Source organism: Pseudolysinimonas kribbensis, from assembly GCF_030161895.1.
Classification (GTDB): Bacteria; Actinomycetota; Actinomycetes; order Actinomycetales; family Microbacteriaceae; genus Pseudolysinimonas; species Pseudolysinimonas kribbensis.
The window spans coordinates 613,535-670,297 of record NZ_BSVB01000001.1 but is presented as its reverse complement, the minus strand read 5'-3'; the positions used below and the strand labels follow the sequence as shown (position 1 = coordinate 670,297).

Genomic DNA, 56,763 nt, shown 5'->3' with positions numbered 1-56,763 from the left:
CTGGTGAAGGCCCACGGGCTGAAGGGTGCGCTCAAACTCGAGCTCTACACCGACGATCCCGAGCGCCGGTTCCAGCCGGGCGCCACGTTCGCCCTGCAGGTTCCGACGTCGTCGGAGTGGCACGGCAAGACGCTGGAGCTGCGGGAGCTGCGCGTGTACAACGGGCATCCGGTCGCGTTCTTCGCAGGGGTCGACGACCGCACGGCCGCCGAGACGCTCGTGAAGGCGATCCTCTGGGTCGACCACGACGAGACGGAGCTGCCGGAGGAGCAGGACGCCTGGTACGACCACCAGCTCGTCGGGCTGCGGGCGCTGCGCGACGGCGTCGAAGTGGGCCTCGTCGCCCGTGTCGACCACCTCCCGGCCCAGGACCTGCTCGCGATCGCCGTCGGCGAGGGTGAGGTGCTCGTGCCGTTCGTCGCGGCGATCGTACCGGCCGTCGACATCGAGGCGGGCACCGTGACCCTCACGCCGCCGGCCGGACTCTTCGAGGACCTGCCTGACGACGACCCGGAGCCCGCCGCCACGACGCAGGGCACCGCAGCTCCGAGCCCGGAGCCCGCTCCCGTCGAGCCCACCCCTCCGGCCGCGGATTAGTCGCTCGCGACGCCGCCTGGCCGCGCGCCGTCGCCTGGCCGCGCGCCGTCGCCGATCCGCGCTCGGCGTCGAAGAATACGCCGCGAGCGGCAACTCACGCCGGTGAGGCGGTCGAGCTGCCCGTTCCGACGTCACCTTCAGCGCGCGACCCTCGCCATCGGTGTTCGCCGCGCCGGATGAGCGTCAGCAGATCCGCCTCCACCGCATCCCAGTCCTCGATGACACGCCGGTAGCTGAGCCGGACGACGACGAATCCGAGCACCACGAGGGCGAGGTCCCGACGGCGATCCTGCTCGTACGCCTCCGGATTGTCGTGCCATGTCCGGCTGTCCAGCTCGATCACCAGACGGTCGCCCACCACGATGTCGACCCGGCCGACACCGGGCACCGTCACCTGTGGTCGCAGTCGCACCCGCCGACGGCGGAGGGCCAATCGGACGATGGTCTCGGTGCCGGATTGGCTGCGCCCGTCCGCATGCTCGCGGACCCATCGACCGCGGCGACTCCGGCCGAAAACCGGCTCCAGTTGGCTGGGCACGATGAGACCCTTTTCGAGCGCTGAGTCCACGGCGATCACGGTCTCGAGCGGGCTCGCGCAATGGGAGAGCTGCTCGAGCGCCTCGATCGGGGACTCGACCAGACTCGGCGTCCCGCTGCCTCGCAGAACGCGGTGGTGGATGCGGCACCCCGGGCGTGACCGTCGGTGCGAGCCGTCGGGAACGGAGACGTGGAGTCCGTTCTCGTCGAGGATCCACACGCCGCGCAGTGCGAGTGCCGATGCGCAGGAAACCCGTCCGCCGGCGGCGACGGCAGCGCGGAGTCGGGCGGGAACGCCCGGAAGCGCGAACCATCCGGGCCGCACGCGGTGGATGCGTGCGGCCCGCACGGCGGCGGCGATCCTCCGATCCGTGAAACCGCTGGCGAGCAGGCGGCGACGCGATGCGACGCCTTCGGTGTGGCGCAGGTATTCGGTGATGTCCATGCCCGAGAGTGCGATCCGTCGCATCGCGAGGTCGGGCGGGCTGCGCGTTCCGGGTACTCGCCCACGTCGTGGGCCGTGTGGAGGAGCGCCGTTTTCGGCCCCTCACGCGCATAGTCGAGCTGTGGTGCCGATCGCGGCGCATTCTTCGACATCAGGTCGGCGCCGCCGCCCCGTCGCTACGCTCGACGGGTGCGGATCGACATCGTCACGATCTTCCCGGAGTTCTTCTCCGTGCTCGACGTGTCGCTGCTCGGGCGGGCGCGCAGCGACGGGTTGCTCGAGGTCGTCGTGCACGACCTGCGCGACTTCACCCACGACCGGCACCGCACCGTGGACGACACGCCGTCCGGCGGTGGCGCCGGCATGGTCATGAAGCCGGAGCCGTGGGGCGAGGCGCTCGACGCCATCCTGACCCCGGTGTCCACGGTCGTGGTGCCGACGCCGGCCGGCCGACTGTTCCGGCAGCCGCTCGCGCGGGAACTCGCCGATCGCGAGCACCTCGTCTTCTGCTGCGGACGCTACGAGGGCATCGATCAACGCGTCGTCGAGTGGGCGGCGCTCGAGCACGAGGTGCTCGAGCTGAGCCTCGGTGACTACGTGCTGAACGGGGGCGAGGTCGCGGCCATGGCGATGATCGAGGCCGTCGGACGGCTCGTGCCGGGCGTCGTCGGCAACCCCGAGAGCCTCGTCGAGGAGAGCCACGAGGACGGCCTGCTCGAGTACCCGAGCTACACCAAGCCCGCCATCTGGCGCGGCCTCGAGACGCCTGCCGTGCTGCTCGGCGGCAACCACGGCGCGGTCGACGCCTGGCGCCGGGAGCAGCAGCTCGAGCGCACGCGGCGGATGCGGCCGGAGCTGCTCGACGATCCGGAGCTCTAGCCGGCCCGACCCGCCCGCGCCGACAGCACGATCGGGCCGTCGTCCGTCACGGCGACCGTGTGCTCCGCGTGCGCGCCGCGGGACCCGTCGCGAGAGCGGAGGGTCCAGCCGTCGTCGTCGGTGTAGATCTTGTCGGTGCCGAGCATGAACCACGGCTCGATCGCGAACACGAGCCCGGCACGCAGCGGCAGGCCGCGATGCGCGCGCCCGTCGTTCGGGATGTGCGGGTCGCCGTGCATGATCCGACCCACCCCGTGCCCGCCGAAGTCCGTGTTCACCTTGAGCCGGGCGCCGTGGGCGACGTCGCCGATCGCCGCGGAGATGTCGCCGACCTTGTTGCCGACGGTCGCGGCGGCGATGCCGGCCTTCAGCGCCTTCTCCGTGGTCGCGATGAGGTCCAGGTCCTGCTGCCGCGGGGTTCCGACGACGATCGACAGGGCCGAGTCGGAGACCCAGCCGTCGACCGACGCGGCGAAGTCGAGGAGAGGATGTCGCCATCCCGCAGCACGTAGTCGTGCGGCAGTCCGTGCAGGACCGCGTCGTTGACAGAGAGGCAGATCACCTTGCCGAACGGCGACGCGCCGAACGACGGGTGGTAGTCGATGTAGCAGCTCTCGGCGCCCTCGCGGCGGATCATGTCGTGCGCGAGCGCGTCGAGCTCGAGCAGGTTGACGCCGACGTCCGCGGCATCGCGGGTGGCCTCGAGCACCCTGCCGACGAACTCACCGGCGACCCTCATCCGCTCGATCTCGGCCGGGGTGCGCAGTTCGATCACGAGGCACGAGTTTACGGTCGGGGGCAGAGTCTGGCATGATGGACCCTTGTGCCCGGCGGGCTCTGCCCTGGGGGAGCCGCATCTGACGCTCGGGCCGCCATTTCCGATTCTTCACACCGAACAGCGTGCGACCCGCGGCGCGCGCAGAGAGCGATAGCGCCATGCACATCCTCGACTCCGTCGATGCGGCCCATCTCAAGTCCGACATCCCCGACTTCCGCCCCGGCGACACCGTCAAGGTGCACGTGAACATCGTCGAGGGCAGCCGCTCCCGTATCCAGGTCTTCCAGGGCGTCGTCATCGGCCGCTCGGGCGAGGGCATCCGCGAGACCTTCACGGTCCGCAAGGTGAGCTTCCAGGTCGGCGTCGAGCGCACGTTCCCCGTGCACTCGCCGATCATCGATCACATCGAGATCGTCACCCGCGGCGACGTGCGCCGCGCGAAGCTGTACTACCTGCGCGAGCTGCGCGGCAAGAAGGCGAAGATCAAGGAGAAGCGGGACGCCTGAGGCGCCTCGCTGCCGGATTCCTACGTCCGAGACGGGCGTCGGCGCCGCCGCCGCTGCGACAGCCGGAAACGGCCGTCGCTGCCAGCTCCGGCGCGCCGCTTCGGGCTGCGCGCGCCGCGACGTTCTCCCGGGTTCGCGCTGCATAGGATTGCGACGACCCCGAGGGAGACATGACGCTCAACGACACCGCGGTCGCCGATCCCCGCGACCGGGATGACGCCCCCGCCCGTGCCCCGCGCAAGGGCGGCGTCTGGCGCTTCCTCCGCGACGTGCTCATCATCCTGCTCGCCGCGATCATCATCTCGTTCCTGATCAAGACGTTCCTGATCCGGTCGTTCTACATCCCGTCGCCGTCGATGGAGGACACCCTCGACGTCAACGACCGGATCATCGTCAACGAGCTCCAGCCCTCGGCATTCCCCCTGCAGCGCGGCGACGTCGTCGTCTTCAAGGACCCGGGTGGCTGGCTGCCCCCACGCCGCCGGTCGACACCAATCCGGTCGCCGGGTTCTTCGACTGGCTGCTCTCGATCGTCGGCCTGACCGCCCCCGACTCGAACGACCACCTCATCAAGCGCGTCATCGGCCTGCCCGGCGATCACGTGACGTGCTGCAACGCGTTCGGTCAGATCAGCGTCAACGGCAGTCCGCTCGACGAGCCGTACGTCAAGCTCCCGACCGGCATCACCGCCGTCTCCAAGGACTCCTTCGACGTCACGGTGCCGAAGAACTCGCTCTGGGTCATGGGCGACAACCGGTACGACTCCGCCGACTCCCGCTACAACCGTGACAAGCCGGGCAAGGGCTTCGTGCCGATGGATGACGTGGTCGGCCGCGCGATCCTGATCACCTGGCCGATCGACCGCTGGACCTGGCTCGACGACTACCCCCTGACCTTCGCGGACGTCGGCAAGCCGGGCGCCAAGGGCACCGAGCCCGCCCCGACCCCCTCGCCCACGCCCACGACGACCACCACGAGCGGCGGATGACGGTCGCCGATCCGACCCTTCGACTCGAGCGGCGACTGCTGCGCGAGGGCGCGTCGATGGTCATCGGCGTCGACGAGGTCGGCCGCGGCGCGATCGCCGGGCCCGTCGGCGTGGGCCTGAGCGTCTTCGACGGGCACGGGCGGCGCATCCCGGAGGGGCTGCGCGACTCGAAGATGCTGCCCGAACCGACCCGTGAGCGCCTGCATCCGATCGTCCAGACCTGGAGCACGGCGCACGCCGTCGGCCTCGCCTCCAACGACGAGATCGAGGAGGTGGGCATCATCGTCGCGCTCGGCATCGCCGCGATGCGCGCGTTCGCCGGCCTGCTCGCGGGCGGACTCGTGATGCAGGATGCCGTGATCCTCCTCGACGGATCGCACGACTGGCTCTCCCCGGTGCTCGATCGCGCCGAGCCGATCGCCCGGGGTGCGGCGGTGTTCGGGGGCGCGCGTCCGCCCGTGACGATGCGGGTCAAGGCGGACCGTGACTGCGCGGTGGTCGCGGCGGCGTCGGTGCTCGCGAAAGTGCATCGCGACCGCGTCATGATCGCCGCCGACGGCACCCACCCCGGCTACGGCTGGACCGGCAACAAGGGGTACGCGAGCGCCGAGCACTACGCGGCGATCGACCGGCTCGGGCCGACGCCGCTGCACCGCGTCTCGTGGCTGCGGACACCGTCGCTGCTGGACGGCCTGCTCGCCTGATCCGCCCGGTCGCGCCGGCATCCCGAGCACGCGACCGCCGACCCGGACGCCCTCGGCGTCAGCGCCTAGACTCCCCTCGATGGACGACGACGAGATCGAGGACTACGACCGCGAGGTCGAACTGGCCCTGTACCGCGAGTACCGCGATGTCGTGAGCCAGTTCCGCTATGTGGTGGAGACCGAGCGCCGCTTCTACCTCGCGAACGACGTGACGGTGGAGCGCAAGGACACCGAGCACGACTTCTACTTCGAGCTCACGATGAGCGACGTGTGGGTGTGGGACGTGTACCGCTCCGACCGGTTCGTGAAGAGCGTGCGCGTCATCACCTACAAGGACTTCAACCTCGAGGTGCGCGGCGACAAGGACCTCGAGCTGCCGAAGGAGCTCGCGCTCGACGAGTAGTCCCTCCACACGCCGTCCGCGCGCGGACCCGTCCCCGCCCGCTGCGGTTTCGATCCGCCGCTGCGCGCCGGCCCGCGACCATCGTCGACATGGCCGCGAAGGATGTTCTGGGAGCGCGGGGCGAGAGCATCGCCGCCGATCACCTCACGCGCCGTGGGCTGCGGGTGCTCGACCGCAACTGGCGCGGCCCGTCGGGCGAGCTCGACCTCGTGCTGCAGGACCCCGCGTCGCGCGAGGTCGTCGTCGCGGAGGTCAAGACCCGCGCCGGGGTCGCGTTCGGGCATCCGTTCGAGGCGATCACCGCGGCCAAGCTGGCGCGGCTGCGGCGACTGGCAGGGGAGTGGTGCGACGCTCATCCGGAGCTCGCGGGTGCGCACCCCCGTGTGCGCATCGACGCAGTCGCGGTCATCGCCCCGCGTGATCGCCCCGCCGTGATCGAGCACCTCCGGGGCATCTTCTGATGGGCGCGGACTGATGCCGCTCGCACGCTCCCATGCCGTGGCCCTGCTCGGGATCGACGGCGCCATCGTGCAGATCGAGGCCGACATCTCGAGCAACCTGCCCGCCTTCATCCTGATCGGGCTCCCGGATGCCGCCCTCGGCGAGGCCCGCGACCGCGTGCGGGCGGCGGCGCACAACTCCGGGCTCGCCATCACGGCGCGCAAGCTGACCGTGAACCTCTCGCCCGCGGCGCTGCCCAAGCACGGTGCCGCCTTCGATTTGGCCATCGCGATGGCCGCCCTCGCCGCCGACGGCAAGGTGCCGGCCGTTTCCGTCGATCGCGTCGTGCACCTGGGCGAGCTCGCGCTCGACGGTCGCCTGCGCCCAATACCCGGAGCCCTGCCGGCGGTGCTCGCGGCCTCGCGCGCCGGCTACGACACCGTCGTCGTGCCGGCGGGCAACGCGGACGAGGCGCGGCTGGTCGAGGGCGTGCGCGTCGTCGGCGTCGCGTCGCTGCGCGACGCCGCGATCTGGCACGGCGCCGAGCTCGAGCCGGTGGAGTGCGACCCCATCCCCGGCCCGGTCGCCGTCGACCCCGACGACGACGCCGGCGACCTCGGCGACATCGTCGGCAACGAGGATGCGGTGGAGGCCGCGCAGATCGCCGCAGCCGGCGGGCATCACCTGTTCCTGCTCGGACCGCCGGGCGCGGGCAAGACGATGCTGGCCTCCCGCCTGCCGGGGCTCCTGCCCGACCTGCCGGCGGCGGAGGCGCTCGAGGTGGCGTCGATCCGTTCGCTCGGCGGCGCCCCGGTCGGATCGCGGCTGCGCGTACGACCGCCGTTCGAGGCGCCGCACCACACCGCGAGCGCCGTCTCGATGATCGGCGGCGGCAGCGGCTGGATCCGCCCCGGCGCGGTGGTGCGCGCGGCGCACGGCGTGCTCTTCCTCGACGAGGCACCCGAGTTCCCCGCGGCTGCGCTCGACGCTCTGCGCCAGCCGCTCGAGTCGGGCGTCGTCGCGATCTCGCTGGTGAACGCGACGGCCCGCTATCCCGCGCGCTTCCAGCTCGTGCTCGCCGCCAATCCGTGCCCGTGCGGCCTGTCGGGCGTCGACGATCGGGCCTGCACCTGCTCGCCATTCGCGCGGCGGCGCTACCTCGGCCGGCTGAGCGGGCCGCTCCTCGACCGCATCGACATCCAGCTCGTCGTGCGCCGGATCACCGCGGCCCAGCTGCGCGCCGCGCCGACGCGCCCGCGCACGAGTGTCGCCGCACGGGAGCGCGTGGTCGCGGCCCGTGCCGTGGCCGCGGAACGGCTCGCAGGCACTCCGTGGCGTCTCAACGCGCACGTCTCCGGCCCGTGGCTGCGCTCGCCCGCGGGCGCACCGGTGCGCGGCGCCACGGCCGCGCTCGACCGCGCACTCGTGCGCGGCGCCCTCACGATGCGCGGTTACGACCGCGTGCTCAAGCTCGCCTGGACGATCTGCGATCTCGACGGGGTGGATCGCCCCGCCGCCGACCAGATCGGCCGGGCCCTCTACCTGCGGAAGGCGATGGCCGAATGACGATCCTCGAACTGCCGGAGGCGTCGGTCGCCCCGCTCGTGCGTGCGGTGGCGGACGCGCCGGATCGCGCCGCGGTGGGGGAGCGGTTCGCGCGCGCGGCCTGGAGCCTCGTGGCCGAGCCGGGTGACGGTGATGCCGGTCGGCTCGTCGCCGAGCTCGGGGCCGAGCGGGCGATGGCCGCCCTCGTGGCCCGGGTGCGTGAAGAACCCGCGCCGGGTGAGCCGCGGATCCCGGATGCCGCGCTCCAGCGCTGGCGCGGACGGGTCGGCGCCGGCGCGGTGCAGCTTGCACTGCGGCAGGCGGCGCGGTTCGCCGCCGCCCTCGTGGTCCCGGGAGACGACGACTGGCCGCGCGGACTCGACGACCTCGGAGAGCACGCTCCGTTCGCCCTCTGGGTGCGCGGCGACCGGGCACACCTGCGTGCGCTCGACCGATCGATCGCCCTCGTCGGCGCCCGGGCCGCGACGGCCTACGGCGAGCACGTGACCATGGAGGCCGCCGCCGGCCTCGTCGACCGCCGCGTCGCGATCGTCTCGGGCGCCGCCTACGGCATCGACGGGGCGGCGCACCGCGCGGCCCTCGCCTCCCGGGGCACGACGGTCGCGTTCCTCGCGGGCGGCGTCGACCGGTTCTACCCGGCGGGCCACGACCAGCTGCTGCAGAAGATCGTCGAGCGCGGCGCCGTCGCCGCCGAGGTGCCGTGCGGCGTCGCGCCATCCAAATGGCGCTTTCTCCAGCGCAACCGGCTGATCGCGGCGGCGACGCAGGCGACGGTCGTCGTGGAGGCGGGCTGGCGCTCGGGCTCCATCAACACCGCCAACCACGCGGCGCAGCTCGGCCGGCCGGTCGGCGTCGTGCCGGGGCCGGTCACCAGCTCGGCGTCCGCCGGATGCCATCGCCTGCTGCGCGAGAGCGAGGCGCTGTGCGTGACGACGCCGTCCGAGATGGCGCAGCTGCTCGGCGAGGAGGAGCCGATCGGCTCGGGCGTCGATGCCGACGGAGGTGCGGCGGACGCGCCCTCGCCCCTCGATGCGACGCGGCTGCGCCTGCTCGACGCCATGAGCACGCGAAGCGGTCGGGAGTCGGAGCGGATCGCCATCATCTCGGGGCTCGCACCGGATCGCGTGCGTGCCGAGCTCGGACTGCTCGAGCTGGAGGGACTGGTGCGCCGCCGTCCGTCGGGGTGGATCCGCACCGTACCGGAGCCCGCCTGATACCTCGGCAACGTCGGCGACTGCTGCGAGAGTGGGGGCATGGCAGCCGGCACCCGCATCCAGCTCGGACAGTACGCGCCGCCGATCCACACGATCGCGCACGTCAGCGACCCGCACTACCTGGGCGGCCCGCGGCCGCTCTACGGAGCCGTCGACACCGACGCGCACCTCGCCCGGGCGCTCGAGCAGCTCGAGCGGTCGGGGCGACGACCGGAGGCGATCGTCATCACCGGCGACCTCGCCGACCTGGGCGAGCCGGAGGCGTACCACCGGCTGAAGGGTCAGCTCGAGCCCGTCGCCGCGCGTCTCGGGGCACAGCTCGTGTGGGTCATGGGCAACCACGACGAGCGCGAGCCGTACGCGTCCATCCTGTTCGGCGAGGAACCGACGACCGCGCCGCAGGACCGCGTGCACGACATCGGCGGGCTCCGCATCGTCTCGCTCGACACGACCGTGCCCGGCTACCACCACGGCGAGCTCACCGATGAGCAGCTCGACTGGCTGACGACGGTGCTGGCGGTGCCGGCCGCCCACGGCACGCTGCTCGCCCTGCATCACCCGCCGCTGCCGAGCCCGGTCGAGATCATGGCGATCCTCGAGCTCGAGGAGCAGCAGCGGCTCGCGGAGGTGATCAGCGGCACCGACGTGCGGGCGATCCTCGGAGGTCACCTGCACCATGCGATGAGCGGCACGTTCGCGGGCATCCCCGTCTCGGTCGCCGCCGCCACCTGCTACACGATCGACGCCAGCGGCCCGTTCGACACTCTGCTCGGGGTCGACGGCGGCCAGTCGATCAACCTCGTCGACGTGTACCCGCACGCCGTCGTGCACTCGATCGTGCCGGTCGGCGATCCGCCGCAGGTTGCCGGGTTCTCGGGTGTCGTGCTCGAACGGCTCGCCGCCATGACGCCCCACGAGCGGCGCGAGGCCTTCTCCAATAAGCGCTCGACCTTCAACCTCGGCGACGTCGAGAGAAGCGGCGGGACCGCCGAGGCGTGACCCGCAGGCCGTGTCGCGCCTCGGCGGGAGCCGCCCGCGCGCGACCATGGACCCGTGAGGATCGACGCCGCGATCGACGCCTTCGTGCGTCAGCTCACGCTCGAGCGCGGGCTCAGCCCCCAGACCGCCCGGGCCTACCGCGGCGACCTGCTCGATCTCGCCGCGTTCGCCGAGGAGGCGGGCGTCGCCGACACCGGTGCTATCGACCTCGAGCTGCTGCGGGATTGGCAGTGGAAGGCGAGCGAACGGCTCGCGAAGTCGAGCCTGGCGCGGCGCACGGCGGCGGTCCGCGGCTTCACCGCGTGGCTCGCGCGCACAGGCGTCGCGAACGCCGACGCCGGGCTGCGGCTGCGCTCCCCGAAGAGCGACAAGCACCTGCCGCGCGTGCTGACCCGCCCGCAGCTCGACGGGCTGTTCGCCGAGCTCGAGGGGCGGGCATCCGGCAGCGACCCCGTCGCCGTGCGCGACCTGGCGATCATCGAGCTGCTGTACGCGAGCGCGATCCGGGTGAGCGAGCTGACCGGCCTGCGCCTCGGCGACGTGGATCGCACCCGGCTGACCGTGCGGGTGCTCGGCAAGGGCGGCAAGGAGCGTGTCGTGCCGTTCGGCGTGCCGGCGGCGCACGCCCTCGACCGCTACCTCGAGCACGGCCGTGCGGCCCTCCTGGCGGACGGCATCGACACCCTGTTCCAGGACGCCCTGTTCCTCGGCGCCCGCGGGCGCCCTCTCACGCCGCGCACCGTGTACCAGCTCGTCGCGTCGCTCCTCGCGGACCTGCCCGGATCCGGCCCCGCCGGGCCGCACACGTTCCGGCACACGGCCGCGACCCACCTGCTCGACGGCGGCGCCGACCTGCGCGCCGTGCAGGAGCTGCTCGGCCATGCGAGCCTGGCCACCACGCAGATCTACACGCACGTCTCCGCCGAGCGCCTCCGGAGCGCGTACGCGACGGCGCACCCGCGCGCGTGAGCTGAGCTGAACTCGACGAGCCGGACTCCCGCTCTCATCCACCGCGCGTCGGGTACAGCACCGCCGGCGGCACCCCGCCGAGGAACAGCAGTGGATTCACGTACTGCCCGTCGACCCTCGCCCCCAGATGCAGGCACGTTCCCGATGTGCAGTGCCCCGCCAGCACCGTGCCGATCACCCGGCCGCGGTGCACGACGTCGCCCGCGTGGAGCGTCGTCGACACCGGCTCGAAGCTCGACAGGACCCCGCCGGCGTGCTGGATCGACAGCACCGGTCGGTCGACGACGAACCCTGCGAAGTGCACGATGCCGTCGTCGGGTGCGAGCAGGGGTGCGCCGTCGGGCGCCCGGATGTCGATCCCGCGATGCCCCGCCCCGTACGGCGTCGGGGGTGCGAGATACCCGCGCACGACGGGATGCGGCGGTGCGACCGGCCAGGCCCAGCGCGCGGCGGCGTTCTCCTGAAGCACGTCGGCCACGGGCGCCGCGTCCGCCGCGAACGCTGCCGACGAGGCGCACGCGCCACCCCCGGCCACCAGCGCCACTGCCATGAGCGCGACCGCCACGAACCGCGGGACGCGGGGTGCGGCACGGGATCGCATGTCGCCACCCTCGCGGTGTGCACCGGCGTGCGGGGGCCGGCCACGGCATCTGGTGCACAGCCGACATGCGCGACGCCGGGGAAGGAGGCTACACTTGCCCTGCACTCCGCCCCGGCGGGGTGACTTCGCGTGCCATTCGGCCACCGCATCCATTCGGTCCTTCCCGCAGTACAGCGAGCAGGCGGATGCGCGCCCGGCACCAGGGATCGCGACCACCGTCGCCGATCGACACAACCGAGAAGACGCCGGCCGCTGCGCGAGCGGAGCCGGCAGAAGAAGGAGAACGGCCATGGCCGTCGTCACCATCCGCCAGCTGCTCGACAGCGGCGTGCACTTCGGACACCAGACCCGCCGCTGGAATCCGAAGGTCAAGCGCTTCATCCTGACCGAGCGCTCCGGCATCCACATCATCGACCTGCAGCAGTCGCTGGCCTACATCGACAAGGCGTACGACTTCGTCAAGGAGACGGTCGCCCACGGCGGCTCGGTGCTGTTCGTCGGCACCAAGAAGCAGGCGCAGGAGACGGTCGCCGAGCAGGCGCAGCGCGTCGGCCAGCCCTACGTCAACCAGCGCTGGCTCGGCGGTCTGCTCACCAACTTCCAGACGGTCTCCAAGCGCCTCGCGCGCATGAAGGAGCTCGAGGAGATCGACTTCGACGACACGACGAAGGGCTTCACCAAGAAGGAGCTCCTCATCAAGAAGCGCGAGCTCGACAAGCTGCACAAGACGCTCGGCGGCATCCGCAACCTCACCAAGACGCCGTCGGCGATCTGGGTGATCGACTCGAAGCGCGAGCACCTCGCGGTCGACGAGGCGACCAAGCTCGGGATCCCGATCATCGGCATCCTCGACACCAACGCCGACCCCGACGAGCTGCAGTACCCGATCCCGGGCAACGACGACGCGATCCGCTCGGTCGCGCTGCTGACGCGGATCATCGCCGACGCCGCCGCCGAGGGGCTCGTGCAGCGCCACCAGGCGCCCGCGGCCGAGGGCAACGTCTCGGCCGTCGAGCCGCTGGCCGAGTGGGAGGCCGAGCTGCTGCACGCCTCGGAGAACCCGCAGTCGGAGGCCGAGCGCATCGAAGCCGTGGACCAGGGCCCGGATGCCGAGGCCAAGATCGCCGAGATCGTCGCCGCCGAGGTGCCGGTGGAGGAGAACGACGCGGATGCCGACCTCGCGCTGACCGCGCCGGTCGAGGACGCGTCGCTGGTCGTCGAGCACGCGCCGGAGTCGGAGGAGGCCGCCGAGGCCCGCCTCGAGGCCGAGGCCACCGAGGCCGAGAAGCAGACGCCGGCCCAGAAGAAGGCCGCCGCGAAGGCGAGCGCCGAGGCCGACGCCGAGAGCGCCGAGTCCGCCGACGCCGAGCCCACCGCGGCCGCCGAGAAGTAACCCGCCCGCGCGAACGGAGATGCGGGCCGAGCGCCCGGCATCCTGAGTTCATCTGACATCAGTAAGGAAGCATCCATGGCCAACTTCAGTCTGGAAGACGTCAAGGCCCTGCGCGAGCGACTCGGCACGGGCATGGTCGACACGAAGAACGCCCTCGTCGAGGCGGAAGGCGACGTCGAGAAGGCCGTCGAGATCCTGCGGCTCAAGGGCGCGAAGGGCAACGCGAAGCGCGCCGACCGCTCGACGAGCGAGGGTCTCGTGTCGGTCGTCGAGTCGGCGACCGCCGCGACCCTGTTCGAGCTCGCCTGCGAGACCGACTTCGTCGCGAAGAACGAGAAGTTCATCGCGCTCGCCGAGCAGGTCGGGCAGGCGCTCGCGGACTCCGGCGCCGAGACCGTCGACGGGGCGCTCGCCGCCCCGGCCGGCACCGGCACCGTCGCGACCCTGATCGACGACGAGGCCGCGATCATCGGCGAGAAGATCGAGCTGCGTCGGGTCGCCCGCCTCACGGGTGACCACTACGCGATCTACCTGCACAAGACGAGCCAGGACCTGCCGCCGCAGGTCGGCGTCGTCGTCGCCTACCAGGGCGACGACGCGGCGACCGCGCGCAGCATCGCCCAGCACATCTCGTTCGCCGACCCGCAGTACCTCGCCAAGGCCGACGTGCCGCCGGCCGAAGTCGAGAACGAGCGCCGCATCGTCGAGGAGATCAGCCGCAACGAGGGCAAGCCCGACGCGGCCCTGCCGAAGATCGTCGAGGGTCGCCTCGGCGCCTTCTACAAGCAGGTCGCCCTGCTCGAGCAGGAGTACGCCCGCGACAACAAGCAGAGCGTCGGCAAGGTCGTCGCGGATGCCGGACTGACGATCCAGGGCTTCGCCCGGTTCAAGGTCGGCGCCTAACGCATCGCACAGCGCATTGCACGAAAGGCCCGGGAGCGATCCCGGGCCTTTCGTCGTCCGACGGTCGCGCAACTCGGGTAGCGGCGGCCCGTCGTCCACCGGTGCTGCGCGAACGGCTTCCGCGGCCCGAGTTCGGCGGAGGTGGCGGCGAAGCGAGCTCCGCCGGCATCTACGTACCCCGCCCCACCGGTTACCCTGGACCGAGCCGACCCCGCGAGGAGCCCCCATGACCGACCGCCGCCGCCGCGTCCTTCTCAAGCTCTCCGGAGAGGCGTTCGGCGGGGGATCGCTCGGCGTCAATCCCGATGTCGTCTCCGGCATCGCGCAGGAGATCGCCGCCGTCGTTCCGAAGGACGAGCACGACCCGGAGGGCGTCGAGGTCGCGGTCGTCGTGGGCGGCGGCAACTTCTTCCGCGGCGCGGAGCTCAGCCAGCGCGGCATGGACCGCGGGCGCGCCGACTACATGGGCATGCTCGGCACGGTCATGAACGCCCTCGCCCTGCAGGACTTCCTCGAGAAGGCCGGCGCCCCGGTGCGCGTCCAGTCCGCGATCACGATGTCGCAGGTGGCCGAGCCCTACATCCCGCTGCGTGCCGAGCGCCACCTCGAGAAGGGCCGCGTCGTCATCTTCGGCGCCGGTGCCGGCCTCCCGTACTTCTCCACCGACACCGTGAGCGCCCAGCGCGCGCTCGAGATCGAGGCGGACGCCGTGCTCGTCGCGAAGAACGGTGTCGACGGCGTCTACTCCGCCGACCCGCGCACCGACCCGAACGCGCGGAAGCTCGATCGCGTCACCTACCAGGACGCGCTCATCCAGGGTCTCAAGGTCGTGGACTCGACCGCGTTCAGCCTGTGCATGGACAACCGGATGCCGATGTACGTCTTCGGCATGGAGCCGGCCGGCAACGTCACCACGGCGCTCCGCGGCGGCGACGCCGGCGGCACGCTGGTGACGGCGTGAGCTCGACCGCGCACATTCTGAGTGCCGGAGCCGTGCGGCGCCGGGCGCCGTGGGACGTCGCGCTGTCGGTCGTCCTGCTCGTCGTCGCCTACCTCGCGTACTGGATCGGCACCGTCTTCGCGTTCGTGAGCCTGTCGATCCTGGCGCCCTGCCCGGACGGGGTCTGCGGTACCGCGCAGGCGGGGGCGTGCAGTTCGTCGCGGCCCTCGTGATCTTCCTCCTCGGCGTGGCCGGCACGGCGGCGACGATCGTGCTGTTCCTGTTCCGCCGGCGCTCGTGGTGGGCCGCCGCGACGACGCTCGTGCTCACGGTCGCCGGCTGGTTCACGGCGTTCGGCCTGTACTCCGCAGCGCTCACATCGTGAGCGACGACCGCTACGGCGGCGACGTGCTCGCGGGCGACTGGCGCCGCGCCGGCCGCCCGGTCGTCCCCGAGGTGGATGCCGATCCGGGCCTGGTCGTGGAGCTGCCCGAGCCCGGCGGCCGGGAGGGGTTCGTCGGCGCCGTCCTCGGGGTCGTGAAGGGCGTCGTGGAGCTCGAGGACCGGCGCGGGGCACGGCGCTCCTTCCCGCTCGGCGCCGGGTTCCTCGTCGAGGGGCGCCCGGTGCGGCTGCGGGCTCCCCGCATCGCGACGCCGACCGCCGGGGCCCGCACGGCATCCGGTTCGCGGGCCGCGCCGGAGCAGCGCGCCCGGGTGGCACGCGCCCATCGCATCTGGGTCGAGGGCCGGCATGATGCCGAGCTCGTCGAGAAGGTGTGGGGCGACGATCTGCGCGCCGAGGGCGTCGTGGTCGAGTACCTCGAGGGCGTCGACCATCTCGCCGACCGGCTCGCCGAGGTGCGCCCCGGGCCCGAGCGCCGCATCGGCGTTCTCGTCGACCATCTCGTGCCGGGGTCGAAGGAGAGCCGGATCGCCGAGGCCGCGAGCGGCGCGCACGTGCTCGTCGTCGGACATCCCTACGTCGACGTCTGGCAGTCGGTGCGGCCCGAGCGCCTCGGCCTGCAGCGCTGGCCGGAGATCCCACGGAGCACGGAATGGAAGCACGGCATCTGCGAGGCGCTCGGCTGGCCGCACGCCGACCAGGCCGACATCGCCCGTGCCTGGCAGCGGATCCTCGGCCGGGTGCGCAGCTACACCGACCTGGAGCCCGCGCTGCTCGGGCGGGTGGAGCAGCTCATCGACTTCACGACGGCTCCCGAATGACCATTTTGTGCAGGTTGCTCGTGCAGCGCCCCGCACAAAGTGGTCATTCGCGGGTGGTGACGCCGGCGGTCAGCGCGGCGAAGAGGCGGGCGAGGCGCCGGCCGTGGTCGGTCGCGAGCTCCTCCTCCGGGTCGCCCGCGAGCACGCGTCGCGCGGTCTCGACGAGCACGGTGCGGTAGCCGGCGATGAATAGCGCGGCGAGCAGGGTCGCGTCGCCGTCGAAGCCCGGATCGCGCTCCAGCTCCTTGGCGAGGGTGCGCTCGAGGTCGAAGCCCAGCTCACGCGCCCGCGAGATGAGGGCGGGGGATGCCGCGACGGTCCGGAAGAACGGCGCCGCGAGCGGCGCGAGGCCCGAGAGCGCATGCCGGCGCGCGACGAGGTCGTCGGCTGCGGCGTGGAGGGCGGCGAGGACATCGGTGCCCGGGTCTCGGTCGCGCACGGCGCCGAGCAGCACGTCGGAGGCGTCCACGGCGCGGTCGAGGAAGAGGTCCTCCTTGCGCGGGAAGTGATTGAACACCGTGACGCTCGAGACGCCGGCCTCGCGGGCGACCTCGGCGACGGTGACGGCGTCGAAGCCGCGTTCCAGGAACAGCCGCGACGCGATCCGGGCGATGCGCTCGCGCGTGCGCGGGCCGCCGCGCTCTGCTGTCCGGGGCATTCCCGACCTCATTTCCTTGTGCGACTAACTTTAGTGTGTAAAGTAATCGCATGACCACACCGACCGCCGCCACCCGGCGCTCCCCCGATCCTTGCGCGATGCGTGGATCGCGCTGGCAGGGCTCTCCGCCGTCTTCCTCTTCGAGATGCTCGACAACTCGATCCTCAACGTGGCGCTGCCGACCATCGGGCGCGACCTGCACGCCAACACGACCTCCCTGCAATGGGTGACGGGCTCCTACGCCGTCGTCTTCGGCGGCCTCATGCTGCTGTTCGGCGCCATCGCCGACCGGTTCGGCCGCCGGCGCGTGATGCTCGTCGGCCTCCTGCTGCTCGCGGTCGTGAGCCTCGGCACGCTGTTCGTGAGCTCCATCGGTGAGCTCATCGCCATCCGGGTGGCCATGGGGGTCGCGGCGGCGATGACGACCCCGGGATCGATGGCTCTGGCCTTCCGGCTGTTCGGCGACGACGGCACCCGGGTGCGCGCCATCAACCTCATCTCCACCGTCGGTCTCATCGGTCTCGCTGTCGGGCCGACCGCCGGCGGCCTCCTGCTCGCCGTCGCGCCGTGGCAGGTGCTGCTGCTGGTCAACGTGCCGATCGCGTTGCTCGCGTTCGCCGGCATCCTGACCGGGATCGCGCCCGACGTCGCGACGGACCTGCACCGCGTGCCGCTTGACCTCGCGGGCGCGGCGCTCGGCACCGGCACCGTCGTCCTCGCGCTGGTCGCCCCGACGCTGTTCGTCGACGAGGGCGCCGGATCGTGGATGCCGTGGGCCGTCGCCGCGGCCGCGGTCGTCGCCGGCGCATCGTTCGCCGTCCGCCAGCGGACCGCGCGCCACCCGCTGCTCGACCTGCGCCTCATCGCCCGTCCGCTGGTCTCCAGCGGGCTCGCCTTCAAGGCGGCCGCCGGTCTCGCGATCGCGGCGCTCGGCTTCCTCGTCACGCTGCAGCTGCAGCTCGCGTGGGGGTGGTCGCCCGCCGCCGCCTCGCTCGGGATGCTGCCGCAGGTGATCGTGCTGATCGCGGGCGGCGCGATCGTGAGCCCGTTCGTGCGGCGGGTGGGGCTCGGGCGCGCCGCCTGGATCAGCGCCGGCGCGGTCGTGGTCGGACTCGCCGTCTGGACGGTGCTTGGCTCCCTCGGCTACGTCTGGGTCGCCCTCGCGCTCGCCCTGGTCGCGGCCGGTCTCCGGGTGGTCGGCGTGGTCGCGGGCACCAACGTGCTGCGCGGGCTGCCCGCGAACCGCACGACGATCGGGGCGGCGCTCGTCGACACGGCCTCCGAGGTCACCACCGGCGTCGGCATCGCGGTCGCGGGCACCGTGCTCGCGGCCCTGGTCGGCGGCGACATCACGTCGTCGTGGACCGCCGCCCAGTCCGCCGGGTTCCAGGAGGGCGCCCTGATCGCCGGCGCCGTGGTCACGGCGATCGCCGCGGTGCTCGTGACCGTCGGATTCCTCCGCGCACGAGCCGGCGACGCGGCCGTGGCCGCCCCGGATGCCGCGCCGGCGACCGGTCCGGTGCCGGATGCCGCGGCCGATCCCGCCTGACCCGCGCCGCTCGGCCACCCGGCTAAGCTGGATCGACGTATGTTCCCGTGAGGAGATCGACGTGATCAGTGACGTGCTCGCCGAGGCCCGCGAGAAGATGGACCGTGCCGTGGAGGTCGCCAAGGACGACTTCGCGACCGTGCGCACGGGGCGCGCCAATCCCGCCCTCTTCCAGAAGATCCCCGTCGACTACTACGGCACGCCCACGCCGCTGAACCAGCTGGCGGGCCTGCAGAACCCCGAGGCGCGCACCCTCATCATCACGCCGTACGACAAGACCGCGCTCAAGGAGATCGAGAAGGCGATCGTGGCCTTCCCGAACCTCGGCGCCACGCCGACCAATGACGGCACGATCATCCGGGTGACGATGCCCGAGCTGACCGAGGACCGGCGCAGGGAGTTCGTCAAGCTCGTGCGCTCCAAGGGCGAGGACGCGAAGGTCGTGCTGCGCAACCTGCGCCGGAAGGCCAAGGACGACCTCGACGGCCAGAAGGAGGTCGGCGAGGACGAGATCGCCCGCGCGGAGAAGGAGCTCGACGCGATCACGAAGACGCACGTCGACGCGATCGACGAGGCGCTCAAGCACAAGGAAGCCGAGCTGCTCGAGGTCTGATGGCGATCCCGCCCGACGAGCCGACCCCGGCGCCGCGAGCCGATCGGCGTCACGCCCCCGAGCCGACATCGAGGCCGGGCTGCGGGAGGCCCGCGCCCAGCTGGATGCCGCCAACGAGGCGATCAACCGCCGCAGCGGACGCAACCTGCCGGCGGCGATCGGCATCGGCATCCTGCTCGGCGGGGCGCTGATCGTCTCGCTCATCATCCTCAACTGGCTGTTCGTCATCTTCGGCGCCGTGCTGGCCGGCTTCACCGCGTGGGAGCTGTCGACCGCGATCCGGGTGGGGGCCGGATGACGCCCCGCGTCGTGTCGGTCGTGGTCGGCATCCTCGTCATGCCGGTCGCCTTCTACGCGGCGGCGCCGCCGGACCCCGACGGCTTCGCCTTCTGGCGCGACGTGACGCACCCCTACGGACTCGGCGTCTCGGTGCAGGGCCTCTGGCTGGGCGTGCTCGCCGCGATCGTCATCGTGACGCTGTGGCGGCTGGTCGAACTGCTCCTGCCGACGCACCGCACGGGCGGGCGCAACGTGCTGCTCGACATCGGCGCGGGCGTCTTCGTGCAGGTGTACGTGACCTTCATGGCGGGCTTCTACATCGTGCTGACCGCGTCATCCGGGCCGCACGCGAGCTCCGTGGGCGGCCAGTACTGGACGCTCGCGTGCATGATCATCGTGGTCGCGACCGACACGGGCGCCTGGGGAACCGGGATCTGGCTCGGCAGGCACAAGCTCGCCCCGAACATCAGTCCCGGCAAGACCTGGGAGGGGTTCGCGGGATCCATCGTGGTGGCGATCATCGCCGGCGCGATCCTCGCGCCGCTCATGCTGCACGTGGCGATCTGGGTCGGAGTCGTCATGGGCGTGCTGCTCGCGCTCGTCGGCACCGCGGGCGACCTCACGGAGTCGCTCATCAAGCGCGATCTGGGAGTCAAGGACATCTCCAGCTGGCTGCCGGGGCACGGCGGCTTCCTCGACCGGCTCGACTCGATCCTGCCGAGCGCGGCCGTTGCGTACGCGATCTACTACGTGCTGGGCGTCGCCGGACTGCGCTGATCCGACCGGGTCGGCGGCACGTCGTCGAGTCGCTCCGGCCGGAACCCCCGCCCGACGATCCTCGCGGCCGCGCGCCGGGCGATCGGGAGCGCCAGGGCGAGCATCGCGCGCTCGTACCAGCGCGGCGGTGTGCAGGATCGCGGCCGAGCGTCCCGCGATGAGCCGGTGCGCCCGCAGCTGCAGGGCCTGCATGTGGGTGACCGGGGAAGTCGTCGCCGCTGCAGCGCGGCGAGGTGCGGGGCGAGGTCGGAGCCGTCGCGCAGGGGAGCGGCGAGCGCGTTCGCCGCGGCCACGGCATCCTGGATCGCGTAGTTGATCCCGACCCCGAACGCGGGCGACATCGCGTGCGCGGCGTCGCCGATCGCGAGCAGGCCGGGGTCCACCAGCACTCGAGCCGATCGATCTGCACGGCGAGCAGCTTGACCTGGCTCCACTCGGTGATCGCCTCGGCGGAGCCGCGCAGGAAGGGCGCCGCCCCGGTGATCCGGTCGCGCAACGCGCCCAGGCCGGCCGCACGCACGTCGTCGAAGGCGCCCTTCGGGATCAGCAGGCCGCACTGGTAGTAGCCGGTGCGCGGGATGGTCACAAGCATCGTGCGCGGCGTCACGTAGGCGAGCGTGTCGGGCGGCACCTCGCCCGCGGGTAGATCGAGCCGGAACCAGAGCACGTCGATCGGCACGCCGAACTCTCGCGGCGTCAGGCCCGCCTCCGCCCGCAGCCGATCGTCGCGCCCGTCGGCGAGCACGGTGAGATCGGCGTCGATCCGCAGCTCGCCCCGGTCGTCGCGGGCGACGAGCCCCGTCGTGCGGCCGGTGTCGTCGCGCTGCAGCGCCACCGCCTCCGTCGACATGAGCAGCCGGAAGCCCGGCAGCGTGCGCCCGTGCTCGGCGAGGAGGTTGAGCAGATCCCACTGCGGCATGAGCGCGATCTCGCGGTTCGGGCCCCGCAGACTCGCGAAGTCGATCGGGTGCAGGCGGGTGCCGTCGAGCACGATGTCGAGTCCCGAGACGCTGTGGTGCCGGATCGCCTCGAACCCGTCGCGGATGCCGAGCTGGTCGATGATGTCGAGCGTCGAGGGGTGCACGGTGTCGCCGCGGAAGTCGCGCAGGAAGTCGGCGTGCTTCTCGAGCACCACCACGTCGACGCCGGCGCGCGCCAGCCCGATCCCGAGCATCATGCCGCCGGGGCCGCCGCCCGCGATCACGCACCGCGCACGAAGCCTGCGCTGCTCCATGGTTCGCACACTACCTGTCGGTAGGATCGCCCGGTGAGCTCGACCTTCCCCCGTGTGTCCAAGGGCCGCGGCTACGACACGGCCGAGGTGGAGGAGTTCCTGGAGCTGGCGCGGCGCGCGTATTCCGCCCCGGCGGGCCAGGCCGGCCTCGACTCCGAGCGGATCCGCACGACCGCCTTCTCGATGCGGCGTCGCGGGTACCAGCCCGACGTCGTGGATGCCGCCCTCGAGCGCCTGGAGGACGCGTTCGCGACACGCGAGCGGCAATCCGCCGTCGAGAGCGCGGGCGACCAGGCCTGGTATCTGCGGGCCCGCGGGAGTGCCGAGGTCATCCTGTCCCGCATCTCGCGCCCGCGCGGTCATCGGTTCCGCCGGCTCAACTGGCTCACGGCCGGCTACTCCGTGCGGGAGGTCGACATCACGATGGACCGCATCCGGCGGTTCTTCCAGACGGGGTCGACCCTCGGTGTCGACGACCTGCGGCAGGTCGCGTTCCACTCCCAGCGCGGGGGATACGCCGAGGCCCAGGTGGACGCGCTGCTGGATGCCACCATCGCCGTGATCCTGGCGGTGCGCACACCCTGAGCGGCCCGCGGAGGGTCGTCGATTACAATCGGACGACTGTGGGCGGTTCATCGAGCGAAGCGGTGCACTATTCGCCGCGCCGCCACGCGGTGCGGGCGCAGAAGCAGGGCCGTGCGCGCTACGCGCTGTCGCTGCTGGCCGTGACGGTCTCGTTCGGGCTGATCGCGCTCACGCTCGCCCAGCCCCGGATGCCGGCGGTCGCCGCGACCGCCGACCCGCCGCGGCCGCACCACGGTCAGACGTTCGCGCTGTCCGCCGTCACGGTGGCGGCCGTCACCCGCGACGGGTTCTCGGTGACCAAGCCCGAGCCGCCCCGCGTCGCCGCCGCGCCGCGGCTGGGCGTCCCGCGCGCCGCCGCCCCCGATCCGGGCACGGCGCAGGCGATCGCGTACGGGATGCTGAAGGCCCGTGGCATGGGCGACGACCAGTACTCGTGTCTCGTCACGCTCTGGAACCACGAGTCGCACTGGAACGTCTACGCCGGCAACCCCGTCTCGGGGGCGTACGGCATTCCGCAGGCGCTGCCGGGCTCGAAGATGGCGAGCGCCGGCCCGAACTGGCAGAGCGAGGCGGCGACGCAGATCACCTGGGGCCTCGGCTACATCTCCGGCCGGTACGGCACCCCGTGCGCCGCGCTCGCGCACTGGCAGTCCTCCAACTGGTATTGACGCGGCCGGAGCTGACGCTTACGTAGGCTGGGATGGTGCCCCGCCGCCGCTTCCACGCGCCTGAGCCGGAGCCGCTCGATCTCGAGCGTGCCCTGGCCGGCCGGCTGCGCGTCGAGACGCGCCGCGACGGTGCGTGGAACGTGCAACCGCAGTCGGCATCGTCCGCGGTGAAGGTGTACGTCTGCCCCGGGTGCGGGGGCGACATCGAGGTCGGGACCGCGCACGTCGTAACCTGGCGCGCCGACGGCATCATGGGCGCCGATGACGACCTGGCCGGCCGCCGGCATTGGCACGCGCACTGCTGGAGGATCCGCACGTGAGCGACGCCGCCGAGGCCGCCATCGCGATCCGGTCGGGCGTCGAGCTGCCGGCCTGCCGCGAGAACGTCGAGCTGCACACGAGCGACGGCCTCACCCTGGTCGGCGAGCTCGCGCTGCCCCTCGATGCGGACCCGGTCGCGACGCTCGTGTGCCTGCATCCGCTGCCGACGCACGGCGGGTTCATGGACTCGCACATCATCCGCAAGGCGGCGGCCCGGCTGCCCGAGCTCGCCCGGATCGCGGTGCTGCGCTTCAACTTCCGCGGCGTCGCGTCGCCGCGCGGTCGCAGCGACGGCGAGTTCGGGCACGGGATCGCGGAGCGCGCCGACCTCGCCGCCGCGATGGACCTGGTGGCGGCCCGCGCGCTCCCGCAGCCGTGGCTGCTCGGCTGGTCGTTCGGAACGGAGGTCGCTCTCAAGTGGGGCCTCGAGCAGCCGATCGTCGGCGCGATCCTGCTCTCGCCGCCGCTGCATCGCACGACCGGGACCGAGCTCGCCGCCTGGCAGGGCAGCGGCAAGCGGCTGGTGGCCGTCATCCCGGAGTTCGACGACTACCTGCGGCCGGCGGAGGCCGCCGCCCGGTTCGCCGTCGTGCCCGACGCCGACGTGGTCGCCGTCGATGGCGGCAAGCACCTCTGGGTCGGCGAGAAGCAGACCGCCCGGGTGCTCGCCGAGATCGTCGCCCGCGTCAACCCCGCCGCCCTGCCCCTGCCCACGGAATGGAGACCACGGCGATGAAGAGCATCACACCGGCCGAGTTCGCCCGGCTCGACCACGCTGCGCTGATCGACGTGCGGGAGCCGTACGAGGTCGCCCAGGTGAGCGTGGCCGGCGCGGTGATGCTGCCGATGAGCTCGCTGCAGGAGCACCTCGCCGAGCTGCCGGAAGGCCCCTGTATGTCCTGTGCCACTCGGGCGCGCGCAGCGCGCGCGTGACGCTGTTCCTCGAGCAGCAGGGCTACGACGCCGCCAACATCGAGGGCGGCATCGTCGAGTGGGAGGCCTCCGGCCTGGCCGTGCAACGGGGCTGAGCCGACCCGAGCGCTCAGCGGATTCAGAGGGCGTTCTGCCGGGGCACGATGACCTGCTTCACGATGAGGAGGATCGCCGCCGCCACCGGAATAGCGATGAGGGCACCCAGGATCCCGAGGAGCGTGCCGCCGGCCAGAGCTGCGATCACGACGACGACACCCGGCACCTTGACCGCGCGGTTCATGATGTTCGGGCTCAGCACGTATGCCTCCACCTGCATGTAGATCAGGTAGTAGATCCCGCAGATGATGAGCGCCCAGATGTTGAAGTCGCTGAACAGCCACGCCGAGAACGTGATGATGATCGATCCGACGAGCGTTCCGACGAGCGGGATGAGCGAGAAGAGGAACGCGATGAAGGCGAGCAGTGCGTAGTACTTCACCCCGGTGGTCAGCGACATGATGAGCAGGAAGATGAAGCTCAGCACGCCGTTGCAGAGGCCCAGCCCGACCTGCCCGATCACGTAGCGCCCCACGGCCTTGCTGATCTGCTCCGAGATGTCGATGAACGTCTCGCGCTTGGTGGCCGGCACGAACTGGTAAAGGCCGCGCTTGATGCTCGACAGCGAAGCCACGAAGTACAGGGTCAGGATCGCGACGATGATCACCCCGAACACGCCGGAGCCGATCGTCGTGACGGTCTGCAGCACGCCGCCCGTGATCGACGACACGTTCTTGTTGAAGAAGTCCTGCACGTTCTGCAGGACCGCCGAGTACTCCAGCCAGGGGATCGTGCCGTTCCACCACGTCTCGATCTGCCCGTTGTTGAAAGCCTTGGTGATCGTCGGGATCTGCCCGATCAGATTGCTGATCTGGTCGCTCAGCACCGGGATGAGTGCGAAGACCAGGCCGGTGAAGACACCCAGGATGACGACCAGCACCGTGACGATCGCGGCGGTGCGCGGGAACTTGTGCCGCTGCAGGAACGACACCGCCGGATCGATGCCGAGCGCGAGGAAGAGGGCCGCGCCGACATAGGTGAGGATCGTCGCCAGCGACGTCAGGGCCCCGCCGATGACGATCGCCACGAGGACGCCGAGCCCGCCGAACAGGCCGAGGCGGAAGGCGTTCTGGATCTTCACGCTCGAAGGCTACCGGAGCGCTCCGTCGTCACCGCGCGGCGCGGCGCGGCTCAGGACGCGTGCTCGCGCTCGAGGGTCTCCTCGTCGACGTCGCCGGCATCGGCGGCCTCGTCGTCGGCCGATCCGGCCGGCTCGCCGGCGTTCGCGGCGGCGGGCTCGTCGGCCTGCTCCATCGGGAAGCCGTGATCGGCGGCGGCGCGCTCGGCCTGGGCGAGCATCCCGCGCAGGCTCTGCAGGTAGCCGGCCACCGACTCGCGCTCGACCCGGATCTGCCCGAGCCGCTCCTCGGCATCGCCGAGCAGCTGTGCGGAGCGCTCCTGAGCCTCGGCCAGCTGCGCCTTGGCCCTGGCGTCCGCGTCGGCGAGCGTCTGCTTCGCGCTCTGGCGCGCCTTCTCGATCGACTCGGCGTTCTTCTTCTTCGAGTCGGCCGCGATCCGATCGGCCTCGGCGCGCTTGTCCGCAGCGTCCTTCTGCGCGGCCTCGAGCTGCGCCTTGGCCTGACGCAGATACTCCTCCGTCGCCTTCGCCGCCTCCGCGTGCGTGGCGGCGTACTCCTTCTCGGCGGTGTCGCGCCGGGCGCTCAGCTCGACCTCGAGGTCCGAGCGGGCCTGCTCGGCCGCGGCCGCGAGGGTCGCCGCCTGGGCGTCCGTCTCGTGCTGGATGCGCGCGCGGTGGTTCTCGAGCTCGTGCTCGATCTCGGCGCGCTGCCGTGCCAGCTCGCGATCGTGGTCGGCGCGCTCCTTCTCCAGCTGCGCCGCGTGGACGCTGCGCGCCTGGGCGAGCTCCGCCTCCAGCGCCGATCGCGCACCGGAGACCTCGGCGGCCAGCGTGTCCTTCGCGCCCTTGCGCTCGGCCTTCCACGCCGCCTTCTCGCCCGCCAGCTCGGCGTCGTGCGCCGCGCGGGCGCCGGTCAGGTCCGACTCGAGCGAGCTGCGCTGCGCCGCGACCTCGGCATCGATCGCCGTGCGCTTGGCGGTGACCTCCTCGTCGATGCCCGCCAGCTTGGCGGCGAGCTCGTTCTCGACCTCGGTGCGTCGCGCGGTGAGCTCGGCCTCGAGCTCGGCACGGCGGCCGGTGATCTCCGCCTCGAGCTCGGCGCGCGAGCGGCTCACCGTCGCCTCGTGCTCGGCCTTGGCCTGCTTGACGGCGGCGTCATGCTCGACCTTCGCCTGAGCCGTGCGGGCGGTGAGGTCGGCGCGCGCCTTCTCGGTCTCGGCATCGAGCGCCGCGTTGGCGGCCGCAGTGTCCTGTTCGAGTGCGAGCCGTGCCTCGCGGGTCTCGCGCTCCAGGTTGGTGCGACCCTCCTCGAGCTCGCGCTCGAGGTCGGCGCGACGGCGCTGCTCCTCGGCGACGAACTCCGCGCGGGCGCGCTCGGTGTCACGGGAGAGGGCGGCGGCCTCCTCCCGGGCGGCCGCGACCTCGCGCTGGGCGGCGACGCGCAGCTCCGCCGCCTCGCGCTCGGCCTCCGCGCGGATGGCGGCGCCCTCGCGCGCGCCGGTCGCCTTCGCGTCCGCGACCTCGGTCGCCGCGGCCCCGCGGATCGACGCGGCCTCGCGCTGAGCGTCCTGCAGCAGCGTCGCGGCCTCGTCGCGCGCGCGGGTCAGCAGCTGCTCGGCGTCGGCCGCGGCGTCCGCGCGCACCCGCTCGACGTGCTCGTTCGCCTCGCCGACGACGCTCTCGGCGTGCTCGGCGGCCTCCTGCCGGAGCTGGGCGACCTCCGCCTGCACGGCGGCGCGCATCTTCTCGGCGTCGATGTCGGCCTGGCTGATGAGGCGGGTCGACTGCTCCTCGGCGATACGGAGCGTGTTCTCGAGCTTGGTCCCGAGGCCCGAATAGGTGGGGGAGCCGACCTCGTCGAGCTCCGCCTGCAGGTCTTCGGCGACGGCCTGGAGGCGCTTGAGCTCCTTGGTCTGCTCCGCCTTGTCGGCGTTCGCCTTGATGAGGTCCCGCCGGAGCCGGCTGACCGTCTCGTCGACCTCGTCCTTTTTGTACCCTCGGAGCTCGGTCCCGAATGCGTCGTCTGCCACCGCTTCGCTCCTTGATCGCTTGGGGGAACCATCCGAGTGTAACGACGCCCGGTCACCTGACGACCCCCGTTCGGGGACGCCCGCGGAGGGCCCGCCCCCGCACCTGCCCAGAGTCCTCCCAGACGTTGGCCGGGCGCTCCGGTATCCTGGAACGTCTTCGTCCCCTGCCCCGCGTGCCCTTGGGCGGGTTACCGGCCGGCCCGAACGGCCCCGGACGGGTCGCGTCAATGCGTGAACCCGGCAGCACGAGAGGAGCTCCTACGTGCGATTCGTGATCGCGATCGTTCTCTTCGTGGTCGCCGCCGCCACGGTCGGCTACGGCCTCGCCCAGCGCACCTTCCTGGCCGGGCCCTCGTCGGTCACCCATGAGGTGACCGTCCGTGGCGACGCGCCGCTGACCCTCGTCGAGCCGGCGAGCCTGCACGCCCATCCGGGAACCCAGACGGTCACGATCGCGGGCAGCAAGACCGTCTTTCTCGCGGCGGGCCGCCGGAACGACGTGCGGGCATGGATCGGCACGACGTCGTTCGCCGACGTCGGCTGGAGCGCGAAGCGGCTCGCGTTCACCCAGCAGAGCGTGACCGGTCAGCATCGGACGGCTCCGTCGCCCGCGGGGTCGGACCTCTGGGTCCAGGAGTCGACCGGGTCGACCGAGATCACCCGCAAGATCGATGCCCCGAGCGATGTCGCGCTGCTCGTCGCCTCCAACGGCAAGAGCGCGGCGCCCGCCAGGATCAGCATCACCTGGCCGCTCGACAACTCGGCCCCGTGGTCGACGCCCCTGGTGATCGGCGGGATCGGCGTGCTGCTGCTCGGCCTGCTCGCGTTCATCTGGGCACTCGTCCACGCTCGCCGCCGCCGCGGACCCCGCCGCAAGACCCCGCGGACGCCGCGCAACCCGCGCCCGCCCCAGCTGCGCCGCGGGGCCGATCGGAAGGCGATCGAAGCGCCCCAGCGCGGCCGTCGCCGCAGCGCGGCCCTGGGGCTCGTCGCGGCCGGCGCCGCGTCGCTGCTGCTCGCCGGCTGCACGAGCGCCGTCACGCCGGCGGTCACGGCCAGCCCGACCCCGGTGGGACCCAAGCTGCAGCCCACCGCCGTCACCGGACCGCAGCTGGACCACATCCTGGATCGCGCCGAGCACACCGTGGCGGACGCCGACAGCGCGCGCGACGCCACCCTGCTCGCGACCCGGATGGACGGGCCCGCGCTCGCCCTGCGCTCCGCGAACTACACGATCCGCGGCGCCAGTGCCGACACCCCGGCGCTCCCGGCGCTGCCGACCGGCAAGGTCTCGATCGCGCTGCCGCAGCAGACGAAGACCTGGCCGCGCGCCGTGTTCGCGGTCGTGGAGAGCGCGACCGATGCGAAAGCGGCCCCGGTCGGCATGATGCTTGTGCAGAACTCGCCGCGCGAGAACTACAAGATCACCTACGCGACCACGCTGGAGCTCGACGTGCCCGCCGTGGCGCCCGCGACGGTCGGGGCCCAGCGTCAGGCGGCCGACAACAAGATCGGCATCCTGCGACCCGATCAGCTCGCCGAGGCGTACGGCGACACACTGATCAACGGCGACAAGAGCAAGTACGCCGACGACTTCCAGGCCACCGGCGACAAGCTCGCGGCGGCGATCGGCGCCGCCTACAAGGCCAGCAAGAAGTCGAGCCTGCCGGCGACCGCGACCATCGTCTACACCAACACGGCGGGCTCCGGTGACACGGTTGCGTTCGGCACGAACGACTCCGGCCAGATCGTCGCGGTGGAGGATCACGACATCGAGACGGTCAAGCCGACGGAGACGGGCGCGGCCGTGAACCCGTCGGGCCAGGTGAAGACGCTCTCCGGCAAGTCGCAGTCCCTCAAGGGCATCACCGCGACCTACGGGCTGCAACTGCTGTTCTACGTGCCGCCGGTGAGCGCCAAGGGCAAGAAGATCCAGCTGCTCGGATTCGCCCAGGGGCTCATCGCCGCGAGCGAGGTGCCCTGATCGTGTCAGGATCGATCGCGTGAGCAACGTCCCTCCCGGTCCGAACCTGCGCGGGGCTGTCGACCTGTCCGCGCTCGTGCGTCGTGCGAACGCCCCCGCCCCGGAGCCCGGAGCAGCACCGGCGGACGGTGCGGCATCCGATGAGCTCGTCTTCGAAGCGGGCGACGCCTCGTTCCAGCGCGTCGTCGACCTCTCGGCCCGCGTGCCGGTCGTCGTCGAGTTCTATGCGGCGGGACTCCAGCCCGCCCTGAGCGGGCTCGTGCGGTCCTACGGCGGCCGCCTCGCGCTCGCGACGGTCGACGGCTCCGTGAACCCGCAACTCGCCCAGGCGTTCCAGGTCCGCGAGGTGCCGGCGGTCGCCGCCGTGGTCGCCGGTCGACCCGTGAATCTGTTCCTCGGCATGCCCGCGGAACCCGAGGTGCGGCAGGTCCTCGACGAGCTGCTTCAGCTCGCGGCGCAGAACGGCGTGACCGGCGTGCTGAGCCCGGCCGCCGACGCCGATCCCGACGCCCCGGCGCCGGAACCGGTCGAGGAGCCGTTGCCGCCCCACCATCAGGAGGCGTTCGACGCCATCTCGCGCGGCGACTACGCGACCGCCCTCGCGGAGTACGAGGCGGCCATCGCGCAGAATCCGCGTGACGAGCTCGCCGTCGCGGGGCTGGCTCAGGCCTCCCTGCTGCAGCGCCTGGACGGGGTGGATGCCGCCCTCGTGCGGTCGGCGGCCGCCGACCGCGGCGGCGACGTCGATGCCCAGCTCGCCGTCGCCGACCTCGACGTGAGCGGCGGTCACCTCGACGACGCGTTCGACCGGCTCCTGGACCTGTTCCCGGCGCTGCCGCAGGATGGCAAGGATGTCGTGCGCCGTCGGCTCCTGCAGTACTTCGAGATCGCGGGCGCCGAGGATCCGCGCGTGGTGGCGGCGCGCCGTCGGCTGACGACGCTGCTGTACTGACGCCCGCGTCAGGCCCGCTTCAGCCAGAGGGCCGCGAGCGGCGGCAGCGTGAGCTCCACCGACGCCGGGCGTCCGCCCCAGGGAACGTCTTCGACGTCGACGCCGCCGAGGTTGCCGACCCCGGAGCCGCCGAACTCAGCCGCGTCGGTGTTGAGGATCTCGTCCCACCGGCCGGCCGACGGCATCCCGACCCGGTACGGGCCCACCGGCGCGCCGCTGAAGTTGATGAGGCACGCGACCTCGTCGCCGGATGCCGAGCGCCGCAGGAAGGCGAGCACGTCGTTCTGCGGGTCGCTCGCGACGAACTCGAACCCGGCGTCGGAGAAATCGCGCTCCCAGAGCGCCGGCTGCTCGCGGTAGATCCGGTTGAGCTGCCCGACGAGCCGCAGCAGCCCCTGGTGCGCCGGCTGGTCGAGGATCCACCAGTCGAGCCCGCGCTGCTCGCTCCACTCGGAGGGCTGGCCGAACTCCGACCCCATGAACAGCAGCTGCTTGCCCGGATGCGCCCACATGTAGGCGAGGTACGCGCGCACGTTGGCGAGCTTCTGCCACTGGTCGCCCGGCATCTTGCCGAGCAGCGAGCCCTTGCCGTGCACGACCTCGTCGTGGCTGATCGGCAGCAGGAAGCTCTCACTGAACGCGTACACGAACGAGAAGGTCAGCTCGCTCTGGTGGTGGGAGCGCCACATCGGGTCCTCGTGCATGTACTGCAGCGAGTCGTGCATCCAGCCCATGTTCCACTTGAGCCCGAAGCCGAGGCCGCCCTGGTCGGTGGGCTTGGTCACGCCCGGCCACGAGGTCGACTCCTCGGCGATCATCATGATGCCGGGATTGCGCTTGTACGCCGTCGCGTTCGCCTCCTGCAGGAAGCTGATCGCCTCCAGGTTCTCGCGCCCGCCGTACCGGTTGGGCACCCACTGCCCCTCGGCGCGGGAGTAGTCGAGGTAGAGCATCGAGGCGACCGCGTCGACCCGGAGTCCGTCGATGTGGAACTCCTCGAGCCAGAACAGCGCGTTGGCGACGAGGAAGTTGCGCACCTGCGAGTCGCCGAAGTTGAAGACGTGCGTGCCCCAGTCGGGCTGGTCGCCGAGCCGCGGGTCGGAGTGCTCGTACAGCGGCTCGCCGTCGAACCGGGCGAGCGCCCACTCGTCCTTGGGGAAGTGCCCCGGCACCCAGTCCATGATCACGCCGTAGCCGGCGACGTGCAGCCGGTCGATGAGGTACCTGAGGTCGTCCGGATGCCCGAACCGGCTGGTCGGCGCGTAGTACCCCGTCACCTGGTAGCCCCACGATCCGCCGAACGGGTGCTCGGCCAGCGGCAGGAACTCGACGTGGGTGAACCCGGTCTGCGCGAGGTACTCGATGAGCTCGTCGGCGGCCTCCCGGTAGCCGAGCCCGGGGCGCCAGGAGCCCAGGTGGATCTCGTAGACGCTGATCGGCCCGGCGTGCGGGTCGCTCGCGGCCCGCTTCGCCATCCACGCCGCGTCCGACCAGGTGAAACCCGACACCTCGATCTTGGAGCCGGTCTGCGGCGGCGTCTCGGTGAAGCGCGCCATGGGGTCGGCGCGGGTCACCCACCGGCCGTCGGCCGTGAGCAGCTCGAACTTGTAGATGCCGCCCGGCTCGAGCCCCGGCACGAAGAGCTCCCACACGCCGTTCTCGTCGAGCCGGCGCATGGCGTGCCGGGTGCCGTCCCAGCCGTTGACGTCGCCGACGACGCGTACCGCCTGGGCGTGCGGCGCCCACACCGAGAACGCCGTGCCGTCGATCCCCTCGTGCGGGCGGTGGTGGGCGCCGAGCGCCTGCCACAGCTGCTCGTGCCGTCCCTGCGCGAAGAGGAAGAGGTCCATCTCGCCGAACGTCGGCACGAAGCGGTAGGGGTCGTCGGCGGTCCATTCCGGGCCGTCGGCGTACGTCGCCTCGACCCGGTAGGCCTGGCCGGAACCGGGGAGGAGGCCGTGCCAGAGGCCGTCCTGCACGTGCTCGAGCGCCACTCGCGTGCCGTCGGCCCGCACGATCGTGACCGATGCGGCGAGCGGCCGGACGACGCGCACGACGAAGCCGCCCGTCGGGTCGGCGGAGTCGAGCGGGTGCTGTCCGAGCGCGTCGTGCGGGCGCGGGTGCCGGCCCTGCACGAGCGCCGCGATGTGGTCCGGATGCAGGGCGGGCAGCGCGGGCGCGGCGGCATTCCCGTCCTGCGGGGCGGCATCCCCGCGCTGCGCGGTCATCGGCGCACCTCCAGGATGTGCACGGGCTCGGCGAACGCGTCGAGCCGCACGTAGTCGGTGTCGCTCCAGATCCAGTCGGCGCCGCTGACCTCGTCGTGCACGCCGAAGCGCTCGCCGGGAGCCAGGCCGAGCGCCGCGAGGTCGAGGTGCACGATCGTCTCGCGCACCGAGTGCGGGTCGGTGTTGGCCACCACGATCACGGTGTCGGGCGCCCCGGACCCGGTGAAGCGCCCGTCGAGGTGCTTGGAGTACACGAGCACGGCGTCGTCGTCGCTGCGGTGCACGGTCAGCCCTCGCAGCTGCGCGAGCGCCGGATGCCGGCGCCGCACGTCGTTGAGCATGCTCAGGTAGGGCGCGAGCGTGCGTCCGCTCGCGGCCGCCCCGGCCCAGTCGCGGGGCCGGTACTCGTACTTCTCGTTGTCGATGTTCTCCTCGCTGCCGGGGCGGGCGACGTCCTCGAACAGCTCGAAGCCCGAGTAGACGCCCCACAGCGGGGCGGCGGTCGCGGCGATCGCCGCGCGGATCTTGTAGGCCGGCACGCCCCCGAACTGCAGGTACTCGGTGAGGATGTCGGGGGTGTTCACGAACAGGTTGGGCCGCAGGTAGTCGGCGTCCTCGCCCGAGATCTCCTGCAGGAACTCCTCGAGCTCCGTCCGGGTGTTGCGCCAGGCGAAGTACGAGTACGACTGCTGGAACCCGGCGCCCGCGAGCGCGTGCAGCATCGGCGGACGGGTGAACGCCTCGGCGAGGAAGACGGCATCCGGATGCGCGTCGCCGATGTCGCCGAGAAGCCACTCCCAGAAGTCGAGCGGCTTGGTGTGCGGGTTGTCGACGCGGAAGATCCGCACGCCGCGCTCGATCCACAGCTCGACGATCCGCCGCACCTCGGCCCGGATGCCCTCGGGGTCGCGGTCGAAGTTGAGCGGGTAGATGTCCTGGTACTTCTTGGGCGGGTTCTCGGCGTACGCGATCGTGCCGTCGGGGCGCTGCGTGAACCACTCCGGATGCTCGGTCACCCAGGGGTGGTCGGGCGAGCACTGCAGCGCCAGGTCGATGGCGACCTCCAGCCCGGTGCGCTCGGCCTCCTTGAGGAACGCCTGGAAGTCGGCGAGCGTGCCGAGGTCGGGATGGATCGCGTCGTGACCGCCCTCGGCCGCCCCGATGGCCCACGGGCTGCCCGGATCGTCGGGTCCGGCCTCGGGGGAGTTGTTCGGCCCCTTGCGGAACGTTCGCCCGATCGGGTGGATCGGCGGCAGGTAGACGACGTCGAACCCCATCGCCGCGATCGCCGGCAGGCGCTTCGCCGCCGTGCGGAACGTGCCGCTGACCCATCGCCCGGCGCGCGGGCCGGACTTCGGGCGCTTCGCGCCCTCCGAGCGCGGGAAGAACTCGTACCAGGCGCCGACCCCGGCCGCGCGTCGCTCGACACGCAGCTCGAGCGGCGGCGTCACGGTGTCGAGGCTGACGATCGGGTCGGCCGCGATCGCCGCCTCGAGGCGGGGGTCGTGCGCGACCGAGAGACGGGCGGCGGGGGTGAGCTTGGCATCCGAGAGAGCGTCGCGCGCCTGCACCTGCAGCCGGCCGCCGGGCCGGCCGAGCAGCTGCGCGCCCATCGCGAGCACGAGCTCCACGTCCTGCCCCGCCGGGATCTTGATGTCGGCGTCGTGCAGCCAGCTCGCCCAGTCGTCGCTCGCCGCGTGCACCTGGTAGCGCCAGGATCCGGCGGTGTCGATCCGCACCTCGACGCCCCAGCGGTCCAGCCCCGGCTCGAGCTCGGTCATGCGGTGCCGCGTCTCCGCGCCCGACGGGTCGGTCAGCACGAGCTCGACGAACAACAGCCCGTGCCCCTCGCGGAAGACGGTCGCCGCGAACGGCACGACCTCGCCGACGACCGCCTTCGCGGGCCAGCGCGCCTCGGGCTGGAGCGGGCGGAAGTCGCGGATCGGGATCCGACCGATCCGCGGGGGACGTGCAACGCGGGTCGCCACGTTCCGACGCTAGCGGGTCGGCGTGTCGCGGCGAGGCGGCACGGAGGATGCGTCCAGGTGCTGCTCGGGTAGGCGGGCGTGTCATCCGGCCGCCTCGGGAGTGACCTAACGTGGACCCGGTGAAAGCCATCCGACGATTCACCGTCCGCACCGTGCTGCCGGAGGCTCTCGGCGCTCTGGACGAGCTCGCGACCAATCTGCGCTGGTCATGGCACGGGCCGACGCAGGACCTCTTCCGCGACGTGGCGCCGCAGGTCTGGGACGCGCAGGGTCAGGACCCGATCGGCATGCTCGGCGCCGTTCCACCGGATCGGCTCGAGGAGCTCGCGGCCGACGAGGGCTTCGTCGGACGCGCCAACGCCCTGCGCGACGACCTGCACGCCTACATCCGCGAGCCGCGCTGGTACCAGTCGCTCGGCGATGACACCCCGAAGACCATCGCCTACTTCTCGCCCGAGTTCGGGATCGCCGCGGCGCTCCCGCAGTATTCGGGCGGTCTCGGCATCCTGGCCGGCGATCACCTGAAGGCGGCCTCGGATCTCGGCGTGCCGATCATCGGCGTCGGGCTGTTCTACCGCGCCGGCTACTTCCGCCAGGCCATCTCGCGCGACGGCTGGCAGGAGGAGAGCTACCCCGTGCTCGACCCGGACGGCCTGCCGATGCGCGTGCTGCGGCATCCGGACGGCACCGCCGCCCAGGTGGAGCTGGCTCTGCCGGACGACCGCACGCTCACCGCGCGCATCTGGCAGCTCGAGGTGGGCCGGGTCTGCCTGCTGCTGCTCGATACCGACGTGCAGGAGAACGACGACGAGCTGCGCGGGGTCACCGACCGGCTGTACGGCGGCGGCGGGGAGCACCGGCTGCTGCAGGAGCTGCTGCTCGGGATCGGCGGCGCCCGCGCGGTCAAGACCTTCACCCGGCTGCAGGGCATCCCCGCGGCCGAGGTGTTCCACACCAACGAGGGGCACGCCGGGTTCCTCGGCCTCGAGCGCATCAGCGACCTGGTCGGCGACGGCCTGAGCTTCGCCGAGGCGCTTCAGGCAGTGCGCGCCGGCACGATCTTCACGACCCACACTCCCGTGCCGGCGGGCATCGACCGCTTCGACGCGGCGCTCGTCGAGCGCTACTTCGACACCGGCCTGCTGCCCGGGCTCGAGGTGGCCGATGTGCTGGCGCTCGGCGCCGAGCCGGAGTCCATGAGCCCAGGCGCTGAGGGCGGCACGCCCGGCACCTTCAACATGGCGGTCATGGGCCTGCGACTGGCGCAGCGCGCGAACGGCGTGTCGAAGCTGCACGGCGCGGTGAGCCGGCACATGTTCGGCGCGCTCTGGCCGGGGTTCGATGCGGACGACGTGCCGATCACCTCCATCACCAACGGCGTGCACGCACCGACCTGGACCGATCCGCGGATGTGGCGCCTGCGCGGCGACTACAGCGAGGGCGCGGTCAGCGACGCCGATCTGTGGGCGCTGCGCTCGCGGCTGCGGGCGCAACTCGTGGAGGACGCCCGCCGGCGCGAGGCCGCCGCATGGTCGGAGGAGAACCCCGGCCTCTCGACGCCGACCTGGATCCAGCGGCTGCTCGACCCGGATGTGCTCACGATCGGCTTCGCGCGGCGGGTGCCGACCTACAAGCGGCTCACGCTCATGCTCACCGACCCGGAGCGGCTGCGGAGGCTGCTCACCGATCCCGACCGCCCCGTGCAGCTCGTGATCGCCGGCAAGTCGCATCCGGCCGACGACGAGGGCAAGCGCCTCATCCAGCGCCTCGTCGAGTTCTCGATGGAGAGCGACGTGCGCGGGCGCATGGTCTTCCTGCCGAACTACGACATCGGGATGGCGCAACTGCTCTACCCCGGAACGGACGTCTGGCTGAACAATCCACTGCGCCCCCTCGAGGCATGCGGCACCTCCGGCATGAAGGCGGCGCTCAACGGGTCGCTGAACCTCTCGATCCTCGACGGCTGGTGGGCCGAGTACTTCGATGATGAGAACGGCTGGGCGATTCCGTCGGCCGACAGCGCGGGGATGCCGCGGAGCGCGACGCGCTCGAGGCTGCGTCGCTGTACGACCTCATCGAGCACCAGATCGCGCCGCGCTTCTACGACCGCGGCCCGGACGGCGTGCCGACGCGCTGGGTCGCCGGCATCCGGCACACCCTGCAGACGCTCACGCCCGCGCTCTCGGCGGATCGCATGGTCACCGAGTACGTGGAGCGGCTGTATCTGCCGGCGTCACGGGCCCAGGCGGCGATCTCGGCATCCGGCTACACGCCAGCCAGGAGCTCGCGGCCTGGAAGCAGCGGGTCACCGCGGCGTGGCCGCAGGTGCACGTGACGCACGTCGAGTCCGGAGGGGTCGACGCGACCCCGCAGGTGGGGGAGCAGCTGCACGTGCGCGCCTATGTGGCGCTGGGCGAGCTCACGCCCGGCGACGTGTCGGTCGAGCTGGTCTCGGGGCATGCGCGGGAGGACGACGATCTCGCCGGGGTGCGGCACCTGCCGCTCGCGTTCGAGACGATGTCCGACGGCGCGAGCGTCTACGCCGGGTCGATCACGCTCGAGCGCCCGGGCGCCTTCGGCTACACCGTGCGCGTGGTGCCGACCCACCCGCTTCTCGCGTCTCCCGCGGAGCTCGGCCTCATCGCGACCCCGGCGGCCTGACTCGCGAATGACTACTTTTTGCCGCGACGGAGGGTGAGACGCCGCCCCTTTGGTCATTCGCGGACGGAATGCCGGGGGCGTCGCCCTTGTTGTATGCGAAGACATGAAGATCGGGATTCTGGGCGCCGGGAAGGCCGGCACGTCGATCGCCCGCGCGGCGATCGCGGCGGGGGACGAGGTCGCCATCGCGGCGTCGGGGGACGCCGAGCGCATCCGGCTCATCGTCGAGGTGCTCGTGCCGGGTGCGGTGCCCACCACGGCCGCCGAGGCCGTGCGCGACGCGGATCTCGTCGTGCTCGCGGTGCCGATGCACAAGTTCCGTGCTGTGGACCCCGCGCTGCTCGCCGGCAAGATCGTCATCGACGTCATGAACTACTGGGAGCCGATCGACGGCCGCATCGACGAGCTCGCCGACGCCCCGTACGGCACGAGCGTGCTCGTGCAGCGCGCATTCCCGGGTGCCCGGGTCGTCAAGAGCCTCAATCACCTCGGCTACCACGAGCTCGAGGAGGACGCCCGCCCGGCCGGTGCTGCGGACCGCCGCGCCGTCGCGGCCGCGTCGGACGACGATGCCGCCCTGGCGACCGTGCTCGCGTTCGTGGATCGCATCGGCTTCGATCCGGTGGATGCCGGCCCGCTCGCCCGCGGCATCCTGCTCGAACCCGGCTCCCCGCTCTTCGGTGCTCCGCACGACCGAGCGGCCTTCGAGGCCGTGCTCGACGCGCACGCGGAGGCGCTGGTCGCCTAGCTCCGGCGCATCGAGATGTCGGCGAGGACCGCGGAGGTGACGCCCGCGAGGTCGCCCGGCGCCAGCTCCACATCGAACCCGCGCCGACCGCCGCTCACGAAGACGGTCTCCCACAGTTCGGCCGTCTCGTCGAGCACCGTGGGCGCGGCGGTCTTCTGGCCGATCGGGCTGATGCCGCCGACGACGTAGCCCGTGCGCCGCTGGGCGAGCGCCGGGTCGGCCATCGCGGCGCGCTTGCCGCCCACGGCGACGGCGAGCGCCTTGAGGTCGAGCATGGTGGTGACCGGCACGATCCCGACCACGAGCGAGCCATCGACCTCGGCGAGGAGCGTCTTGAAGACGCGCTCGGGCTCGACCCCGAGCGCCGCCGCGGCCTCGAGCCCGAAGCTCGCGGCGGCGGGATCGTGCGCGTACTCGTGCTCCGAGAACCGGATGCCCGCGGCGCGGGTGCGACCGTCGCGGGCGTGCCGCTCACGAGAGGGTGCTGTCGTAGCTGCCGAACTCCGGGTTGTTCACCAGGAACGAGATGCCCACGATGAAGAGGGCCACGATCACGACGAAGAGCGCGTACCCGCAGATGGTGCCGGCGAGCGCCATGCCCCACCGGTGACCGGGAAGTCCCTGCCGACGCATCTTCGACGCGCGTGCGAGCGCCACGGTCGAGATGATGCCGCCGGCGAGGCTCGTCAGTCCTCCGAAGCTGAACAGGAGCCCGCCGAGCGCGACGACGAGACCGACTACGGCGAGGGTGTTGGCGGGCTGCGCGGGCGTGTAGGCCGGGGCTGCATAGCCCGGGGCGGCGTAACCCGAGGCGCCGTCGCCCTGCGCGCCGTACCCGGCGGCGGCCGGCGACGCGTACGGGGAGACCGTGGCGCTCTGCGTGGGAACGGGTGCCGTTCCTGCGAGCGACGCGCCCGGTGCGGCGAACGCGTTCGGGTCGGCGGCCGGCGCCGGTGGCGCGACCGGCGGGACGGTCGACGGTCGACGGTGATCGGTCCATCCGGTGCCGTCCCACCACCGCTCGGCGGCCGCGTTCTCCGGGTCGGGATACCAGCCGGCGACGGGCTGCGAGCTGTCGGTCATCGGCTCGATGGTATCCGGCGCGTGGGGCGGTGGGGATAACTCGGGACGTCCGCCGGCCGCGATGCTTGTATCGGCACGTGACGCGCCCGTCGGATTGGTATCTCGTCGACCTCGAGGTCGACCCGACGCCGGGGATGCGTTCGGCATCCGTCAGGTCGCGCAGCGATACACCGACATCGCGTATGTGGCGGCGAATGCTGCGTCGGTGATGCGGGGGATGCGCAGTTCGCACTCGGCGGAGGCGTGGGTCGGCGAGGCCGGGGACGTGTTCCGGTCCGAGACGGATCGGATGCCGGGGAGCTCCAGAAGGCGGACGACTCGTATTCGGTGGTCGTGGCGGCGTTGAGTGGGTGGGCGTCGGCGCTGGAGGATGCGCAGGCGCAGGCGGATCGTGGGTTGGCGCTGGCGCGGGAGGCGCACGCGGATCTGCAGTCGGCGAAGTCGGCGTATGACGAGGCGCAGCGGTCGTGGTCGACAGCGCATGCGCAGCAGCTGAGCCAGGAGAAGCTGCAGAAGAAGTACCAGGATGTGCCACCCCCGACCGGCGTGACGATGCCCACTGACGCTCAGCTACGGGCCATGTCGCGCAACGTCACGCAGACCCAGTCGTCGATGGACGCCGCGAGCGCCTCTATCGCGTCGGCGAATGCGCGCATCGAGGCGGCGAAGCGTTTGGTGTTGGAGGCTCAGGCCGCCCGTGATGAGGCGGAGAACATCGCGGTGAAGGCGATCGGCGACGCGAAGGGTCGGGCGGTCAAGCCGTCGTCGGTGTGGGAGGCGATCCAGGATTCCGCGGCATGGCAGGCGATCGTCGTGATTGCCACGGTCGTGCTGACCATCGTCAGTATCGTGGCCATCTTCGTCGGCGGACCGATCGTGTGGGCGATCATCGCCGCGGCAACGGCATTGCTCGTGCTCGATGCGCTCATGTCGATCGCGCAGGGCAAGAACGCCTGGGGTGAGCTCGCGATGCTCGCCATCGGCCTCATCCCGGGCGGCAAGGTCCTCGCACTCATCGGTCTCGCCGCGCATGTGGGCGGTGGGCTGACCGCAGCGGTGGCGCTGGCCGGCGCGGCCGACCGCATCGCTCCCTCCCTCGTGGGTGCAACGCGATCTATCAGGGAGATCACATCAGCTCTTCGCGTCGTCGCTCGCGCCGATGAGGGCAGCGTCGGCCTGCGTCGTGTCGTCGTCTCCTTGGCGCCCCGAGACGTGCGATTCACCCAGAAGACGGTTTTCTTCGAGAAGATTCGAGGTGGAAGGGTCTATACGTTCGAGGACATCGTGAAGAGTATGAAGACCGATGGCTGGGTTGGGAAACCTGTCGACGCGGTACGGATGCCCGATGGAGCCATCAGTTCTGTCGACAACACAAGGGTGCTGGCAGCACATCACTCGGGGGTTCCGATACAGGCGCGTGTTCACGAGTTCGCTGATCCGCTCCCGCCGCAGCAGCTCGTTCGGCTCGGCCGTCTGGACGGATCTGCACCGACGTGGGGAGATTTCGCGACCTCCCGGATCGAGCGACAGGGACCGACGTGGGCAGGGCAGAATCCGTTCGGAAGCTTCGATCTCCCGCGATTGACAGGACAGCCATGACCAGCGACTCGGCCGGCGCCGTACGCTGGCGGTCGGTCTTGGCAGCCGCTCCTCCGGGTTCGCCCCGCCCGACTCCTTTCGCGAGGTCGTGCTCGGCGGGCTGCCTCAGATTTCTCCCCTGATATGGCTCGTCGAGGTCGACGGACTCCTCGAGGGTGGAGCTCCGTCCTATCCGAACAGTACCCAGGACGTCGCCTGGTCCCGTTCGCGAAGAACAGCCTGACGGATGACGTCTTCTGCTGGGATATCGGGGAGCGCCACGATGACCCGACGGTCCACATGATCCACGCCTTCACGGACGCCGGATGGGAGGAGCGCGGGCACTGGCAGGACTTCGACGAATGGCTCTCTGATGCGCTCAGCGTGCACCGGAGATGGGATGGTCGAGATGACGCGTTCGATGCCTGACTCGCGCGACATCGTCGAGAGCATGCGCCGCGAAGGATGGGTGGGGCCGCCTGCTCTGGTGGTGAGAATGCCGGACGGTGGGATGACGACTCTGGACAACGCGCGCCTGGCCGCCGCCGTCGATGCCGGCATCGAGATCGTGGCCGAGGTCCACGAGTATCACGAAGCACTTCCCCCGGCGCAACATCTGCGCTTCGCCGATCGATGGCACGGAACCCCTCAGACCTGGGGCGAGGCTGTGACCAATCGCGTCGCGTCGCAGGGCGCGAGCTGGGCCGCGCAGCATCCGCAGGGCGACCCGCGCGACGGTCGCCGATGATCCCGCCGAGGCTGGTGCAGACCCGGCGCGGACAGTGGGCGCAGCTCAGGCATCGGAAGGTCCTCGCAGGGCGATCGCCGACCTTCGGCGCGCTCATGCGACGTCCACTCGAGGATCTGCAGCCCATCTTCTGGCTGGCGGAGATCCGCGGTGCCGCGATGGCTTGGCAGGAGACGCTCGCGGCCCTCTATCCGGAACGACGGCTCGTTCCCTTCGCGAAGAACGCCGCCAGCGACGATCTCTTCTGCTTCGACCTCGATCGTTCGGACGAGCAGGTGCTCCGCATCCATGCCTATGCAAGCTCCGGTTGGGAGGATCGCGGGTCATGGCCGACGTTCGCGTACTGGCTCTCCTCGGCTCGCGGGTATCACGAGGGGTGGTTGCACGACCGGGTCGGTCTGCTGGATGCGCCGAAGTGGACCTCGACATGAGCGTCGACCTCGTCCGTCTGAGCAAGACGGTCTCGCACGCCCTCCGGCATGAACCGGAGGCGTACGGGATCGCTCTCGATGCGAATGGCTGGGCCGGCGTCGACGAGTTGCTCGCCGCGATCGGTCGCGCCGTGCCGAAGCTGGCTGGTGCCACCGAGGCCGACCTGCGCCAGATCCTCGCGACCAGCGACAAGCAGCGCTTCGAGATCGCCGACGGCCGGGTGCGCGCACGGTACGGCCACTCCCTCGTGCAGCAGATCGAGCATCCGGAGACGGAATCGGTGCCGGCGGTGCTCTATCACGGGACCCCGGTGCAGTCGGCGGAGGTCGTCGCCCGGGACGGGCTGCGCCCCATGGCGCGGCAGCGGGTGCACCTGTCGGGAACCGTCGAGCTCGCCGCCCGCGTCGGTGCTCGTCGAGGGCGCCCCGTGGTGTTCGCGATCGACACCGCTCGCGCCCGAGCGGAGGGCGTCCGGTTCTCGCGCGTCGACGATGATGTCTTCCTCGCCGACCGCATTCCCGGCGCGCTGCGCCGCATCGAGGGCTGAGTCGCCTAGCGCGCGCGAAACAGCAGCATCGACGTCGGCCCGAGCTCCAGCTCGTCGCCCGGCCCGTGCTCGAGCTCGGCGTCGGCGAGGTCGTCGCGTGACGAATCCCACAGCAGCGTGTACCCCGCCACGCCCTCGTGCTCGGGGAGGGTGACGGTCACGGTGGTCTCGAGGCCGTGCACGACGAGCAGGATGCGGTTGAAGTCCTCGAACTCGGGCGTCGAGGCGGCGAGGAACTGCAGCGTCCGCTCGGCCGGCGAGTCCCAGTCCTCCAGCGACATCGACAGGCCCTGCTTGTTGTACCAGTCCATCTGGCTGGCGCTCGGCGTCGTCTCGCCCCAGCGTCCGAAGCGCACCGGCCGCAGCGCCGGGTTCTCGCGCCGCAGCCGCGTCAGCTGCCGCACCACGTCGTGCAGGTCCCGCTGCCAGTCTGCCCGGCCGGACCAGTCGAGCCACGTGAGCTCCGAGTCCTGGCAGTACGCGTTGTTGTTGCCGTTCTGGCTGCGGCCGTACTCGTCGCCGGCCGTGAGCATCGGCACCCCGGCCGAGAGCAGCAGGGTGCCGAGCAGATTCCGGATCGCCTTCCGCCGCGCCGCCAGGATCTCCGGGTCGCCGGTGGGTCCCTCCACGCCGTGGTTGTACGACTTGTTGTCGTTGGTGCCGTCACGATCGTCCTCGCCGTTGCCGAGGTTGTGCTTCTCGTCGTACGCGACGAGGTCGGCAGCGGTGAAGCCGTCGTGCGCGGTGATGAAGTTGACGCTCGCGAGCGGGCCGCGCTCCAGCGCGAAGACGTGGTTGGAGCCGGCGAGGCGGCGCGCGAGCGGGCCGATGCCCTGCGAGGGCAGGCCGTTGTCGCGGGCGGCCGCGACGTCCCGCAGCCAGAAGTTGCGCATCCGGTCGCGGTAGCCGTCGTTCCACTCCGACCACCGCCGCGGGAACGCGCCGACCTGCCAGCCGCCGGGGCCGACGTCCCAGGGCTCGGCGATGAGCTTGACGTCCTGCAGCTCGGGGTCGGCGACGATGGCCTCGAGCAGCGGATGCCGCGGGTCGAAGTCGCCGGCGGCGTCGCGCCCGAGGGTCGCCGCGAGGTCGAACCGGAAGCCGTCGACCTGCACCTCGCGCGCCCAGTAGCGCAGCGAGTCGAGCACGAGGCGCTGGGCGGCGGGGCGCGAGACGTCGAGCGTGTTGCCGCATCCGGTCGTGTCGACGTAGCCGCCGTCGGCGTCGTGCCGGTAGTAGCTCGCGTCGTCGAGGCCGCGCAGGCTCGTGGTCGGGCCGTCGCGGCCCTCCTCGGAGGTGTGGTTGTAGACGACGTCGAGCAGCACCTCGAGGCCGGCCTCGTGCAGCAGCCGCACCATGCCCTTGAACTCGCGCAGCACGCCGCCGGCGCCCTCGGCCTGCGCCGCGCGGCTCGCGTACTGCGCGTGCGGGGTGAAGAAGTTGAGCGTGTTGTAGCCCCAGTAGTTCGTCAGGCCCATCGCGCGCAGCCGCTGCTCGCTCACGTGCTGATGCACGGGCAGCAGTTCGACGGCCGTGACGCCGAGGTCGCACAGGTAGCCGATCGTCGAGGGATGCGCGAGCCCCGCATACGTGCCGCGCAAATGCTCGGGCACGTCGGGGTTGCGCATCGTGAGGCCCCTCACGTGCGCCTCGTAGATCACGGTGTGATCCAGCGCGATGCCGGGCTTGCCCACCCCGCCCCAGTCGAACCCGCCGTCCATCACCTCGCCGCGCCAGCCCGCGGTCGTGCGGCGGAGGCCGCGCGCGTACGGGTCGATCAGGTGGCGGGCGGGGTCGAAGGCGTTCGCCGGGGCGGCGGGACCGTCCGCCCGCACCGAGTACGACGCGCCGGGCACGAGCTCCGCGCTCGTGATGCTCCAGACGTCGTCGGCATCCCGGATCATCGGCGACGACCACACGACCCGGTCGCCGTCTCCCGGGTCGATCACGCACAGTTCGAGGGCGCCGGCGTTCGCACTCCACACCCGCAGCTCGCCGCCGCCGTCGACGGGGCGCACGCCGAGATCCCGGAGCGGATCGGCCGACGGCATGCGCACCAGACTACGGACTCTAGGTTGGGGGCATGGCGGTCTATCTCGACCACGCGGCCACCTCGCCCATGCCGCCCCAGGTGCTCGCCGCCTACACCGACGCGCTGCGCGTGGTCGGCAACCCGTCGTCGATCCACGGACCCGGCCAGGCGGCGCGCGAACTGCTCGAGTCGGGGCGGGATGCCGTGGCCGCGTCGATCGGCGCGGACCCCGCGGAGATCGTGCTCACCGGCGGCGGCACCGAGGCCGTCAACCTCGCGATCAAGGGGCTCTACTGGGCGCGCGCGCGGGAGCAGCGGATCCTCGTGCCCGAGGCCGAGCACCACGCGACGATCGACTCCGTCGAGTGGCTCGCCGCGCACGAGGGCGCGATGCTCGACTGGATCCCCGTCGACGACCTCGGCCGCATCCGTCTCGACGCGCTCAAGCGGGCGCTCGCCGCGAACCCGGGCGACGTCGCGCTCGTGACGTCGCTGTGGGCCAACAACGAGGTCGGCACGATCCAACCGGTGCGCGAGCTCGCGGCGCTCGCAGCGCGCTACGACGTGCCCGTGCATCTCGACGCGATCGCGGCATACGGGCAGCTGCCGATCGACGTGCACGAGCTCGGGGTGGCGGCGTTGAGCCTCGCCGCGCACAAGATCGGCGGGCCCGTGGGGGTGGGCGCGCTCTATCTCGCGCGCACGGCGACGGTCGAGCCGTTGCTGCACGGCGGCGCCCAGCAGCGCGCGCGTTCCGGCACGCAGGACGCGGCGGGTGCGGCGGCGTTCGGGGTTGCGGCGACGCGGGCGGTGGGTGGCGTCGGCTCGCCGAACCTGGGGGAGCGCGCGGCGCGGATGGCGCGAGTGCGCGACCGGCTGCTCGACGGCATCCGGAGCGCGGTGCCCGACGCGGTGCTGCGCGGGGATCCGGATCCGGCCGGCCGGCTGCCGTCCAATGCGCACCTCACCTTCCCCGGCTGCGACGGCGACAGCCTGCTCTTCCTGCTCGACGTCGCGGGGTTCGCGGTCTCCACCGGTTCGGCCTGCGCCGCGGGGTGAGCGAGCCGTCGCACGTGCTGCACGCGATGGGGGTGCCCGAGGAGGTCGCTCGCGGAGCACTGCGCTTCACGGTCGGCGACGAGACGACAGAGGCCGACGTCGATGAACTCGTGGCGGCGCTGCCGGATGCCGTGGCCCGGGCGCGGCAGGCGGGGTCGGCATCCCGGGCCCCGACGCGGTTCTGAACGACGCGCGGCTCACTCCAGGTCGTACTGGATGATGCGCGGCGACGCGTGGATGCACACCATCCGCAGGATGCCCGTGCCCGTGTTGCGGAATCCGTGATGCTGCCGCGCCGGCGCGACGACGACGGTGCCCGGGGTCGCGCGCTGCTCGGCGATGTCGGTGTCGGCCTCCTCGCCGAAGCCGTCGCCGAGGCGGAAGGTCACCTCACCCTCGAGCACGATCCAGGTCTCGGAGTAGGGATGCCAGTGCAGCCCCACGCCCTGCCCCGGATCGTCGTCGACGGCGAAGAACGAGGTCCCGGCGTCGAAGTCCGCCCCCTCGAACCGAGCGGTCCGGCTCCGCCGCCCGGCCCCCACGAGATCCGACAGCTGCAGCACATGCGCCATCGCCCCATCCACTCGCGAATGACCGAATTGTGCAAGGGTGCGCGGCCGGGCGCTGCACAAAGTGGTCATTCGCGAGCAGCGCCTACCCTGGTGGGGTGCGGGTTCTTGCGGCGATGAGCGGCGGCGTCGACAGCGCCGTCGCGGCGGCGCGTGCCGTCGAGGCCGGCCACGACGTCGTCGGCGTGCACCTCGCGCTCAGCCGGCAGCCCGGCACGCTCCGGATGGGCGCCCGCGGCTGCTGCACGATCGAGGACTCGATGGACGCGCGCCGTGCCGCGACGCACCTCGGCATCCCGTTCTACGTGTGGGACTTCAGCGAGCGCTTCCAGCTCGACGTCGTCGACGACTTCGTCGCCGAATACGCCGCCGGCCGCACGCCGAACCCCTGCCTGCGCTGCAACGAGCGCATCAAGTTCGCGGCGCTGCTCGAGAAGGCCCTCGCACTCGGCTTCGACGCCGTCGCCACCGGGCACTACGCGTCGATCCTCACCGACGCCGACGGCAACCGCGAGCTGCACCGCGCCGCCGCCTGGGCCAAGGACCAGTCCTACGTGCTCGGCGTGCTCACCGCCGAGCAGCTCGCGCACGCGATGTTCCCGCTCGGCGCCACGCCCTCGAAGGCCGAGGTGCGCGCCGAGGCCGCCGCCCGCGGGCTCACCGTGGCGCAGAAGCCCGACTCGCACGACATCTGCTTCATCCCCGACGGCGACACCCGCGGTTGGCTCGCGGACCGCGTCGGCGCATCGGAGGGCCCGATCCTGGACCAGGCGGGGAGCGGATCGGAACGCACGCCGGCGCCGCCGCCTTCACCGTGGGGCAGCGCAAGGGCCTCGATCTGCGGATCCCCTCCCCGGACGGCCGCCCGCGCTTCGTGCTCGAGGTGCGCCCGTCGAGCAACGAGGTCGTCGTCGGCCCGCGCGAGGCGCTCGCCGTCGCGGAGCTCGCGGGCCGCCGGGTGAGCTGGGCGGGCATCCCGCCGGTGGATGCCGAGGCCGGCTTCGCGTGCGGCGTGCAGGTGCGCGCGCACGGCGATCCGGTCCCGGCGACCGCCGTGCTGCGCGGCGGGGAGCTGGTCGTGCGCCCGGACGTTCCGCTCGACGGCGTCGCGCCGGGTCAGAGTGCGGTGCTCTACCGCGGCACGCGCGTGCTCGGGCAGTGCACGATCGACCGCACCGTCAGCGCGACCCTCGCGGCCGTCGACTAGCTGTAGTTCCTCGTGAGGTTGTGAACGCGGGCTGCGGGGGTTTGGCCGCCGATTCCGGTGTGGGGTCGGTGGTGATTGTAGAAGTGCAGCCAGCGGTCGTAGTCGGCGGCTCGTGCTTCGTCTGAGGTGTAGGGCTTGGCGTAGGCCCATTCGGTGGCGAGGGTGCGGTTGAACCGCTCGACCTTGCCGTTGGTTTGCGGTCGATAAGGGCGCGTCCGGCGATGCTTGATGTCGCCGAGCGCGGCAGCGAAGGCTCTGGACCGGTAGCAAGAGCCGTTGTCGGTCATCACTGCCTGGACGCGGATGCCGGCGGCGGCGAAGAAAGCGGCGGCTCGGATCCAGAAGCCGGCCGCTGTTTCTTTGCGTTCGTCGGTGTGGATCTCGGAGTAGGCCAGCCGGGAGTGGTCATCGACCGCGTGATGCAAGAACGAATAGCCGCGACCCCCTCGACCGTGCCCGTCGTTGTGTCGCTTGCCCTGCTGTCGACCGACGACTCGATGGCCGCCGCCGTCGGGGATGCGGCCGAGCTTCTTGATATCGACATGGACCAGCTCGCCGGGTGCGACCTTCTCATAACGAGTGAGACGCTCCCGACGAACGGGCAGGCCGGTGCTCTGATCCACGTGATGCAGCAGCGGCATCCGATAGCGCTCGAGCACCCGCCCGACCGTCGATCGGGGAACACCGAGGTGATAGCCGATCCGATGCGGACCCCACCGTCTCGTGAACCTCAAAGCGACGATCCGCCGCTCCAACCGAACCGAACAACGACCCGGCGACCGTCTCGGGCGCGAGCTGCGGTCGGTCATCGGCTGACCCCGCCGATAGCGGACAGCCCATTTCGACGCGGTCGCCGGCGAGCACTGAAACCGTTCCGCAGCACGCCGAGCAGGCCATCCCTGCTCGACGATCAACCGAGCAAGCCGAAGCCTGCCCTCCGGCGTGAAGGGCGCGTTAGCGTGAGTCACGAAGGCCTCCGTTGTGGGACGTGAGTGTGGTAACCCACATCCTCCGCGGAGGCCTTCGCTCACGTCACGCGATCACAACGTCCCGAGGAACTACAACTAGCCGCGCCCCGCTCACGCCGGCGCGCGCACCCCGCGGCCCACGATCGCCGACACGAGCGCCTCGATCGGCTCCCGCGCCGCGCGCGGGTTGTCCAGCAGCGTGAAGTCGACCTCGCCCAGCATCGGCAGGTCGGCCAGCGCCACCAGATCGTCCGGCACCATGTTCTGCGGCAGCACGGCCACTCCGATGCCGGCTCGCGCCGCGGCGAGCGTGCCGGTCGTCTCGCGGACGTTGCACGTGATCCGCCAGCTGCGGCCCGCCGCCTCGAGTGCGGCGATGGCGGCGGTGCGGGAGATCGACGGCGCGGGGTAGGCGATGAGCGGGACCGGCGATCCGGCATCCAGCTGCAGCGCCTTGTGCGCCGCCCAGACCAGTCGTTCGCGGCGTACGAGGCGGCCGTCGGGCAGGTCGGGCTCCTCCTTGATGAAGACGAGGTCGAGCTGTCCGGCCCGCAGGCGCCGGGCGAGGAACGCCGATTGCCCGACGGTCAGCTCGAGGTTGATCTGCGGGTAGAGCTGCCGGAAGTCGCGCAGGATCGGCGGCAGCGTCATCGCGAGGTCGTCCGCGGAGCCGAACCGCAGCCGTCCCCGCATCGCAGAGCCGGTGAAGTAGGCCGCCGCCTCGTCGTGCGCCGCGAGGATGCTGCGGGCGAATCCCAGCATCGCCTCGCCGTTGTCGGTGAGCGCGACCGCGCGCGTGTCGCGCGAGACGAGCTGACGTCCGGCCGCCACCTCGAGCTTGCGCACCTGCTGGCTCACGGTGGGCTGGCTGAGCTCGAGCAGCTCGCCGGCACGGGTGAAGCTCAGCGTCTCCGCGACGGCCACGAAGGTGCGCAGCAGGCCCGGATCGAACACGGCATCCACCTCTTATTCGAGAATCCAATGCGACTTATAGCCATGATTCCGCATTCCAATGGATGCCGCGAGCCTAGCCTGGAGCGATGAGCACGGTGCCCGGCGTCGATCCCGCCACCGTCACCGCACCGATCCCCGTGCAGTCGGGGCCGCGCTCGTTCCGCGACACGTTCAGCGCGCTTCGCGAGCGCAACTACCGGCTGTATCTCATCGGCCAGTTCTTCGCGAACACCGGCGGCTGGATGAATCGCATCGCCATGGACTGGCTGGTGCTGCAGCTGACCCACAACGTCGGCCTCGTCGGCCTCACCGTGACGATCCAGTTCGCGCCCGCGCTGCTGCTGGGTCCCTGGGCGGGCGTGCTGGCCGACCGGCTGCCGCGCCGGCATGTGCTCAAGGTCACGATGGGCGTCTCGGTGGTGGTCAACGGCACCCTCGCGGCCCTCGTGCTCACGGACGCCGTGCAGGTCTGGGAGGTCTACCTCGGCGCCCTCATCGTGGGCATCGCGATGACGATCGACGGCCCGTCCCGCTCGGCGTTCGTGAGCGAGCTGGTCGGCACCCACCGGCTGCCGCAGGCGATCAGCATGAACGCCTCGATCTTCCACCTCGGCGGATTCCTCGGCCCCGCGATCAGCGGCGTGCTCATCGCGGCGGTCGGCTCCGGATGGTCGATCGCGATCTGCGCCGTCACCGCCACCGTGCCGATCGCGGCGCTGTTCCGGATGCGCACCCGTGACCTCACGATCGCGACCCCGCGACCGCGCGAGCGCGGGCAGATCCGGGAGGCCGTGCGCTACATCCGCAGCAAGCCCACGATCGTCTGGCCGATGGTGCTCGTCGTGTTCGTCGCGACGTTCGGCATGAACCTCCCGGTGCTGTTCACGGCATCCGCGGACCACGTCTGGCACACCGGGTCCGCGGGCTACGGCCTGTACACCTCGCTCGCCGCGGTCGGCGCGCTCAGCGGCGCCCTGCTCTCGGCCCGCCGCAAGTCGCTGCGGCTGCGCACCATCATCCCGCTCATCGTGCTCTACGGCGTCGTCACAGCGAGCGCCGGCAGCGCGCCCTGGTACGTGCTGTTCCTGCCGCTGCTGGTCGGCATCGGCATCTGCCGCATCCTGTTCATGACCGCCGGCGAGTCGCTGACCCAGCTCTCGACGAACCTGTCGATCCGCGGCCGCGTGATGTCGTTCTGGATCATGATCGGAACGGGCGGTCAGGCGATCGGCGGGACGCTCATGGGATGGATCGCGGAGCTCCTCGGCGCGCAGGTCGCGTTCGCGGTGGCCGGGCTCGTCCCCGCCGCCGCGGGGATCGTCGTCGCGATCATCCTCGCCCGGCGGCACCAGCTGTCGATCCGGGTCAATGTGCGCAATCCGCGGCGCCTCGTGCGGATCGTCTCGCGCGGTCAGGTCATCGTCGAGCACTGACCCCGGAGCATCCCGCGGGAGTATGCGGCGTGCTCCCGTGCGGGATAGCGTCGGGGCATGGCTGACACTCAGACGGCTCCGGCCGGCATCCGGGTCTTCAACATGCTCGCGGGGCTGACGACGCTCGCGATCTTCCTGCAGGCGATCAGCGCGGGGCTGTTCATGTCGCTGCGCGAGGCGGGCAAGCCGTGGGTCACGGTGCACGCGATCGTCGCCTACATCGCGATCCTGCTCGCCGTCGTCACGGCGATCGTCGCGATCGTCGCGCTGCGCGCCTCGGCGAAGAGCCTCATGTGGGGAGCCATCGTGCTCGCGGTGCTGCTGGTCGTGCAGGTCGGGATGGGCCAGGCGATCGAGCAGGCGCGCGGTCTCGTCGCCGTGCACGTCCCGCTCGCGTTCATCGTGTTCGCGCTGACGATCTGGCTCTCGGTGCGCGGCGGCATCGTGCGCCGTCGCCTGACGGGCACCCCGACGCCGGCGTAGGCCGCGGACGACGCGCGCGGGATCAGCCGACGCGGCGGTTCTCGGTGCGGTCGAGAAGCTCGCGCACCTCGTCGAGGCCCAGGATCGGCGCGGTGTCCGGGCTGATCGGGTGGGAGGCGTCGGCGTGCACGTCGTCGACGAGGCGCGACATCATCTCGACCGCGTCGTCGACGATGTCGGTCGCCCGCACCTCGGTGCCGTGCAGCAGCCAGCGCGCGACCTCGAGCTCCGCGACCAGCGCCGCGCGCTGCCGGAGCCGGAGGTCCAGCGGACCGCGCGCGGCCGCGTAGGCGTCGAACGCCGCATCCACCGTGTCCTCGGCGGCCCCGACGAGCCATTGCAGGTCGAGGGCCGGATCTCCCACGCGCAGGCCGTGCCAGTCGATCACGCCGGTCACGGCGCCCTCGGCCGAGAGGAACGCGTCCGAGGCGAGCGATCCGTTGATCACGACGGGCGTGTACTGCCAGAGGCCGGCGTCGGTGCCCGCCTCGCGCCAGCGCTGCAGGAGAGCCGCCGGCACGAGGCCGGTCGCCCCGGCACGATCGATGAGAGCGAGGGCCGCGCGATGACCGTCGGCCGCGGAGTGCACGGGGAGGCCGGCATCCGTCACGACGCTCGTCGGCAGAGCGTGGATCGCGCCGATCGCGCGACCGATCGACGCCCCCAGTTCCGCGTCGAGCGACGCGAGCGGCACCTTCGTGCCGTAGACGAACTCCGACACCACGGCCCGGGTACCCGCGACGGGTGCCTGGCCGGCGAAGCTCGACACCGAGAACGGCAGCCGCGCACGCACGCCGGTGCTCAGAGCGCGCAGCGCCACCAGGTCCGCCGACTGCTCCGCCTCGGCACGCTCGCTGCGCGGCACGCGCACGATCCAGTGCCGCCCGTCGCGCCCGGTGAGCAGGGCGGCGTCGAAGTCGCCGCCTCCGCTCGAGCCGAATCCCTGCACGCCGACGACGTCGAGACCGGCCACGGCCGAGGTCGCCAGCGCGGCTAGAGTGAGAGCGGATCTGGCCATGGGGTCAGGGTAGGTCCGGTCCTCGCCCGACCGGCGGACGCCACGCCCCAGCTCGAGAGTCCGGAGTGTCGTGCCCCCTGCATCCGAGCCGTCGTCGTTCGCAGCGCACCTGCCGCTGTCCCGCGCCACGATCGACCGTGACCACCTCTCGCGCACGTTCGGGGTGGAGGCGCTGCTGGCCGAACCGGAAGCGCGCGCCATCGTGCTCCGCTCGGGGAGGCCCTGCTCGCCGGACCGGCCGAGATCGCGCTCCTGCCGGGCACCGAGGTGCCGCCGCATGCCCTCGCGCTCTACCTCGGGCGCGCGGTCGACGACTCGCCCGGCCTTCCGGCCGGGGCGCCGGTGCTGGCGGTGGTGCTCGACGAGGACGCGGTCGAGGACCCCGGCGACCAGCGCCACTGGGGCAACCTGCGCGAGCTCGGAGCCCGTCTCTCCGATCGCGATGCCGGGCTGTTCACCGAGGCGCTCGGCCTGGCGAACTGGCACCGCTCCTACGGCTTCTCACCGCGCACCGGCAACGCCAGCATCCCGGATGCGGGCGGCTGGACCCGGCGCGATGTCGAGACGGGCACCGAGATCTTCCCGCGCACGGACGCCGCCGTCATCATGGGCATCACCGATCACGACGACCGGATCCTGCTCGGCTCGAATGCGATGTGGAAGTCGAACCGCTTCTCGGTGCTCGCGGGGTTCGTCGAACCGGGGAGTCACTGGAGGCCGCGGTGATCCGCGAGGTGCACGAGGAGTCGGGCCTGCGCGTCGTCGACCCGGTGTATCTCGGCAGCCAGCCGTGGCCGTTCCCGGCGTCGCTCATGGTCGGCTTCCGCGCCCGGCTCGCGCCCGGGGAGAGCCCGGAGCCACAGGCCGACGGCGAGGAGATCCTCGAGTTGCGCTGGTTCACCCGCGACGAGCTCACCGCCTCGCTCGGTGAGATCGGCCTGCCCGGACGCACCTCGATCGCACGCGCGATCCTCGAGGACTGGTACGGCGGCCCGATCGACGACGGCGTCGAGTGGTAGCTGCTTTCGGCTCCAGCGCGCTCGCCGGCCTCGACGACGAGCAGCGAGCGGCCGCGGAGACGCTGCTGGGGCCGGTCTGCATCCTCGCGGGCGCCGGCACGGGCAAGACCAGGGCGCTCACGCACCGCATCGCACACGGCGTCGAGTCCGGCGCCTACGACCCCGCGCGCGTCATGGCGCTGACCTTCACCACGCGCGCCGCGGGGAGCTGCGCACCCGGCTGCGCCAGCTCGGAGCGGGAGCGGTGAACGCGCGGACCTTCCATTCGGCCGCGCTCGCGCAGCTCTCGCACTTCTGGCCGCAGGCGGTGGGCGGGCAGCTGCCGCGCATCCTGGAGTCGAAGGGCCGGGTGCTCGGGCAGGCCGCGGAGCAGTTGCGACTGCGGGTCGACACCGCCGCCCTGCGCGACGCGGCCGCGGAGATCGAGTGGCGCAAGGTCTCCCGGATGCCGTTGGAGGCCTACGCGCGCGCCGCCGAGTCGCGCTCGCTGCCGGCCACCCTTCCCGCGGACCGGATGACGGCCCTGCACGAGCGCTACGAGCGCCTCAAGGACGAGGGACGCCGGATCGACTTCGAGGACGTGCTGCTCGCCACCGCCGGGATGCTCGAGTCGGAGCCGTGGATCGCCGAGCAGGTGCGCGAGCAGTACCGCGTGTTCGTCGTCGACGAGTATCAAGACGTGTCGCCGCTGCAGCAGCAGCTGCTCGAGCAGTGGCTCGGCACCCGGCGGGAGCTGTGCGTGGTCGGCGACGCGAACCAGACGATCTACTCGTTCACGGGCGCGACGAGCGAGTACCTGCTGCAATTCGCCTCGCGGTGGGACGGCGCCCGCATCGTGCGGCTCGAGCGCAACTACCGCTCGGCGCCGCCGATCCTCTCGCTCGCGAACCGCTTGATGCGCGGCCGTCCGGGCGCGCTGGAGCTCATCCCCGCGACCCAGTTGCCAAAACCGGCCAGTGCGCGCCCGGGCGCACTGGCCGATTTCGGCAACTCGACCGCGTACGACACCGACGGGGAGGAGGCGCGCGCGGTCGCGGCCGCGATCGCCGCCGAGATCGCGGGCGGCACGCGCCCCGAGCGCATCGCGGTGCTGTACCGGGTCAACGCGCAGGCGGCGCTGTTCCAGGCCGCGCTCGCCGACGCCGGCGTCGGCGCCCGCCAGCAGGGCGCCGTCAAGTTCTTCGACCTGCCCGACGTCAAGCTCGCCATCGTGGCGCTCGCGCAGCTGGCCCGCGACACGAAGGCCCCCGCCGTGCCGCTGTTCCAGTCGGTGAGCGACGTCGTGCGCGACCTCGGCTGGACCTCCCAGCGGCCCGAGGGCGGGGTGCGACCCAGGAGAAATGGGAGGCCCTCAACGCGATCGTGGAGCTCGCCGACCAGGCCGCCGACGGCGCCACGCTCGCGCAGTTCGCGCAGGAGCTGCAGCATCGGCAGGCGGCGCAGCACGAGCCGACGATCGCCGCCGTCACCCTCTCGACCCTGCACGGCTCGAAGGGCCTCGAGTGGGACTCCGTACACCTGGTCGGACTGAGCGAGGGGCTGCTGCCGATCAGCCACGCGAACGGCCTCGCCGCGATCGACGAGGAGCGACGGCTGCTCTACGTCGGCATCACGCGGGCACGTCGACGTCTCGCGCTGAGCTGGTCGCGGGAGGGACTGCGCGGTCGTCCGCGCGAGCCCAGTCGGTTCCTGGCGGAGCTGCGCACGAGCACTCGGGATGCCGCTCCCACCGCGCGAGGCTGACCGCACCGTCGCGGGGGTCGAGCTCCCAACTGGTGCCGGGCTCGCCCTTCCCGGCGTCGAGGTGCCGGGCGACGAAGGCCGCGGCCTCCGCGATCGCGGTGCGGGTCAGCGCCGGGGCGGGCCGGCCGTGCAGTTGGGTCGCGATCGCCGGCCAGGCCGGGTCGGCATCCCGCCGGGCGAGCCCGACGCAGTGCACGCAGGCGGTCCGGCCGGGCACGACGAGCGGGCCCACCGTGATGCGGTCGCCGACGACTACCGGCAGGTGGGGCACGTCGCGTCGAAGCCACGGGCCGTGCTCCGACGGGGCGAGCACCCACGCCGCGACGAGCAGCACGAGGTCGGGTTGGTCGGACCAGCCGAGCTGGCGCACGAGCTCCTGGGCGAGGTCGCCCTCGCCGTAGACCGCCACCCGGGGCGCCGGTGCGCGCGGCATCTCGAGTGCGGGCGCGATGCGGTCGAGCAGCCGGTCGGCGTCGGCGCCGGCCGCCCGGGCCATCATCGCGAACCCGGTCTCGGAGATGCCGGCCTCGAGCGCGGCGAGCAGCCTCTCGTGCGCGGGCGTCACGTCGTCGAGCACCGCCAGCGGCCGGGTCGCCCCGAGCTGGATGCCGGTCGGCGACCGCCAGACGAGCGGCACGCCCGCCGCGAGCTTGAGCACCATGCGGCGAGGATGCCGCAGCACGGCCGGACGCCGCCGAGACGATCCACACCCGCCGGCCGGACCGGGCTACTCCTCGTGCGGCCGGTCGCCGGTCGTGTCGTCGAGCAGATCCTCGATCGCCTTGTCGATCGCGTCCGGCTCGGGCGCGCCGCCGGTGAGCCGGGCGACGAGCGCCGCGGGGTCGTCGATGTCGGCGTCGGTCGGGATGACGTCGGGGTGCGCCCAGAGCGCGTCGCGTCCCTCGGCGCCCACGGCATCCGACACCGCCTGCCACATCGCGGCCGCCTCACGCAGCCGGCGGGGCCGCAGCTCGAGACCGACGAGCGTCGCGAACGCCGACTCGGCAGGGCCCCCGGCCGCCCGGCGTCGGCGCACCATCTCGGCGATCGCGCCGTTGCGCGGCAGCCGCGCCGTCGCCGCCTGCGTGACCACGTCGACCCAGCCCTCGATGAGCGCGAGCATCGTCTCGAGCCGGCCGAGCGCGATCCTCTGCTCCTCGGTCTTCTCGGGGATGAACGCGCCGCTCGACACCGCGGCACGCAGCTCCTCCGGGTTCTGCGGGTCGAAGTTCTCGGCGAGCTCCGCGATCCGGTCGGTGTCGATGTGGATGCCGCGGGCGAAGTCGGTGATCTGGGTCAGCAGCGCGAGCCGCAGCCACCGCGCGTGCCGGAACAGCCGCGCATGCGCGAGCTCGCGCACCGCGAGGTAGAGCCGCACCTCGGAGATGTCGACGTCGAGCCCCGCACCGAACGCGTCGACGTTCTGCGGCACGAGCGCGGCCTGACGCTGTTCGCCGTCCAGCAGCGGGATGCCGACGTCGCCGCCCGAGACGACCTCGCCCGACAGCTGTCCCACCACCTGTCCGAGCTGCATCGCGAAGAGCGTGCCGCCGATGTTGCGCATGACCTGCCCGGCGTCGCCGAGCATGCCGGCCATCTCCTCGGGCGCCTGATCGCGCAGCACACCGGTCAGGGCGTCCGCGATCGAGTGCGCGACCGGCTCGGCGAGCTGGGTCCACACCGGCATGGTCGCCTCGGCCCAGCCGGCGCGGGTGAGCAGCGCCGGTTCGGTCGTCAGCTGCGCGATCGCCGTGATCTCGTCGAGCCAGAGCGCGGCGACGTGCAGCGCCTGCTCGAAACCCGATACCTCGGCGGGCGTCGAGGTCACGGCGGAGCGCTGGGCGAGACCGCGCGCCTGCTCGAGAGCGAGGCCCCAGTTGATGCCCTCGCCGCTGTTCTGCAGTGCCGACTGCAGCTGGCCGATGAGCCGCTGCACCATCTCGGGATCGTTCGGCAGGCCGGCGGCACTCGCGAGCTTGGCCGGGTCGAGCTCTCCGTTGCCGGACAGGAACTCGCGCAGCATGTCGCGGAAGTCGTCCTCCGACGGCCCCTCGTCGTCAGCAGCCATGGGGCGCCTCCTCAGCCATGCGATCCACGCTAGCCCGCACGCAGCGGGCGGCACCGGTGGTTCGCCTATGCTGATGCCTCGCCGCCCTGCGCCCACAGCGAACACATCGAGAACGACATGACCGACCCCGCCGAACACGACGCCGCTGTGCGCACGCGCCGTCGGCCGTCGCCCGGGACGGTCGGCTGGATCCTGCTCGTCCTCGGGGTCGTCGGCACGGTGGCGCTCGGGCTCACGCCGTCGTCGTACGTCGTCGAGCGGCCCGGGCCGGTGTACGACGTGCTGGGTGCGGTCGGTACGGGGGCGGCCGCCAGACCGCTCATCGGCATCCCGTCGGGGCAGAGGACGTATCC

Annotated in this window: 52 protein-coding genes and 8 pseudogenes (2 of these 60 only partly in view); 41 read left to right on the top strand and 19 right to left on the bottom strand. The window is 71.9% G+C overall.

The genetic code is table 11. The features are described 5' to 3' along the window. Positions 1-597 carry the 3' portion of a ribosome maturation factor RimM gene (rimM, locus tag QQK35_RS03750; RefSeq protein ID WP_284252986.1) on the top strand. 57 nt of this gene lie to the left of the window's left edge, so 597 of the gene's 654 nt are visible here — the last part of the coding sequence; the start codon falls outside the window, past its left edge; the stop codon is at positions 595-597. 94 nt (positions 598-691) lie between these two features. Here rimM and QQK35_RS20220 read toward each other — a convergent pair whose 3' ends face one another. Continuing rightward, a complete protein-coding gene (locus tag QQK35_RS20220; protein WP_425565013.1) occupies positions 692-1,030 on the bottom strand; it encodes an endonuclease domain-containing protein in 339 nt (112 codons plus the stop codon). 738 nt (positions 1,031-1,768) lie between these two features. On the opposite strand from QQK35_RS20220, the gene trmD reads away from it, so the two are divergent. Further along, the gene (gene trmD / locus QQK35_RS03740; RefSeq protein ID WP_284252981.1) at positions 1,769-2,458 is read left to right on the top strand and encodes a tRNA (guanosine(37)-N1)-methyltransferase TrmD; all 690 of its coding nucleotides are present in this window, start codon (positions 1,769-1,771) and stop codon (positions 2,456-2,458) included. On the opposite strand, the pseudogene map reads toward trmD, so the two are convergent. After that, positions 2,455-3,233, bottom strand: a pseudogene (gene map / locus QQK35_RS03735) (type I methionyl aminopeptidase). The gene trmD and the pseudogene map sit on opposite strands and share 4 nt — an antisense overlap. Positions 3,234-3,394: 161 nt before the next feature. On the opposite strand from map, the gene rplS reads away from it, so the two are divergent. The 9 genes and pseudogenes from rplS to QQK35_RS03690 all read left to right on the top strand — a co-directional run bounded on the left by rplS (position 3,395) and on the right by QQK35_RS03690 (position 11,026). Further along, complete coding sequence (gene rplS, locus QQK35_RS03730; RefSeq protein WP_284252979.1) at positions 3,395-3,742, top strand: 50S ribosomal protein L19; 348 nt, start codon at positions 3,395-3,397, stop codon at positions 3,740-3,742. 170 nt (positions 3,743-3,912) lie between these two features. Then, a pseudogene (gene lepB, locus QQK35_RS03725) lies at positions 3,913-4,730 on the top strand (signal peptidase I). After that, positions 4,727-5,434: a ribonuclease HII gene (gene rnhB, locus QQK35_RS03720; protein ID WP_284252977.1), complete on the top strand. Its 708-nt coding sequence runs from the start codon at positions 4,727-4,729 to the stop codon at positions 5,432-5,434. The pseudogene lepB and the gene rnhB overlap by 4 nt, the downstream one beginning before the upstream one ends. A 79-nt stretch (positions 5,435-5,513) precedes the next feature. Further along, positions 5,514-5,837, top strand: coding sequence for a DUF2469 family protein (locus tag QQK35_RS03715; protein ID WP_284252975.1), 324 nt, complete (start codon positions 5,514-5,516; stop codon positions 5,835-5,837). 80 nt (positions 5,838-5,917) lie between these two features. Then, positions 5,918-6,298 (top strand): YraN family protein, encoded by a 381-nt coding sequence (locus QQK35_RS03710; RefSeq protein ID WP_284255587.1) that lies wholly within the window; start codon positions 5,918-5,920, stop codon positions 6,296-6,298. Between the two features lie 13 nt (positions 6,299-6,311). After that, positions 6,312-7,844 (top strand): YifB family Mg chelatase-like AAA ATPase, encoded by a 1,533-nt coding sequence (locus tag QQK35_RS03705; protein ID WP_284252973.1) that lies wholly within the window; start codon positions 6,312-6,314, stop codon positions 7,842-7,844. Next, positions 7,841-9,058, top strand: coding sequence for a DNA-processing protein DprA (gene dprA, locus QQK35_RS03700; protein WP_284252971.1), 1,218 nt, complete (start codon positions 7,841-7,843; stop codon positions 9,056-9,058). Before QQK35_RS03705 ends, dprA begins: the two co-directional genes overlap by 4 nt. Positions 9,059-9,097: 39 nt before the next feature. After that, a complete protein-coding gene (locus tag QQK35_RS03695; RefSeq protein ID WP_284252969.1) occupies positions 9,098-10,057 on the top strand; it encodes a phosphodiesterase in 960 nt (319 codons plus the stop codon). Positions 10,058-10,111: 54 nt separating this feature from the next. Further along, complete coding sequence (locus tag QQK35_RS03690; RefSeq protein WP_284252968.1) at positions 10,112-11,026, top strand: tyrosine recombinase XerC; 915 nt, start codon at positions 10,112-10,114, stop codon at positions 11,024-11,026. 34 nt (positions 11,027-11,060) lie between these two features. On the opposite strand, the gene QQK35_RS03685 is transcribed toward QQK35_RS03690, so the two are convergent. Continuing rightward, positions 11,061-11,627, bottom strand: coding sequence for a M23 family metallopeptidase (locus tag QQK35_RS03685; RefSeq protein WP_284252966.1), 567 nt, complete (start codon positions 11,625-11,627; stop codon positions 11,061-11,063). Positions 11,628-11,916: 289 nt separating this feature from the next. Here QQK35_RS03685 and rpsB point away from each other — a divergent pair, with 289 nt between their 5' ends. The 6 genes from rpsB to QQK35_RS03655 all read left to right on the top strand — a co-directional run bounded on the left by rpsB (position 11,917) and on the right by QQK35_RS03655 (position 16,087). Continuing rightward, positions 11,917-13,020, top strand: a complete 1,104-nt coding sequence (gene rpsB / locus QQK35_RS03680) for a 30S ribosomal protein S2 (protein WP_284252964.1) — start codon at positions 11,917-11,919, stop codon at positions 13,018-13,020. A 75-nt stretch (positions 13,021-13,095) separates the two neighbouring features. Further along, positions 13,096-13,923, top strand: coding sequence for a translation elongation factor Ts (gene tsf / locus QQK35_RS03675; protein ID WP_284252963.1), 828 nt, complete (start codon positions 13,096-13,098; stop codon positions 13,921-13,923). A 226-nt stretch (positions 13,924-14,149) separates the two neighbouring features. Further along, positions 14,150-14,884, top strand: coding sequence for a UMP kinase (pyrH, locus tag QQK35_RS03670; protein WP_284252961.1), 735 nt, complete (start codon positions 14,150-14,152; stop codon positions 14,882-14,884). Next, the gene (locus QQK35_RS03665; RefSeq protein WP_284252959.1) at positions 14,881-15,096 is read left to right on the top strand and encodes a hypothetical protein; all 216 of its coding nucleotides are present in this window, start codon (positions 14,881-14,883) and stop codon (positions 15,094-15,096) included. The genes pyrH and QQK35_RS03665 overlap by 4 nt, the downstream gene beginning before the upstream one ends. Further along, entirely contained in the window at positions 15,072-15,248 is a 177-nt protein-coding gene (locus tag QQK35_RS03660) for a hypothetical protein (RefSeq protein WP_284252957.1), read from the top strand. Before QQK35_RS03665 ends, QQK35_RS03660 begins: the two co-directional genes overlap by 25 nt. Beyond that, the gene (locus tag QQK35_RS03655; protein WP_284252955.1) at positions 15,245-16,087 is read left to right on the top strand and encodes a DUF3097 domain-containing protein; all 843 of its coding nucleotides are present in this window, start codon (positions 15,245-15,247) and stop codon (positions 16,085-16,087) included. The genes QQK35_RS03660 and QQK35_RS03655 overlap by 4 nt, the downstream gene beginning before the upstream one ends. Before the next feature lie 43 nt (positions 16,088-16,130). Here QQK35_RS03655 and QQK35_RS03650 read toward each other — a convergent pair whose 3' ends face one another. After that, positions 16,131-16,745: a TetR/AcrR family transcriptional regulator gene (locus tag QQK35_RS03650; RefSeq protein WP_284252953.1), complete on the bottom strand. Its 615-nt coding sequence runs from the start codon at positions 16,743-16,745 to the stop codon at positions 16,131-16,133. Positions 16,746-16,836: 91 nt separating this feature from the next. On the opposite strand from QQK35_RS03650, the gene QQK35_RS03645 reads away from it, so the two are divergent. From QQK35_RS03645 to QQK35_RS03635, 3 genes are all read left to right on the top strand, one after another. Continuing rightward, the gene (locus QQK35_RS03645) at positions 16,837-18,294 is read left to right on the top strand and encodes an MFS transporter (protein ID WP_284252951.1); all 1,458 of its coding nucleotides are present in this window, start codon (positions 16,837-16,839) and stop codon (positions 18,292-18,294) included. 61 nt (positions 18,295-18,355) lie between these two features. After that, positions 18,356-18,907 carry a ribosome recycling factor gene (gene frr / locus QQK35_RS03640; RefSeq protein ID WP_284252949.1) on the top strand — a complete coding sequence of 184 codons (552 nt, stop codon included), beginning with the start codon at positions 18,356-18,358 and terminating at the stop codon, positions 18,905-18,907. Positions 18,908-19,165: 258 nt separating this feature from the next. Next, the gene (locus tag QQK35_RS03635) at positions 19,166-19,963 is read left to right on the top strand and encodes a phosphatidate cytidylyltransferase (protein ID WP_284252947.1); all 798 of its coding nucleotides are present in this window, start codon (positions 19,166-19,168) and stop codon (positions 19,961-19,963) included. On the opposite strand, the gene QQK35_RS03630 is transcribed toward QQK35_RS03635, so the two are convergent. After that, positions 19,933-20,346: an FAD-dependent monooxygenase gene (locus QQK35_RS03630; RefSeq protein WP_284255586.1), complete on the bottom strand. Its 414-nt coding sequence runs from the start codon at positions 20,344-20,346 to the stop codon at positions 19,933-19,935. The genes QQK35_RS03635 and QQK35_RS03630 overlap by 31 nt on opposite strands. A gap of 356 nt (positions 20,347-20,702) precedes the next feature. Further along, a pseudogene (locus QQK35_RS03625) lies at positions 20,703-21,137 on the bottom strand (FAD-dependent monooxygenase); the annotation flags it as partial. A gap of 93 nt (positions 21,138-21,230) precedes the next feature. Here QQK35_RS03625 and QQK35_RS03620 point away from each other — a divergent pair. Genes QQK35_RS03620 through QQK35_RS19575 form a run of 6 tightly spaced genes read left to right on the top strand, consistent with a single transcriptional unit; the run spans position 21,231 to position 23,799 of the window. After that, positions 21,231-21,782 (top strand): DivIVA domain-containing protein, encoded by a 552-nt coding sequence (locus tag QQK35_RS03620; RefSeq protein WP_284252945.1) that lies wholly within the window; start codon positions 21,231-21,233, stop codon positions 21,780-21,782. Positions 21,783-21,820: 38 nt separating this feature from the next. Continuing rightward, positions 21,821-22,450, top strand: a complete 630-nt coding sequence (locus QQK35_RS03615; protein ID WP_284252943.1) for an aggregation-promoting factor C-terminal-like domain-containing protein — start codon at positions 21,821-21,823, stop codon at positions 22,448-22,450. Positions 22,451-22,485: 35 nt separating this feature from the next. Continuing rightward, a complete protein-coding gene (locus QQK35_RS03610) occupies positions 22,486-22,770 on the top strand; it encodes a hypothetical protein (protein WP_284252941.1) in 285 nt (94 codons plus the stop codon). Then, positions 22,767-23,507: an alpha/beta hydrolase gene (locus QQK35_RS03605; protein ID WP_284252939.1), complete on the top strand. Its 741-nt coding sequence runs from the start codon at positions 22,767-22,769 to the stop codon at positions 23,505-23,507. The genes QQK35_RS03610 and QQK35_RS03605 overlap by 4 nt, the downstream gene beginning before the upstream one ends. After that, on the top strand, positions 23,489-23,704 hold the full coding sequence (locus tag QQK35_RS03600) for a rhodanese-like domain-containing protein (RefSeq protein ID WP_284252937.1): 216 nt from the start codon (positions 23,489-23,491) through the stop codon (positions 23,702-23,704). The genes QQK35_RS03605 and QQK35_RS03600 overlap by 19 nt, the downstream gene beginning before the upstream one ends. Beyond that, positions 23,701-23,799, top strand: coding sequence for a hypothetical protein (locus tag QQK35_RS19575; RefSeq protein ID WP_348534877.1), 99 nt, complete (start codon positions 23,701-23,703; stop codon positions 23,797-23,799). Before QQK35_RS03600 ends, QQK35_RS19575 begins: the two co-directional genes overlap by 4 nt. A gap of 23 nt (positions 23,800-23,822) precedes the next feature. Here QQK35_RS19575 and QQK35_RS03595 read toward each other — a convergent pair whose 3' ends face one another. Next, positions 23,823-24,881 carry an AI-2E family transporter gene (locus QQK35_RS03595; protein WP_284252934.1) on the bottom strand — a complete coding sequence of 353 codons (1,059 nt, stop codon included), beginning with the start codon at positions 24,879-24,881 and terminating at the stop codon, positions 23,823-23,825. Between the two features lie 50 nt (positions 24,882-24,931). Continuing rightward, positions 24,932-26,908 (bottom strand): hypothetical protein, encoded by a 1,977-nt coding sequence (locus QQK35_RS03590; RefSeq protein WP_284252933.1) that lies wholly within the window; start codon positions 26,906-26,908, stop codon positions 24,932-24,934. Between the two features lie 262 nt (positions 26,909-27,170). Between QQK35_RS03590 and QQK35_RS03585 the strand changes: the two genes are divergently transcribed. Together QQK35_RS03585 and QQK35_RS03580 are read left to right on the top strand one after the other, a co-directional pair. After that, entirely contained in the window at positions 27,171-28,892 is a 1,722-nt protein-coding gene (locus QQK35_RS03585; RefSeq protein ID WP_284252931.1) for a DUF8094 domain-containing protein, read from the top strand. 19 nt (positions 28,893-28,911) lie between these two features. Next, positions 28,912-29,844 carry a co-chaperone YbbN gene (locus tag QQK35_RS03580; protein ID WP_284252929.1) on the top strand — a complete coding sequence of 311 codons (933 nt, stop codon included), beginning with the start codon at positions 28,912-28,914 and terminating at the stop codon, positions 29,842-29,844. Between the two features lie 8 nt (positions 29,845-29,852). On the opposite strand, the gene glgB is transcribed toward QQK35_RS03580, so the two are convergent. After that, entirely contained in the window at positions 29,853-32,072 is a 2,220-nt protein-coding gene (glgB, locus tag QQK35_RS03575; RefSeq protein ID WP_284252928.1) for a 1,4-alpha-glucan branching protein GlgB, read from the bottom strand. Continuing rightward, positions 32,069-34,060 carry an alpha-1,4-glucan--maltose-1-phosphate maltosyltransferase gene (locus tag QQK35_RS03570; protein WP_425564987.1) on the bottom strand — a complete coding sequence of 664 codons (1,992 nt, stop codon included), beginning with the start codon at positions 34,058-34,060 and terminating at the stop codon, positions 32,069-32,071. Before QQK35_RS03570 ends, glgB begins: the two co-directional genes overlap by 4 nt. A 119-nt stretch (positions 34,061-34,179) precedes the next feature. On the opposite strand from QQK35_RS03570, the pseudogene glgP reads away from it, so the two are divergent. Both glgP and QQK35_RS03560 read left to right on the top strand, forming a co-directional pair. After that, positions 34,180-36,721, top strand: a pseudogene (glgP, locus tag QQK35_RS03565) (alpha-glucan family phosphorylase). Between the two features lie 103 nt (positions 36,722-36,824). Then, entirely contained in the window at positions 36,825-37,469 is a 645-nt protein-coding gene (locus QQK35_RS03560) for an NADPH-dependent F420 reductase (protein ID WP_284252926.1), read from the top strand. Here the strand turns inward: QQK35_RS03560 and ybaK are convergent. After that, positions 37,466-37,944: pseudogene (gene ybaK, locus QQK35_RS03555) on the bottom strand (Cys-tRNA(Pro) deacylase). The gene QQK35_RS03560 and the pseudogene ybaK sit on opposite strands and share 4 nt — an antisense overlap. Continuing rightward, positions 37,941-38,552: a DUF2510 domain-containing protein gene (locus QQK35_RS03550; RefSeq protein ID WP_284252925.1), complete on the bottom strand. Its 612-nt coding sequence runs from the start codon at positions 38,550-38,552 to the stop codon at positions 37,941-37,943. Before QQK35_RS03550 ends, ybaK begins: the two are co-directional and overlap by 4 nt. A gap of 327 nt (positions 38,553-38,879) precedes the next feature. On the opposite strand from QQK35_RS03550, the gene QQK35_RS03545 reads away from it, so the two are divergent. The 4 genes from QQK35_RS03545 to QQK35_RS03530 all read left to right on the top strand — a co-directional run bounded on the left by QQK35_RS03545 (position 38,880) and on the right by QQK35_RS03530 (position 41,857). Beyond that, the gene (locus tag QQK35_RS03545; RefSeq protein ID WP_284252923.1) at positions 38,880-40,151 is read left to right on the top strand and encodes a hypothetical protein; all 1,272 of its coding nucleotides are present in this window, start codon (positions 38,880-38,882) and stop codon (positions 40,149-40,151) included. 379 nt (positions 40,152-40,530) lie between these two features. Continuing rightward, on the top strand, positions 40,531-40,878 hold the full coding sequence (locus tag QQK35_RS03540) for a hypothetical protein (RefSeq protein ID WP_284252921.1): 348 nt from the start codon (positions 40,531-40,533) through the stop codon (positions 40,876-40,878). A gap of 95 nt (positions 40,879-40,973) precedes the next feature. Beyond that, entirely contained in the window at positions 40,974-41,309 is a 336-nt protein-coding gene (locus QQK35_RS03535) for a hypothetical protein (RefSeq protein WP_284252919.1), read from the top strand. Beyond that, complete coding sequence (locus QQK35_RS03530; RefSeq protein ID WP_284252917.1) at positions 41,306-41,857, top strand: RNA 2'-phosphotransferase; 552 nt, start codon at positions 41,306-41,308, stop codon at positions 41,855-41,857. Before QQK35_RS03535 ends, QQK35_RS03530 begins: the two co-directional genes overlap by 4 nt. A gap of 5 nt (positions 41,858-41,862) precedes the next feature. On the opposite strand, the gene glgX is transcribed toward QQK35_RS03530, so the two are convergent. Next, positions 41,863-43,908, bottom strand: a complete 2,046-nt coding sequence (gene glgX, locus QQK35_RS03525; protein ID WP_284252915.1) for a glycogen debranching protein GlgX — start codon at positions 43,906-43,908, stop codon at positions 41,863-41,865. A gap of 32 nt (positions 43,909-43,940) precedes the next feature. Between glgX and QQK35_RS03520 the strand changes: the two are divergent. Then, positions 43,941-45,133 (top strand): annotated as a pseudogene (locus tag QQK35_RS03520) (cysteine desulfurase family protein). A gap of 12 nt (positions 45,134-45,145) precedes the next feature. Here QQK35_RS03520 and QQK35_RS03515 read toward each other — a convergent pair. Beyond that, entirely contained in the window at positions 45,146-45,520 is a 375-nt protein-coding gene (locus tag QQK35_RS03515) for a cupin domain-containing protein (RefSeq protein ID WP_284252913.1), read from the bottom strand. 113 nt (positions 45,521-45,633) lie between these two features. Between QQK35_RS03515 and mnmA the strand changes: the two are divergent. Further along, positions 45,634-46,724: pseudogene (gene mnmA / locus QQK35_RS03510) on the top strand (tRNA 2-thiouridine(34) synthase MnmA). Here the strand turns inward: mnmA and QQK35_RS03505 are convergent. Together QQK35_RS03505 and QQK35_RS03500 are read right to left on the bottom strand one after the other, a co-directional pair. Then, a complete protein-coding gene (locus QQK35_RS03505; protein WP_284252911.1) occupies positions 46,721-47,692 on the bottom strand; it encodes an IS481 family transposase in 972 nt (323 codons plus the stop codon). The pseudogene mnmA and the gene QQK35_RS03505 overlap by 4 nt on opposite strands. A 111-nt stretch (positions 47,693-47,803) precedes the next feature. Continuing rightward, the gene (locus tag QQK35_RS03500) at positions 47,804-48,646 is read right to left on the bottom strand and encodes a LysR substrate-binding domain-containing protein (RefSeq protein WP_284255584.1); all 843 of its coding nucleotides are present in this window, start codon (positions 48,644-48,646) and stop codon (positions 47,804-47,806) included. An 86-nt stretch (positions 48,647-48,732) separates the two neighbouring features. Between QQK35_RS03500 and QQK35_RS03495 the strand changes: the two genes are divergently transcribed. Further along, positions 48,733-50,079, top strand: coding sequence for an MFS transporter (locus QQK35_RS03495; protein ID WP_284252908.1), 1,347 nt, complete (start codon positions 48,733-48,735; stop codon positions 50,077-50,079). Positions 50,080-50,136: 57 nt separating this feature from the next. Continuing rightward, on the top strand, positions 50,137-50,562 hold the full coding sequence (locus tag QQK35_RS03490; protein WP_284252906.1) for a hypothetical protein: 426 nt from the start codon (positions 50,137-50,139) through the stop codon (positions 50,560-50,562). A 22-nt stretch (positions 50,563-50,584) separates the two neighbouring features. On the opposite strand, the gene QQK35_RS03485 is transcribed toward QQK35_RS03490, so the two are convergent. Beyond that, on the bottom strand, positions 50,585-51,580 hold the full coding sequence (locus tag QQK35_RS03485; protein WP_284252904.1) for a phosphotransferase: 996 nt from the start codon (positions 51,578-51,580) through the stop codon (positions 50,585-50,587). Between the two features lie 267 nt (positions 51,581-51,847). Here QQK35_RS03485 and QQK35_RS03480 point away from each other — a divergent pair, with 267 nt between their 5' ends. The 3 genes and pseudogenes from QQK35_RS03480 to QQK35_RS03470 all read left to right on the top strand — a co-directional run bounded on the left by QQK35_RS03480 (position 51,848) and on the right by QQK35_RS03470 (position 54,342). Beyond that, entirely contained in the window at positions 51,848-52,306 is a 459-nt protein-coding gene (locus QQK35_RS03480; RefSeq protein WP_284252903.1) for an NUDIX-like domain-containing protein, read from the top strand. Continuing rightward, entirely contained in the window at positions 52,303-52,599 is a 297-nt protein-coding gene (locus tag QQK35_RS03475) for an NUDIX domain-containing protein (protein ID WP_284252901.1), read from the top strand. Before QQK35_RS03480 ends, QQK35_RS03475 begins: the two co-directional genes overlap by 4 nt. Beyond that, positions 52,593-54,342: pseudogene (locus tag QQK35_RS03470) on the top strand (ATP-dependent helicase). Before QQK35_RS03475 ends, QQK35_RS03470 begins: the two are co-directional and overlap by 7 nt. Positions 54,343-55,069: 727 nt before the next feature. Here the strand turns inward: QQK35_RS03470 and QQK35_RS03465 are convergent. Together QQK35_RS03465 and QQK35_RS03460 are read right to left on the bottom strand one after the other, a co-directional pair. Then, complete coding sequence (locus QQK35_RS03465; protein WP_284252899.1) at positions 55,070-56,410, bottom strand: zinc-dependent metalloprotease; 1,341 nt, start codon at positions 56,408-56,410, stop codon at positions 55,070-55,072. Positions 56,411-56,475: 65 nt separating this feature from the next. Beyond that, positions 56,476-56,763, bottom strand: the 3' portion of a protein-coding gene (locus tag QQK35_RS03460) for a hypothetical protein (protein ID WP_284252896.1). Its footprint extends 99 nt past the window's final position; only the last 288 of its 387 coding nucleotides appear in the window; the start codon falls outside the window, past its right edge — the gene reads right to left on this strand; it ends in the stop codon at positions 56,476-56,478.

Coding starts and splice junctions, on each gene's coding strand:
- QQK35_RS03540 (WP_284252921.1), top strand. CDS start 40,531: ATGGTCGAGATGACGCGTTCGATGCCTGACTCGCGCGACATCGTCGAG.
- QQK35_RS03685 (WP_284252966.1), bottom strand. CDS start 11,627: ATGCGATCCCGTGCCGCACCCCGCGTCCCGCGGTTCGTGGCGGTCGCG.
- QQK35_RS03715 (WP_284252975.1), top strand. CDS start 5,514: ATGGACGACGACGAGATCGAGGACTACGACCGCGAGGTCGAACTGGCC.
- rnhB (WP_284252977.1), top strand. CDS start 4,727: ATGACGGTCGCCGATCCGACCCTTCGACTCGAGCGGCGACTGCTGCGC.
- QQK35_RS03550 (WP_284252925.1), bottom strand. CDS start 38,552: ATGACCGACAGCTCGCAGCCCGTCGCCGGCTGGTATCCCGACCCGGAG.
- QQK35_RS03495 (WP_284252908.1), top strand. CDS start 48,733: ATGAGCACGGTGCCCGGCGTCGATCCCGCCACCGTCACCGCACCGATC.
- QQK35_RS03695 (WP_284252969.1), top strand. CDS start 9,098: ATGGCAGCCGGCACCCGCATCCAGCTCGGACAGTACGCGCCGCCGATC.
- QQK35_RS03535 (WP_284252919.1), top strand. CDS start 40,974: ATGCGACGTCCACTCGAGGATCTGCAGCCCATCTTCTGGCTGGCGGAG.
- pyrH (WP_284252961.1), top strand. CDS start 14,150: ATGACCGACCGCCGCCGCCGCGTCCTTCTCAAGCTCTCCGGAGAGGCG.
- QQK35_RS03705 (WP_284252973.1), top strand. CDS start 6,312: ATGCCGCTCGCACGCTCCCATGCCGTGGCCCTGCTCGGGATCGACGGC.
- QQK35_RS03530 (WP_284252917.1), top strand. CDS start 41,306: ATGAGCGTCGACCTCGTCCGTCTGAGCAAGACGGTCTCGCACGCCCTC.
- rpsB (WP_284252964.1), top strand. CDS start 11,917: ATGGCCGTCGTCACCATCCGCCAGCTGCTCGACAGCGGCGTGCACTTC.
- QQK35_RS03485 (WP_284252904.1), bottom strand. CDS start 51,580: ATGGCCAGATCCGCTCTCACTCTAGCCGCGCTGGCGACCTCGGCCGTG.
- QQK35_RS03515 (WP_284252913.1), bottom strand. CDS start 45,520: ATGGCGCATGTGCTGCAGCTGTCGGATCTCGTGGGGGCCGGGCGGCGG.
- glgB (WP_284252928.1), bottom strand. CDS start 32,072: ATGACCGCGCAGCGCGGGGATGCCGCCCCGCAGGACGGGAATGCCGCC.
- QQK35_RS03490 (WP_284252906.1), top strand. CDS start 50,137: ATGGCTGACACTCAGACGGCTCCGGCCGGCATCCGGGTCTTCAACATG.
- dprA (WP_284252971.1), top strand. CDS start 7,841: ATGACGATCCTCGAACTGCCGGAGGCGTCGGTCGCCCCGCTCGTGCGT.
- QQK35_RS03560 (WP_284252926.1), top strand. CDS start 36,825: ATGAAGATCGGGATTCTGGGCGCCGGGAAGGCCGGCACGTCGATCGCC.
- QQK35_RS03600 (WP_284252937.1), top strand. CDS start 23,489: ATGGAGACCACGGCGATGAAGAGCATCACACCGGCCGAGTTCGCCCGG.
- rplS (WP_284252979.1), top strand. CDS start 3,395: ATGCACATCCTCGACTCCGTCGATGCGGCCCATCTCAAGTCCGACATC.
- glgX (WP_284252915.1), bottom strand. CDS start 43,908: ATGCCGTCGGCCGATCCGCTCCGGGATCTCGGCGTGCGCCCCGTCGAC.
- tsf (WP_284252963.1), top strand. CDS start 13,096: ATGGCCAACTTCAGTCTGGAAGACGTCAAGGCCCTGCGCGAGCGACTC.
- QQK35_RS03650 (WP_284252953.1), bottom strand. CDS start 16,745: ATGCCCCGGACAGCAGAGCGCGGCGGCCCGCGCACGCGCGAGCGCATC.
- QQK35_RS03465 (WP_284252899.1), bottom strand. CDS start 56,410: ATGGCTGCTGACGACGAGGGGCCGTCGGAGGACGACTTCCGCGACATG.